This window comes from Acinetobacter sp. ANC_7513 (assembly GCF_056779915.1).
In genome coordinates, this window is the sequence record NZ_JBWYIW010000017.1 from 1 (window position 1) to 47011 (window position 47011).

44 protein-coding genes and 1 pseudogene are annotated in these 47011 nt (G+C 38.1%); 19 read left to right on the top strand and 26 right to left on the bottom strand.

Going from position 1 to position 47011, the window contains the following annotated elements; translation table 11 throughout:
* Positions 1–250: 250 nt before the first annotated feature.
* Positions 251–817 (bottom strand): peptidylprolyl isomerase, encoded by a 567-nt coding sequence (locus AC1M9B_RS13885; RefSeq protein WP_481589581.1) that lies wholly within the window; start codon positions 815–817, stop codon positions 251–253.
* 165 nt (positions 818–982) lie between these two features.
* The gene (locus tag AC1M9B_RS13890; RefSeq protein WP_481609323.1) at positions 983–2053 is read right to left on the bottom strand and encodes an alpha/beta hydrolase; all 1071 of its coding nucleotides are present in this window, start codon (positions 2051–2053) and stop codon (positions 983–985) included.
* Positions 2054–2252: 199 nt separating this feature from the next.
* On the opposite strand from AC1M9B_RS13890, the gene AC1M9B_RS13895 reads away from it, so the two are divergent.
* On the top strand, positions 2253–2705 hold the full coding sequence (locus AC1M9B_RS13895; RefSeq protein ID WP_092768671.1) for a cell envelope integrity TolA family protein: 453 nt from the start codon (positions 2253–2255) through the stop codon (positions 2703–2705).
* A 194-nt stretch (positions 2706–2899) separates the two neighbouring features.
* Here the strand turns inward: AC1M9B_RS13895 and AC1M9B_RS13900 are convergent, their stop codons facing one another.
* Positions 2900–3151, bottom strand: coding sequence for a hypothetical protein (locus AC1M9B_RS13900; RefSeq protein WP_035269475.1), 252 nt, complete (start codon positions 3149–3151; stop codon positions 2900–2902).
* 707 nt (positions 3152–3858) lie between these two features.
* Here AC1M9B_RS13900 and grpE point away from each other — a divergent pair.
* Both grpE and dnaK read left to right on the top strand, forming a co-directional pair.
* Positions 3859–4431, top strand: coding sequence for a nucleotide exchange factor GrpE (gene grpE, locus AC1M9B_RS13905; protein WP_257219952.1), 573 nt, complete (start codon positions 3859–3861; stop codon positions 4429–4431).
* 118 nt (positions 4432–4549) lie between these two features.
* A complete protein-coding gene (gene dnaK, locus AC1M9B_RS13910; RefSeq protein WP_481592405.1) occupies positions 4550–6496 on the top strand; it encodes a molecular chaperone DnaK in 1947 nt (648 codons plus the stop codon).
* A 42-nt stretch (positions 6497–6538) separates the two neighbouring features.
* On the opposite strand, the gene AC1M9B_RS13915 is transcribed toward dnaK, so the two are convergent.
* The 3 genes from AC1M9B_RS13915 to tyrS form a co-directional block, all read right to left on the bottom strand.
* Positions 6539–7423, bottom strand: a complete 885-nt coding sequence (locus AC1M9B_RS13915) for a hypothetical protein (RefSeq protein ID WP_481609314.1) — start codon at positions 7421–7423, stop codon at positions 6539–6541.
* An 89-nt stretch (positions 7424–7512) separates the two neighbouring features.
* On the bottom strand, positions 7513–9450 hold the full coding sequence (locus tag AC1M9B_RS13920) for an ATP-binding cassette domain-containing protein (protein ID WP_481609315.1): 1938 nt from the start codon (positions 9448–9450) through the stop codon (positions 7513–7515).
* Between the two features lie 151 nt (positions 9451–9601).
* A complete protein-coding gene (gene tyrS, locus AC1M9B_RS13925) occupies positions 9602–10834 on the bottom strand; it encodes a tyrosine--tRNA ligase (RefSeq protein ID WP_171076798.1) in 1233 nt (410 codons plus the stop codon).
* Between the two features lie 63 nt (positions 10835–10897).
* Here tyrS and AC1M9B_RS13930 point away from each other — a divergent pair, with 63 nt between their 5' ends.
* Positions 10898–12025, top strand: coding sequence for an anhydro-N-acetylmuramic acid kinase (locus AC1M9B_RS13930; protein WP_035269457.1), 1128 nt, complete (start codon positions 10898–10900; stop codon positions 12023–12025).
* 47 nt (positions 12026–12072) lie between these two features.
* Here the strand turns inward: AC1M9B_RS13930 and AC1M9B_RS13935 are convergent, their stop codons facing one another.
* Positions 12073–12375 carry a monooxygenase gene (locus tag AC1M9B_RS13935; RefSeq protein ID WP_481589586.1) on the bottom strand — a complete coding sequence of 101 codons (303 nt, stop codon included), beginning with the start codon at positions 12373–12375 and terminating at the stop codon, positions 12073–12075.
* 11 nt (positions 12376–12386) lie between these two features.
* The gene (locus AC1M9B_RS13940) at positions 12387–13121 is read right to left on the bottom strand and encodes a DsbA family protein (RefSeq protein WP_035269450.1); all 735 of its coding nucleotides are present in this window, start codon (positions 13119–13121) and stop codon (positions 12387–12389) included.
* Positions 13122–13238: 117 nt separating this feature from the next.
* On the opposite strand from AC1M9B_RS13940, the gene AC1M9B_RS13945 reads away from it, so the two are divergent.
* Positions 13239–14153 (top strand): LysR family transcriptional regulator, encoded by a 915-nt coding sequence (locus AC1M9B_RS13945; protein ID WP_481609316.1) that lies wholly within the window; start codon positions 13239–13241, stop codon positions 14151–14153.
* 107 nt (positions 14154–14260) lie between these two features.
* Positions 14261–15106, top strand: coding sequence for an alpha/beta fold hydrolase (locus AC1M9B_RS13950; RefSeq protein ID WP_481592400.1), 846 nt, complete (start codon positions 14261–14263; stop codon positions 15104–15106).
* A 35-nt stretch (positions 15107–15141) separates the two neighbouring features.
* On the opposite strand, the gene erpA is transcribed toward AC1M9B_RS13950, so the two are convergent.
* From erpA to dnaA, 7 genes are all read right to left on the bottom strand, one after another.
* Positions 15142–15477 carry an iron-sulfur cluster insertion protein ErpA gene (gene erpA, locus AC1M9B_RS13955; RefSeq protein ID WP_035268624.1) on the bottom strand — a complete coding sequence of 112 codons (336 nt, stop codon included), beginning with the start codon at positions 15475–15477 and terminating at the stop codon, positions 15142–15144.
* Positions 15478–15620: 143 nt separating this feature from the next.
* Complete coding sequence (locus AC1M9B_RS13960) at positions 15621–16625, bottom strand: putative solute-binding protein (RefSeq protein ID WP_035268621.1); 1005 nt, start codon at positions 16623–16625, stop codon at positions 15621–15623.
* 287 nt (positions 16626–16912) lie between these two features.
* Complete coding sequence (locus tag AC1M9B_RS13965) at positions 16913–17920, bottom strand: putative solute-binding protein (protein WP_481589590.1); 1008 nt, start codon at positions 17918–17920, stop codon at positions 16913–16915.
* 307 nt (positions 17921–18227) lie between these two features.
* Positions 18228–20696, bottom strand: a complete 2469-nt coding sequence (gyrB, locus tag AC1M9B_RS13970) for a DNA topoisomerase (ATP-hydrolyzing) subunit B (protein ID WP_035268615.1) — start codon at positions 20694–20696, stop codon at positions 18228–18230.
* Positions 20697–20751: 55 nt separating this feature from the next.
* Positions 20752–21834, bottom strand: coding sequence for a DNA replication/repair protein RecF (recF, locus tag AC1M9B_RS13975; protein WP_481609317.1), 1083 nt, complete (start codon positions 21832–21834; stop codon positions 20752–20754).
* Positions 21835–21863: 29 nt separating this feature from the next.
* Positions 21864–23012 carry a DNA polymerase III subunit beta gene (gene dnaN, locus AC1M9B_RS13980; protein WP_180028822.1) on the bottom strand — a complete coding sequence of 383 codons (1149 nt, stop codon included), beginning with the start codon at positions 23010–23012 and terminating at the stop codon, positions 21864–21866.
* Between the two features lie 106 nt (positions 23013–23118).
* The gene (gene dnaA, locus AC1M9B_RS13985) at positions 23119–24504 is read right to left on the bottom strand and encodes a chromosomal replication initiator protein DnaA (protein ID WP_035268607.1); all 1386 of its coding nucleotides are present in this window, start codon (positions 24502–24504) and stop codon (positions 23119–23121) included.
* 644 nt (positions 24505–25148) lie between these two features.
* Between dnaA and rpmH the strand changes: the two genes are divergently transcribed.
* The 5 genes and pseudogenes from rpmH to mnmE all read left to right on the top strand — a co-directional run bounded on the left by rpmH (position 25149) and on the right by mnmE (position 29244).
* The gene (rpmH, locus tag AC1M9B_RS13990) at positions 25149–25283 is read left to right on the top strand and encodes a 50S ribosomal protein L34 (protein ID WP_000831329.1); all 135 of its coding nucleotides are present in this window, start codon (positions 25149–25151) and stop codon (positions 25281–25283) included.
* Positions 25284–25315: 32 nt separating this feature from the next.
* Positions 25316–25708, top strand: a complete 393-nt coding sequence (gene rnpA / locus AC1M9B_RS13995) for a ribonuclease P protein component (RefSeq protein WP_035268604.1) — start codon at positions 25316–25318, stop codon at positions 25706–25708.
* Positions 25709–25717: 9 nt separating this feature from the next.
* Positions 25718–26039: pseudogene (gene yidD, locus AC1M9B_RS14000) on the top strand (membrane protein insertion efficiency factor YidD).
* 5 nt (positions 26040–26044) lie between these two features.
* Positions 26045–27799: a membrane protein insertase YidC gene (gene yidC, locus AC1M9B_RS14005; protein WP_035268599.1), complete on the top strand. Its 1755-nt coding sequence runs from the start codon at positions 26045–26047 to the stop codon at positions 27797–27799.
* An 80-nt stretch (positions 27800–27879) separates the two neighbouring features.
* The gene (gene mnmE, locus AC1M9B_RS14010; protein ID WP_092768715.1) at positions 27880–29244 is read left to right on the top strand and encodes a tRNA uridine-5-carboxymethylaminomethyl(34) synthesis GTPase MnmE; all 1365 of its coding nucleotides are present in this window, start codon (positions 27880–27882) and stop codon (positions 29242–29244) included.
* A 47-nt stretch (positions 29245–29291) separates the two neighbouring features.
* Here mnmE and AC1M9B_RS14015 read toward each other — a convergent pair whose 3' ends face one another.
* A complete protein-coding gene (locus tag AC1M9B_RS14015; RefSeq protein WP_092768718.1) occupies positions 29292–30485 on the bottom strand; it encodes an MFS transporter in 1194 nt (397 codons plus the stop codon).
* A 217-nt stretch (positions 30486–30702) separates the two neighbouring features.
* On the opposite strand from AC1M9B_RS14015, the gene AC1M9B_RS14020 reads away from it, so the two are divergent.
* The gene (locus AC1M9B_RS14020; RefSeq protein WP_481592399.1) at positions 30703–31404 is read left to right on the top strand and encodes a DsbC family protein; all 702 of its coding nucleotides are present in this window, start codon (positions 30703–30705) and stop codon (positions 31402–31404) included.
* Between the two features lie 52 nt (positions 31405–31456).
* On the opposite strand, the gene AC1M9B_RS14025 is transcribed toward AC1M9B_RS14020, so the two are convergent.
* The 5 genes from AC1M9B_RS14025 to AC1M9B_RS14045 all read right to left on the bottom strand — a co-directional run bounded on the left by AC1M9B_RS14025 (position 31457) and on the right by AC1M9B_RS14045 (position 35058).
* Positions 31457–31708, bottom strand: coding sequence for a GlsB/YeaQ/YmgE family stress response membrane protein (locus AC1M9B_RS14025; protein ID WP_035268591.1), 252 nt, complete (start codon positions 31706–31708; stop codon positions 31457–31459).
* A gap of 149 nt (positions 31709–31857) precedes the next feature.
* Positions 31858–32385, bottom strand: a complete 528-nt coding sequence (hpt, locus tag AC1M9B_RS14030) for a hypoxanthine phosphoribosyltransferase (protein WP_481609318.1) — start codon at positions 32383–32385, stop codon at positions 31858–31860.
* Positions 32386–32521: 136 nt separating this feature from the next.
* Entirely contained in the window at positions 32522–32653 is a 132-nt protein-coding gene (locus tag AC1M9B_RS14035) for a hypothetical protein (protein ID WP_257219949.1), read from the bottom strand.
* Positions 32619–33950 (bottom strand): guanine deaminase, encoded by a 1332-nt coding sequence (guaD, locus tag AC1M9B_RS14040; RefSeq protein ID WP_481609319.1) that lies wholly within the window; start codon positions 33948–33950, stop codon positions 32619–32621. Before guaD ends, AC1M9B_RS14035 begins: the two co-directional genes overlap by 35 nt.
* A 52-nt stretch (positions 33951–34002) precedes the next feature.
* Positions 34003–35058 carry a Rieske 2Fe-2S domain-containing protein gene (locus AC1M9B_RS14045; protein ID WP_481592396.1) on the bottom strand — a complete coding sequence of 352 codons (1056 nt, stop codon included), beginning with the start codon at positions 35056–35058 and terminating at the stop codon, positions 34003–34005.
* A gap of 164 nt (positions 35059–35222) precedes the next feature.
* On the opposite strand from AC1M9B_RS14045, the gene AC1M9B_RS14050 reads away from it, so the two are divergent.
* The gene (locus AC1M9B_RS14050) at positions 35223–35786 is read left to right on the top strand and encodes a nucleotidyltransferase family protein (RefSeq protein ID WP_180028803.1); all 564 of its coding nucleotides are present in this window, start codon (positions 35223–35225) and stop codon (positions 35784–35786) included.
* Between the two features lie 68 nt (positions 35787–35854).
* On the opposite strand, the gene AC1M9B_RS14055 is transcribed toward AC1M9B_RS14050, so the two are convergent.
* Entirely contained in the window at positions 35855–36817 is a 963-nt protein-coding gene (locus AC1M9B_RS14055; RefSeq protein WP_481588063.1) for a TerC family protein, read from the bottom strand.
* A 636-nt stretch (positions 36818–37453) separates the two neighbouring features.
* Here AC1M9B_RS14055 and AC1M9B_RS14060 point away from each other — a divergent pair.
* Both AC1M9B_RS14060 and AC1M9B_RS14065 read left to right on the top strand, forming a co-directional pair.
* Positions 37454–37741: a GNAT family N-acetyltransferase gene (locus AC1M9B_RS14060; protein WP_035268578.1), complete on the top strand. Its 288-nt coding sequence runs from the start codon at positions 37454–37456 to the stop codon at positions 37739–37741.
* Positions 37742–37762: 21 nt separating this feature from the next.
* A complete protein-coding gene (locus AC1M9B_RS14065; protein ID WP_481592395.1) occupies positions 37763–38056 on the top strand; it encodes a GNAT family N-acetyltransferase in 294 nt (97 codons plus the stop codon).
* 27 nt (positions 38057–38083) lie between these two features.
* Here the strand turns inward: AC1M9B_RS14065 and mpl are convergent, their stop codons facing one another.
* Positions 38084–39454: a UDP-N-acetylmuramate:L-alanyl-gamma-D-glutamyl-meso-diaminopimelate ligase gene (mpl, locus tag AC1M9B_RS14070; protein WP_481609320.1), complete on the bottom strand. Its 1371-nt coding sequence runs from the start codon at positions 39452–39454 to the stop codon at positions 38084–38086.
* A 252-nt stretch (positions 39455–39706) separates the two neighbouring features.
* Here mpl and AC1M9B_RS14075 point away from each other — a divergent pair, with 252 nt between their 5' ends.
* Positions 39707–40051: a DMT family protein gene (locus AC1M9B_RS14075; RefSeq protein ID WP_035270328.1), complete on the top strand. Its 345-nt coding sequence runs from the start codon at positions 39707–39709 to the stop codon at positions 40049–40051.
* Between the two features lie 16 nt (positions 40052–40067).
* Here the strand turns inward: AC1M9B_RS14075 and AC1M9B_RS14080 are convergent, their stop codons facing one another.
* On the bottom strand, positions 40068–41330 hold the full coding sequence (locus tag AC1M9B_RS14080; RefSeq protein ID WP_481609321.1) for a DUF2254 domain-containing protein: 1263 nt from the start codon (positions 41328–41330) through the stop codon (positions 40068–40070).
* Between the two features lie 286 nt (positions 41331–41616).
* On the opposite strand from AC1M9B_RS14080, the gene purE reads away from it, so the two are divergent.
* From purE to AC1M9B_RS14095, 3 genes are all read left to right on the top strand, one after another.
* Positions 41617–42129, top strand: a complete 513-nt coding sequence (gene purE / locus AC1M9B_RS14085) for a 5-(carboxyamino)imidazole ribonucleotide mutase (RefSeq protein ID WP_035270333.1) — start codon at positions 41617–41619, stop codon at positions 42127–42129.
* A 15-nt stretch (positions 42130–42144) separates the two neighbouring features.
* On the top strand, positions 42145–43266 hold the full coding sequence (locus AC1M9B_RS14090; protein WP_481588067.1) for a 5-(carboxyamino)imidazole ribonucleotide synthase: 1122 nt from the start codon (positions 42145–42147) through the stop codon (positions 43264–43266).
* Between the two features lie 631 nt (positions 43267–43897).
* Positions 43898–45178, top strand: a complete 1281-nt coding sequence (locus AC1M9B_RS14095; RefSeq protein WP_481609322.1) for a lytic murein transglycosylase — start codon at positions 43898–43900, stop codon at positions 45176–45178.
* Positions 45179–45236: 58 nt separating this feature from the next.
* Here AC1M9B_RS14095 and AC1M9B_RS14100 read toward each other — a convergent pair whose 3' ends face one another.
* Both AC1M9B_RS14100 and AC1M9B_RS14105 read right to left on the bottom strand, forming a co-directional pair.
* Positions 45237–45611, bottom strand: coding sequence for a hypothetical protein (locus AC1M9B_RS14100; protein WP_035270344.1), 375 nt, complete (start codon positions 45609–45611; stop codon positions 45237–45239).
* 100 nt (positions 45612–45711) lie between these two features.
* A complete protein-coding gene (locus tag AC1M9B_RS14105) occupies positions 45712–46629 on the bottom strand; it encodes a matrixin family metalloprotease (RefSeq protein WP_481596648.1) in 918 nt (305 codons plus the stop codon).
* Positions 46630–47011 lie beyond the last annotated feature (382 nt).

Below are 47011 nucleotides of genomic sequence, written 5' to 3' on the forward strand. Positions count from 1 at the left end.
TCAATGCTAGAAGCTGGACTCGAAACACTTAACAACTCAGCAACCTGCTTCGTTCGTTTCCGTGTATCTCGTCGGTATGGGGTGCATTCTAGAGCATTTCGAAATCATTGCAAGTGCTTTTAACCCCATGTTTTATTGAGTGTTCTATTTTTATGCACCATTATGATTCATTAATAATCACATTTACACTTAACCCTATAATATTGAAGCAAAAATATTAATTTAATATTTCTGCTTCTTTTTTTAATCACTATTTCGCTTTTGAAGGTTTTATATTCACACTTAAAATTTTAATAGGATTTTTTGGCACATCTTGATGCATACCAAATCTACCAGTAGGCACTTTTGCAATTTTATCGACAACATCCATGCCTTTAGTTACCTGACCAAACACAGCATAACCAGGATTCATTGGCGCTTTATTTAGAAAATCATTATCCGCAATATTGATAAAAAATTGGCTTGTTGCTGAATCAGGCTGGTTTGTACGTGCCATGGCTAAAGTGCCACGGTTATTCTTTAAGCCATTATAAGACTCGTTCTTGATTGGAGGTCGATTCGCTTTTTCTTTCATCGATACATCTAATCCTCCACCTTGGATCATGAACCCTGGAATAACCCGATGGAAGATTGTGCCGTTATAAAAATTAGCTTTCGCATAAGTTTCAAAGTTCTTTACTGAAATCGGAGCTTTATCATTAAACAACTCGATTTCGATATCTCCTGCTGATGTTTTGATTTGCATATGCGTATTTGCTGCCAAAGACAAAGTACTCATCGCCGCAACAGAAGCACCTAACATCATTTTTTTTAACATACGCTATCCTCTTATTGATGTTTTATCTTATCTATTATTCATGAATCAATCGCCAGAAAAGATTCAGTTTTTTGTTAAGCATCAAAGTATTTTTATTCGATTACTCTATATAAAGAAAAAATCCTGAGTTTCGTTTAAATCTCAGGATTTGAAAGTAAGGATCTATTAACTATTTTTATCCCAAAATCTTCTAAACTCTTTACTCATTTCAATCAACAATTTTTTAGAACGCCCTGAGATTAGCGTTAGATTAATAAATCCGTGTGTTTGATCTTCAAAATCTTGATACAACACTTTAGTGCCATTTTGACGTAATTTGTGGGCGTAAATTTTGCCTTCATCATGCAATACATCATGTCCCGCTGTAACAACATAAGCTGGTGCCAATTTTTTTAGATTGCCGTATGTTGGGGAGATTAGTGGATTATCCAAAGCAACTTTATGTCTTGTCGCGTAGTATTCTGTCACATAGTCAATATCGCTGTTGGTTAATACTAAACCATCTTTATACGCAAAGAATGATGGATGACGACTTTTGAAATCCACCGCAGGATATATTAAAAATTGAGCTTGAGGCGCATAACTGGCATTCAATGCACGTTGAGCAACGACAGCACTAATATTACCGCCAGCACTATCTCCTGCTACAGCAATACGATTTTTTAAGATTTTAAAGTGACGACGATTTTGATATACCCATGCCAATGCGTCTTCACATGATTGAATCAATGATTGTGGAGAAACTTCTGGTGCTAAAGGATAATCAATACTGATTACTTGTGCTTTTGCATAATTCGCAATGATTCGGCACGCTTCATCATGTGTATTCACACTTCCGACAACAAACCCACCACCATGATAAAATACAATCATTGGTAGTTTTTTATTCGGAGCAGGATGATAATGTCTGGCAAATACAGTACCACTTTGTAAAGGAAGACGAATATCTTCTACATATTGAACATGAGATGATTTATGTGTGATGGATTGGATTTGATTTTCAAATTCTTTTCTTGATTTATCAATATCAGCGCCAATAAAGCCTGATTTTCCTTGTTTCAACTGTGCAGCCATCAAGCATTTTGTAAAACTATCGAGTTGAGGATAGTCATAGGGATAGCCAAGTAACTTCACTAGAGACTCTTGAACGATCTTTGGGAGTCGATCTAATGCACGTCCTGCAGAACCCTGACCATTTTCAAGTAATTGTTGTATTTTTTGATTCACGATTCCGATCCTTTTAAAAATCCGTATTCTTCATAATTTCTACACGATCAGCCATTTCATGACTATTTTGTTAACTAAGTCTACTGATCAATATACAAACTTCAATTCCATTTACGCTAATCTGACTATAGCAGTCTTGTCATTGACTATTTAATCCAACATCAGGAATTTTTTGGTTGTCCTGATTCAACATATAAAGGTGAAAGCTATGGCAATAAAAGTAATGATAATGTCATTGGCCACAGCAGTTCTTGCAGTCGGTTGTGTGGCCTTCCCTGACGATGGCCCTTATTATAATGGTAATTATGACCATCGTTATGATCGTGATTATGATCGCAACTATGACCGTCAACGTTGGGAGAGAGAACGCGCACAACGTTTACATCAACAGCGCCTTGAACAAGAAAAGCGCAAACGTGAATATGAACGTCAACGCCAACAACGTGAATTAGCAGATCGACGTAATAAAGAACGTGCTGAGCATGATCGTCGTAAACAGATTGAACAACGTCAAAAGGAAATTCTAAAACAACGTCAAGCTGAACGTAATCGTTGGAATCAAGATAATCGTAAAAAAGCGATTGAAGAACAACGTAAGCGCTTAGAACAGGACCGCAAGAAGCGAGAACAGGAACGTCAACACGATCGCCGAGATCGTTAAGCTTTCTTGGACTCAAGACAATTGATTTAAAGTTACCTCACAAACCTAACATTCACATTTGAATGTTAGGTTTTTTTAAGTGCTGTGATTCTAAAAATAGACAGTAAAGGCATCCTATTTACTCTCTATTCTCTGCTTTTTCATAAAATTTAATCCATTATAAGCAGTTTAAATGAATTAAATTTCATTGCATTTTACTCAACAACTTGAGGGGCTTCTGCACCTTCAGCTGGGACAGCTTGAATCGGTTCAGCAGACTCTACACTTGGGTCAGCTTGTACAGCCACACCATTTTGGGTATCCATTTCAGTAGTTGCCGCTTGCGCTATTGAAGCATCTGTTTGTGTGGTCGCTTGAGCAGTTTCAGCAGATTGGTTTGAAGTACAACCTACAGTAGCAAAACCAATAGCTGCAAATGCCAGGGAAATGAGACCTAATTTTTTCATTGTTTAATTCCTTACTTGAAACATTCAAAGTCAGAGTTAACTTTGAAGGCTTATCATTCCTGACTTTTTTATTTCATGCGTCAGTTCTTGGTTCAAGTTTCGATGACTTCAGGTTGAACTTATGAAAAAAGTGTAAAGAAAATGCAATTCAACTTTTATAGTTGAATATATCTCCTAAGCCATTTATTTAATTTATTTTTTAGTGAATATGTGGTGCGATATAAACCCTTTTTGAAGGTGACTGAATCACAGTGTGGCTACACGGTATATCGGTTGCTTAACATTGTTACTCAGATCTCGACAAGCAAAAAAAAACTCATCCAAGGAGGTTGGATGAGCTATTAAAAAGCAAAAACAAAATAAATAGAAACTACAGCGTTAGTATCTGGTTAAAGATAATACAGATTTGATTCTTTAAAAGGAAAGACTTGTTTTATCTGAATCTATATTTTTTATATATAAAATATACACTAAATCATATTTTTATAATCTTTCTCCAGTTCATCTCCTCGTCTTATTCTAGACTTTAGATTTCTCTAAATGAATCGAAAAATTTTCATTCCTTGTTCTAAAGATGAATTTAGTAGAAATAAACATCGTTTAAGCTTGAATTATTTATAGTCGCCCACATTACCTTTGTATTGATGAATTACACACGCATGGCAGTTCAGATTAACGCAGTTAACACTGATGCCAAAGGACTGTACATGTTTAAAAACCCATTTAAGCGGAGATCTTCCATGGCAAATGAGCAAAACGAACAAACTCAGGACGTTCAAACGGAACAAACTGAACAGCAAGTTGAAAATCAACAAGCTGAAGTTGAAGTTTCTGTAGAAGACCTTCAAGCGCAAATCGCAACGCTGACTGAAAACTTAAAATATGAAAAAGCAGTTGCTGCAAATGCGAAGTATGAAGCAGAAAAAACCAAAGAACGTTTAGAGCGTGAAGCGGATACTGCGAAAAAATTTGCTTTAGAGAAATTTGCAAAAGAATTATTGGATTCAGTTGACAACCTTGAACGTGCAATTGCTGCTGCAGGTGATGAAAAAACTCCTTTATCAGAAGGTGTAGAACTCACACTGAAGTCATTATTAGCAACATTAGAAAAATTTGGTGTTGTGGCAGTTGACACTGAAAATGGTTTTAATGCTGATTTGCATCAAGCAGTAGGTATTGCTCCAGATGCAAAAGCGGGTGAGATTGGTACGGTACTTCAAAAAGGTTACACCCTTTCTGGCCGTTTACTTCGTCCTGCAATGGTCATGGTAGGCCAATAAGTCAAGAAATACGGGAGTTTGTAAAAATTTTTTAAGTTTTTAACTTGAAAAATAATGAATGGCTCTCATATCGGATAACAAGTGAAAGATCACAACAAAATTTTCGAGGAACACATCAATGGCTAAAATTATTGGTATTGACTTAGGTACTACAAACTCATGTGTTGCAGTACTTGAAGGCGATAAAGTTAAAGTAATCGACAACGCTGAAGGCGCTCGTACAACTCCGTCTATTATTGCGTATAAAGATGGCGAGATCCTTGTTGGTCAATCAGCTAAACGTCAAGCGGTAACAAACCCGAAAAATACATTATTTGCGATCAAACGTTTGATCGGTCGTCGTTACGAAGATCAAGCAGTTCAAAAAGATATTGGTCTTGTACCTTACAAAATCATCAAAGCTGACAATGGCGATGCTTGGGTTGATGTAAACGACAAGAAACTAGCACCACAACAAATCTCTGCAGAAGTTCTTAAGAAAATGAAGAAAACTGCGGAAGATTACTTAGGTGAAACAGTTACTGAAGCGGTAGTTACTGTTCCTGCATACTTCAACGATGCTCAACGTCAAGCAACGAAAGATGCTGGTAAAATTGCTGGTTTAGATGTTAAACGTATCATCAACGAACCAACAGCTGCAGCGCTTGCGTTCGGTATGGACAAGAAAGAAGGCGACCGTAAAATCGCGGTTTACGACTTAGGTGGTGGTACTTTCGACGTATCAATCATTGAAATCGCTGACCTTGATGGCGACCAACAAATCGAAGTGTTGTCTACCAACGGTGATACATTCTTAGGTGGTGAAGACTTTGATAACGCGTTAATCGATTACTTGGTTGAAGAGTTTAAGAAAGAACAAAATGTGAATCTGAAAAATGATCCACTTGCGTTACAACGTTTGAAAGAAGCTGCTGAGAAAGCGAAGATTGAATTGTCTTCTTCGAATGCAACTGAAATTAACCTTCCATATATCACTGCTGATGCGACTGGTCCTAAACACTTAGTGATCAACGTAACACGTGCGAAATTAGAAGGTCTTGTTGCTGACTTAGTTGCTCGTACAATCGAGCCATGTAAGATTGCACTTAAAGATGCTGGTTTATCAACTTCTGATATCTCTGACGTAATCTTGGTTGGTGGTCAGTCTCGTATGCCTCTTGTACAACAAAAAGTACAAGAGTTCTTCGGTAAAGAGCCACGTAAAGACGTGAACCCTGACGAAGCTGTAGCAATGGGTGCTGCGATCCAAGGTGCTGTACTTTCAGGTGATAAAAACGACGTTCTATTACTTGACGTTACACCATTGACACTTGGTATTGAAACAATGGGTGGTGTGTTAACTCCAATCATCGAGAAAAACACAACAATCCCTGCGAAAAAATCACAAGTGTTCTCTACAGCTGCTGATAACCAGCCTGCAGTAGACATTTCGGTTTACCAAGGTGAACGTAAAATGGCTCAACAAAACAAATTGTTGGGTAACTTCCAATTGGGCGATATCCCACCTGCTCCACGTGGCGTGCCGCAAATTGAAGTATCGTTCGACATCAACGCTGATGGTATCTTGAAAGTATCTGCTAAAGATAAGAGCACTGGTAAAGAGCAATCAATTCAAATTAAAGCAAACTCAGGTTTGAGCGATGCTGAAATTGAAGCGATGATCAAAGATGCTGAAGCGAATGCTGAAGAAGATCGTAAGTTTGAAGAACTTGCTAAAGCACGTAACGAAGCTGATGCATTAGTTTCTTCTGCTCAAAAAGCAGTAAAAGACCTTGGTGAACAAGTGACTGCTGATGAAAAAACTGCGGTTGAAACTGCTGTTTCAGAACTTGAAGCTGCAACAAAAGAAAATGATGTTGACGCGATCAAAGCGAAAACTGAAGCACTTCAAAACATCATCATGCCGATCACTCAACGTGCTTATGAAGCTGCGCAGGGTGCTCAAGGTGGTGCGCAAGGTTTTGATCCAAATGCATTCCAAGGTGATGCTGCTGGTCAACAACAAAAAGCGGACGACGGCGTTGTAGATGCTGAGTTCACTGAAGTGAAAGATGACAAAAAATAATTTGTCTCTTTAAATAAAAGACCGCGCGAAAGCGCGGTTTTTTTATTTAGTAGATAATGATTCTTGGATTTTCTGATCTGCTAGAAGGAAGTTAAAGATTGAAGTTAACCAAATGATTAGAATGAAACATCTTTCTTTGGTAAAGCGATCTAAAATATTTCCATGAAGTATTTCATTTCGATCATTATTAATTTTTAATTCACTATCTATCTTATAAGCATCTAATTCCTCGAAATATATATTTGTATTTTTAGCTATTATAATTTTATGATATATACCAGTGATAGATTTATTATTTTTTATTATTTCTTCTTCATTTCTTTGATTTGTATATCTAATTTCTTCTCCACAATATTTATAAGATGTACCATTCCTGAGAAGAACATTTTGATAAACTAAATAATCAGTCAATATCCCCTCAAGTTGTCCATACAAAAGAGCTAAGCAACCGGCATAAAAATCTAACTCATAAAGCTTAAATGCTTCTTGGATTATATTTTTTCTCAGTTTAAAATTTTCTCCTAAATTTATTTCATCAAATTTCGAGAAAAACATTTCATCAAAATAGTTAGTTTTTATGACATCAAACAGATGTAAATTATCAAGATTATCTTCATTTTCAAAAATTAATTGAATGAAACAAGCCAGAGAAAGTGTTTCATTTACATGTGATAAATTTGTATTGTCTTCAAGCGAACCTAATAAATTATCTAGATATGGCTCATATTGTTGGAATTTATAAATTCCCTCAATGAAGTTTTTTAATTTTTCTTGGTCAATGCTGTTTATTATATTTTGTAAAGCTTCAGCCATAGGAATTAAAGCTTTACCAATTTCATTTACTAATACATATGTTCCTTCGGCAAATTTTTGAAGCCCTTTATAGAATTCAGTATCTGTATTTAATTTTATTTTTTCTAGAGCCATTAATTCTTTTTCTTAACATAAACATAAGATTTCAATCATATACATTTAAATAAAAAAGCCCAATCTAAATTGGGCTTTTTTATCACTCATTATTCATCAAACGAACTTTCCAACTCTTCAAGTTCCATCATCAGTTCAAGCATTTTTTCTTCTGCTTGTGCTAATTTTCCTTTTAGTTCCGTTTGTTCATTCATCAATTTTAAAAGATCATCTTTCCGAGACGCATCATAAAGTGATGCATCCCCTAAAGCATCCTCAATTTGAACTAAACGTGGTTGAATCTTTGCAATCTCAGCTTCCAATTTTTCGATATTTTTACGAATTGGGCGGCTCATTTCACGGCGACGCGCAGCTTCTTTACGCTGTGCTTCTTTATCTACTTTAGAAACTACAGGCTTATCGATCACTTGAGATTTTACTGGCTCAGGTGCTTGCTGCCCTTGCTTCATCAACTCTGTACGTGCTTGACGTAACCAGTCTGCATAAGCGACCAGATCACCTTCAAACTCACGACATTTACCGTTATGCACTAGGAGTAATTCATCACAGACACTTGCAATTAATTGGCGTTCATGTGAAACCAACACCACTGCCCCTTCAAAGTCTTGTAGTGCCATAGTTAATGCATGACGCATATCCAAGTCTAAATGGTTGGTCGGTTCATCTAAAATTAAAACATTTGGACGCTGCCAGACAATCAAAGCCAATGCTAAACGTGCACGCTCACCCCCAGAGAAGCTTTCACACGGCGTATCCATACGCTCACCAGAGAAACCAAAACTCCCTAAGAAGGCGCGTAAAGTCGCTTCACTAATCTTTTTATCTGCAATACGAGATAACTGCAACATTGGACTCGCATTACCATCTAATGCATCCATTTGATGTTGGGCGAAATAACCAATATTGAGGAGTTCAGATGCTTTGCGTTGACCTTGAATTAAAGGTAAATCACCCACCAATGATTTAATTAATGTGGACTTACCTGCACCATTCATTCCCAGTAAACCGATACGGCTGGTTGGCGTGATTTGTAGTTTCACATTGGTCACAATCAGTTTGTCGCCATAACCAATATCAGCACTATCCAGTTGTAACAACGGAGAACTCATTTTGGTGGGTTCACGGAAGCTAAAGGTAAAAGGCGTATCGACATGCGCAGCAGAAAGCTCTTGCATTCGTTCGAGCTGTTTAATACGGCTTTGTGCCTGTTTTGCTTTGGTTGCCTTAGCTTTAAAACGATCAATATATTTTTGCAGATGTGCACGTAGCTCAAGCTGTTTCTCATAGGCTTGTTGTTGCTGAGCTAAACGTTCACTTCGGGTACGTTCAAAGGTTGAATAGTTGCCGGTATAAAGCGTTAGTTCTTGGTTTTCAATATGCAAAATATGGTCGGTAATGGCATCCAAGAAATCACGGTCATGCGAAATCAGTACCAATGTGCCTTCATATGCTTTTAACCAATCTTCTAACCATAAAATAGCGTCTAAATCTAAATGGTTCGTCGGTTCATCAAGTAAGAGTAAATCTGAACGACTCATCAAAGTACGTGCAAGATTTAAACGCATACGCCATCCACCAGAGAAACTTTTTACACTAAGTTCTGACTGATGTTCAAAGAAGCCTAGCCCAGCCATCAGTTGTGATGCTTTAGACGGCGCTGAGTAGCCACTAATTTCATCAAAACGACCATATAGATTTGCCAAATCTTGATCAGATAATCCCTCAGGATGCTCAAGTTTGTGTTGGATATCCCAATACTCTTCATCACCGGATAGAACGAAATCAATCGCTTTCATATCCAGCGCTTTAATCTCTTGCGCCATATGCGCCACTGTCCAAACCGATGGTCGTGTTAATGAGCCACCATCTGATTCCATGCCTCCAAGTAATGCTGAAAACAACGTCGATTTTCCTGCACCATTGACACCTGTTAAACCAATCTTCCAACCAGGGTGAAGTTGCATAGACGCTTTTTCAAATAAAATGCGACCGCCGCGGCGAATGGTAAGTTGGTCTAACTGAATCATAGATATTCAAACAAATAAGTATTGGATGGCGCATTTTAATGGATTTCAACCAGAACAACCAAAAATTAATCCATCTTTCATCTTCATTTCATTCTTGACATAAAAAAGCCATCACTTAGGATGGCTTTTGAATCATTCAAAACTTTATGATTTAGTCAGTAAAAGTTACTTTAGCAATGGCCTTTTTACCTGCTTGAACAATCACTGTTTTATTTTCGTTAATTGAGAATGATGCATCCACCACCTCCCAATCGACTTTAACGGCTCCACGTGAAACAGCATCTTTGGCTTGCGCTGCATTTTTGGTTAAGCCCGCTGCACGAACAATAGAAGCAATAAACATTTCACCACCGAATTCACCACGTGAAATCGTCACTTCTGGCGTTCCTTCAGGAAGCTCACCTTCTGTGATGATATTCCCTGCACCTTTGTGTGCATTCGCAGCAGCTTCGCTTCCATGGAAACGCTCCACTAACTCGAGCGCTAAGATACGTTTAATTTCTTGAGGGTTACGACCTTCAGCCATTTCTTTCAATAAGCCTTCGATCTCTTCCATTGACTTGAAGCTCAGCAGTTCGAAATATCGCTCAATTAAGCTGTCTGGCATTGAAAGTACTTTTTGGTACATCGCACCAGGTGCATCAAATACACCAATGTAGTTACCTAAAGATTTAGACATTTTGTTGACGCCATCTAAACCTTCAAGAATTGGTACAGTGATACACACTTGTGGCTCTTGATTATAACGACCTTGTAAAGTACGCCCCATCAACAAGTTAAAGGTCTGATCCGTACCACCTAACTCAACATCTGCCTCGAGCGCGATAGAGTCATAGCCTTGCACCAATGGATATAAAAACTCGTGAATCGCAATCGGCTGTTGGTTGTTATAGCGTTTAGTAAAGTCATCACGTTCAAGCATACGTGCAACTGTTTGCTGTGAAGCCAATTGAATCAGGTCAGCAGCAGTTTTTTGAGCAAACCATTCTGAGTTAAACACCACCTTAGTTTTATTTGGATCAAGAATTTTGAACACTTGTTCCTGATAGGTTTTCGCGTTTTCTAAGACTTGCTCACGTGACAATGGTGGACGAGTTGCACTTTTACCTGTTGGGTCACCAATCATCGCAGTGTAATCACCAATCAAGAAGAATACTTCATGACCTAAGTCTTGAAACACTTTAAGCTTGTTAATTAATACCGTATGACCTAAGTGTAAGTCTGGTGCTGTAGGATCAAAACCCGCCTTAATTTTCAAAGGACGATTCAATTTTAATTTCTTCAGAAGATCTTCTTCTGAAATAATTTCATGTGTGCCTCGTTGAATGAGGGCAAGTTGTTCTTCAGCAGGCAGGAAATTTGACATCACAAAACCCAAATACATCTGTTGTTCAATTTGTGCGATATACTAACACTTTTTCAGCACAATGCAGGCTTAAGAATAATCATGACCACAATCTACATTGGTGTAATGACTGGCACGAGTATGGACGGCGTCGATTTTGTAGCCGCTTCTTTTGATCCATTACAGATCCATGCAACGCTGACATTAGCCTTTGATCCAGATTTACGTGATGAACTGATGGCACTTACTTTGCCAGACGATAATGAAATTGACCGCATGGGTAAAGCTGATGTCGCTTTAGCACAGATGATCGGTCATGGAATCAATCAACTTATACAAGAAAATAATCTCGATAGAACTCAAATAAAAGCCATTGGATCTCATGGTCAAACGATTCGTCATCGTCCCGAACATGGATTTACCCTTCAAATTGGTGATCCCAACATTATTACTGAAATCACTCAAATTCCTGTGGTATCAGATTTTAGACGCCGTGATATGGCTGCTGGTGGTCAAGGTGCACCTCTAGTGCCAGCATTCCATCAAGCCTTATTTCAGCATCCGACGATACACCGTGTGATCTTAAATCTCGGTGGAATTGCCAATGTCAGTATGTTACCTGCGGGTGATCCTAAAGGCGTATATGGTTTTGATACTGGACCAGCCAATATTTTGATGGATGCTTGGTGTGAACGTTACACAGGGCAGCCTTATGATGAAAATGGCAATTGGGCTGCTTATGGTACGCCTATTCGTGCTTTGCTTGATCGTTTGCAATCACATGACTTTTTCTCGAAAGAGCCGCCAAAAAGTACTGGTCGCGAAGACTTTAATTTGGAATGGTTGGATGAACAAATTGCGGATTGGCGTAGCGATGTTGAATACGATGAACTTGAAGATACGCCTGAAAATGTTCAAGCAACGCTGATGAAACTTACGACACGTGCCATTAAAAAAGCCATTTATCGTTCCCCTATGGACACAGGTGAAGTTTATGTCTGTGGGGGGGGTGCATACAACTCACAATTATTAGAACAATTACGTTGGCGTTTACGTAAACATGAGTGGAGTGTTCAAACCACAGCAGATTTGGGATTAGCACCGACTTGGGTGGAGGCGACCGCTTTTGCGTGGTTGGCTATGCGATTTGTAAACCAACTTGCTGGTAATTTACCTGAAGTGACAGGAGCTCAAGGAGATCGAGTTTTAGGAACGATCACTGCGGTTTAAATGAAGAATCGATGTATCCACTATCCTGAGTTGATACATCGATTTACTTAAACAGGTGCAAAATTCAATTTTGAAAGTGGCGAGTTTACAGCAAAAATTCGATGTCTACATTCAGTAAAGCCATTTTCCCTTAAACGCTGAAGATGCATATTTAGATAATCCTCTGCATCTGCTTGGCTTTCAAATAAGTAAATTCCACCTGCTTCTTTGGACGCTTCATTTTCAGTCCAAATTTTCCAAATCAAGCCTTTCTCATTTGCTATTGAATCCGCGAGTGTTTTGAAACTTTCAAACATTTCATGCCCCCAAGGTCCATCATAGGGAAAATCAATTTGTAGAATAATTGCCATTCAACTTTTCCTTATATACGCGCATCTTTGATTAAGTCATCAATAGCTTGTGTTAATTTTTCCAATGCCACATAACCAGAGCCTATGATTTTGACATTGTCTCCATGACGTATCACAAAACTTGGGAACCCTTTTATGCCCCAACTTCGGTTAAGCTTGAACTCTTCATAGGTCGCTGTTTGGGTCTCAGGTAATTCAAACAACGTTGAGAATACGTCAAAATCTAGCTCAAATGTTTCACATATACTTCGATAATATTCAAGCTCGTTCGGATCTTCACCATCCACATAAAATTTATATTGGATTGCTGAAAAAAATGCCAAAAGTTTTTCATCATGATGATCATGGTCTTGCCAAAGTTGTCGAGCAACGTAAATAGCACGTGCTGAAGGCTCAGTATCATAATTAAAATGTGCTCTTTCTAACAATTTTTCAGTGAAAGGTTGTTGAGTCAGTCTCTGAATATTTTTCCATTCGGTGCGTAAAAAATTCTTGAAAGTATCAGTCCAAGCATCACCTCCACCAGGTCTTAAACCACCGCTAATCACTTGAAAGCCAACACCATGCTGAATTGCATATTCACGCGCTTGTTTAATGATATTTGAACTTCCCCAACACCATGAGCACATTGGGTCACCCACATAAATCAGGCTGAGGTCAGATGCTACATTGACCACTGCATTTTGGCCTTTTTCCAATTCGGCTACTGAACAAGTACCAGTTTCTAAATCACAATTCATTGTCATTGCTATGTCCTCAATTTGCTAAATCAGATCATTTGCTACATCTGATCAATTGACTTAACTTAGCGGTTCTATAATGATGTGAATAGACAATAAAAATGAAAGGTGGTGTTCGATTTTATGAACAGCTTACCCTACTCAATCGATGACCTATATTGGTTCGTACTGATTGCAGATGCTGGAAGTTTATCCGCGGCAGCAAGACGTTATGATATTGCTAAATCCACGTTATCTAATCGACTTTCAAGACTTGAAGAATCCTTAAATATTAGATTATTAAATCGAAATACCAATTCAAGCTCACTAACTGAAGCTGGTAAGATTTTCTTAAAAGAAATCTCCCCCCTATTTCATCAGATTGAATCGCTGACGAACGACCTCACACAATTAGAAATACAACCCAAAGGTCGAATTCGAATAGCTGCTTCGGGAACTTTTGGAAAATTGGTGGTATTGCCTTTAATCTCTCAATTTTTAATTGAATATCCACACATTGATATTGAAATTGATTTGAATGACACTAAAGTTGATTTGATTTCTGGAGGATATGACTTAGCCATCAGACTTGGTGATTTAGCAGACTCTACACTCCATGCTCAAAAGGTTGGACAAGTTCGAAGAATTTTATGCGCCAGTCCAACCTATCAAATGCGTTATGGCATTCCTGAACACCCAGAGCAACTGTGTGATCATCATTTTATCTCGCATAACCGCGAGCTGTCCAAAATCACACTTTTCAAAAACGGTACGATAAAAAAATTTAAAATTTATACCCATTTGATGGTGACACCATCCGAACATGCACTTGCTGCTGTAGAAGCACATTTAGGTATTGCCGCCGTTGCAGAAATCCAAGTGGCCCATCAATTAGTCAACTCAACGTTAATTCATATTTTACCTGAATGGTCTCTAATCCCTGAAGATGTCCACTTGGTTACTCCGAGCTTAAGCTATCGGACCTTAGCTTTGAGACTTTGCTTAACGTTCTTACAAAAACAAATCCCAATACAAATACACCGTTTAATCAACCCATAATATTGTCAGACAATGAACGACCTTCTTTCACCTAGAACTGACCCGTTCAGCCCTAGTTCTATCATCCAAATTTGATAAAGATATGTAAAGGAAAGAGGATATAGATCATGGAAAAACAACAACGAATCACTGAGTTTCAAAAAGGTAATCTTATTTTTGATGTAATAGACAGCGGTCCAATCGATGGCAGTCCAATTGTGCTATTACATGGTTTTCCTGAAACATCAAAAATTTGGCAGCATAGTGCCGAAATACTAAACCAACATGGTTTTCGCACCTACGCGTTAAACCAACGTGGATATAGCTTAAGGGCTCAACCGAAAAAACGCGCAGATTATGCCATTCAACATTTAGCAGATGATGTAAATGTTCTACTCGACTTAATTGGAGAGCCTTCATATATCGTAGGACACGACTGGGGCGCAGTCGTTGCTTGGGAAGTTGCTCTACGTTATCCTAATAAAATTAAACATTTGACCGCGATCTCCGTCCCTCACAAAGCAGCATTTATGCGGGCTTTTTACAGCAGTACACAACTTTTTAAATCCTATTATATGGGACTATTTCAGCTTCCATGGATACCTGAGTTGCTCTTTAATAAAACACCTCAAATTGGCGAGGCTTTATTAAAAAATTCTGGGATGACAGTTGAACAATTAAATAACTTTAAACAAGAAATGATCATAGAAAAACGGCTCAGCCCATCACTCAACTGGTATCGAGGTTTACCTTTTAGCTCTAATAAAACGCTATTCAATAAAGTCAAAGTTCCCACTTTATTTATTTGGGGCAAAGATGACGTTGCAATTGATGCTAAAGGTGTTCAGTTCAATCAAAATTATGTTGAAGGTCCATATACGGAAATTCATTTAGAGGCGAATCATTGGATTCCAGTTCAAAATTATCATGAGCTGACTGATTTAATTCTGAAAGAACAGCAAAAATTATCATAAAAAAAGCCCGCTTAGCGGGCTTTTTTTGCTGCATATTAAATTGAGAATGAAGATCCACAACCACATGTCGTTGTCGCATTAGGATTTTGCACGATAAAGCGTGATCCTTCCAAACCTTCAACATAATCCACAACTGAACCAACGAGATATTGATAACTCAGTGAGTCAACAAGCATCTTCACATCACCATTCACAAATTCAGCATCGTCTTCATTTTGAGATTCAGCAAAATTGAATCCGTAAGAAAAACCAGAGCAACCACCACCTGTCACATATACACGTAACATCAAATCTTGATTTCCTTCGCTCTCACGAAGTTGACGAACTTTATTCGCAGCATTGTCAGTCAGCTCAAGTGCTTGGGCAGTCATGATGGATTCCTCAAAAAATTAAATAGGCTTTGAAATTAAAAGACCATATATCAAGTATAACATACTCAATATATGGTCATAACTCGAACTTTAAAGTTTATTCAGAGTAAATTTATCGGATTTAAATGTAACGTCCTATGAACTTATTTGTAGTTCTCATCCTGCAAGCTACATTCGAAGTTTGTCGGTTCATTCTTACAACGGAACTGCCAAAGTAGTTTCATCATTTGTTTGTTGTAAACACCTTGTTTAGTAAGTGCAATACGAGATTCACGCATTAATTTTTGATAACCAGGTTTATCTCCAGCTGGAACATTCATCCAATATTTAGCCGGAATATCCGCTTTCATTTTGCCTAAAATTTGATTCGCACGTGGTAATTGTGTTTTCACCCAATCACGCGATTTCTGTCCGAAACCTTCAGGGAATTTATCATGACGAATGATGATATTACCGGTCACTTGAAGAATTGGATAATTCACAATTGCACCTTTCGTTCCTAGCCCTTTATGAAGTTCTAAAGGACGGAATACCGCTGCTGGTGCACCAATAATATCAACTTGGCCATTATTGAATTTACTCCCAAAATTAGTGACATCAGAACTCACTGCTTGCGCACCAATTTGCTGTACCATAATTTTTTGTGCCTGATCATAATCAAGTACGGCGATCTTTTTACCCGCAGCTTTAGCAACCGTATTAATACTACGATCACGCACCATTAAATAAGCATCGCCAACAGGAATCACTCCTGCAACTTCATAGTTGCCATTTTTCATATGCTTTGCAAAGGTTGGACTTGCTAAACCTTGCATAACTTTGACAGCTAAATTGAGATTAGTAATCGCACCAATGGCATCTAAAGAGCCAGTGAAATTATTAAACTGACGACCGCGCATCCCTGTGATACTGACACCGTCACATTTACCTGCTTTGAAATCTTCAGCAATTACGCCTTCATTTTGTCCGACTTTAAGCTCAATATCAGCTCCCCACTGCTTAGCAGCAAGTTGATAATCTTTCATTAACGCATAGACATCGCCGTTTTTCCCGACGAGATCAAACACGCAGACGACTTGCTTTGCTTGTGAAGCCGTTGCAGCAGTCATTAAACCTGCTGATAATAATAATGTTTTGGTTAAATTCATTTTATTGTTTCCTATTCCTTCTTTCTTATAGTCTCGAATATCCCATATCGAACACCTTAAACTTCAGTGTCAGTGTGTTGAACTAAAATGAGATTACACGATCCAATTGTGTAGATACTGATCCTGAGATGCTGTATGTATATGGTTTTTAGATACAGATCATTTAAATACTACTTATTGTGATTAAAGCATACTTTTTTCTTATAAATGTGCATTGGCGAAAATGACATAAAATGAATAAAAAAAATCCTAGACCAGGTCTAGGATTTTTTCTTTAGAAATCAGAATTATTCACCACCAAGTGAACATTCGAAGTTGGATTTATCGACAGAGCAACGTGCTTTCTTAAGAACAGACATCATCTCTTTGTCATAAATACCTTGTTTAGTGAGATCCATACGACCATCACGAAGTAGTTTTTGATATTTCAGCTTTTCTTCAGCTGAGAATTGCATTTTGTACTTAGCAGGAATTTCACCCTCTAAACGCTTGATCATTGCGTAGCTTTTCGGCAAGTTTTTAACAAACCAATCACGTGATTTTTGACCAAACCCTTCAGGGAATTTTTCAGGCTTCATCACAAAGTTTGCTGTAATGTGTACCACAGGGAAATCAAACATTGCCCCTGTACTACCTAAACCTTTATAAATTTCAAGAGGCTTATAGGCATATGCTGGTGCACCCACCATATCCACCTGACCATTATTGAACTTCGCAACAAAGTTTGAAACATCAGATCCGACTGCTTGAGCACCGACACGTTGCACCATAATTTTTTGTGCGGGATCATAGCTTAATACTGCGAATTTCTTACCTGCAGCTTTTTCGATTGAATCAATTTTTTTATCACGCACGAAAATATATGCTGCCCCTAGTGGTGCAATACCAGCCACTTCATATTTTTTCCCACCGAGATTTGTGACCATCTTTGCAGCATTACGTTTGTCTAAAGCAAAAGTAATCGCACGTTGTGCAATTGCATTTGATGGTGCGCCACCTAAAGAGTCAATCGAACCCACAAACTTGTTATATTGACGAGCACGCATCGCTGTTAAGAAAACAGCATCACACTTACCTGCTTTAAAATCATTATCGGCTACAGCCTCATCTTGACGTGGAATCAGATTGATATCTGCACCCCAGCCCTTTGCTGCCAATGCCCATTCTTGAGCCATTTGAAACGATTCACCAGACTTACCGAGTAAATCAAATACACACACATCAACCTTTGCTTGAGCAGTTGAAACCATACCCATGGTTGAAGCCGCCAATAAAGCCAGAGTTGTTTTTTTCATTCTTAGTTCCTTTTAAGCATTTAAATGGATTCTTTTCCATGACAAAAATTTTAATCACTCTCTATTTAAAAAAATAGAGCTATTGCTCTATTTTTTATTATCTAATTATAAGTTATTGAATTTTATATTTTTAATTATTTATTAATTTCGTAAATGCTTATTTAATTATCTTTATATTTCATATAATAAATAAAATATGTGACTTCAAGCACATCATTTTATTGAAATTAATTCCCAAAAAATGACTTAAGATTTTAGATTGATACAAAAAAAGCACTCCTAAGAGTGCTTTTTTTAACTTATAGCATTAAGCATCAATATCTGCATTCAATGCATTCTCTTCAATAAATGCACGACGTGGTTCAACATCATCACCCATGAGACAAGAGAACATGCGATCTGCTTCAATTGCATCATCAATCGTCACTTGAAGCATATTACGATTTTCAGGATCCATCGTGGTTTCCCAAAGCTGCTCTGCATTCATCTCGCCCAAGCCTTTATAGCGTTGGATCATCATGCCACGGCGTGAATCTGCCAATACTTGTTGCCATACTTGATGGAAGTTAGCAACATTGACTTTACGCTCACCTTTTTGCAAATAAGCCCCGTCTTCAAGTAACGTAAACCAACTCTTTGAGTTTTGAAGTAAACGTTTATATTCACCTGAACCCAACAAACCAGCATCTAATAAATAGTGATGAGGAAGGTTGTGTACATACACTGTTAAACGTGGCCAATAATGTGTTTCACGTGAACCATCTGCGAGTTCTTTTTCGAATGCTTCGAGCGTGAATTCAGGTCTTAAGCTTGGCTGTTGTGTTTCAATTGCTTGACGCAATTGCTCAGCCCAAGACGTCACATAAGCTTCATCTTGATTTTGATCTAATTTAAATGCATCTAAACCAAGTAAAGCATCTAACAAAGTTGCAGGATAACGAATCGTTAATCGCTGTAAGCTTTTTTGTGATGTCTGATAATCAGCAATGACTTTTGCAAGCGCTTCACCACGAATCGCAGGTGCGTCAGCACTGATATGTAATGCCAACTCATCAATTGCATTCGAAATTAAATATGTTTCAAGCGCATCATTATCTTTAATATACTGTTCTTGCTTACCTTTCTTTAATTTATAAAGTGGTGGCTGAGCAATATAAATATGACCACGTTCCACTAATTCCGGCATTTGACGGAAGAAGAACGTTAATAACAGCGTACGAATATGTGAACCATCCACGTCCGCATCGGTCATAATAATAATTTTGTGGTAACGTAATTTGTCTGGATTATATTCTTCACGACCGATACCACAACCTAATGCTGTAATCAGTGTTCCAACTTCAGCAGAAGAAATCATCTTGTCAAATCGAGCACGTTCCACATTTAGGATTTTACCTTTAAGTGGTAAAATCGCTTGCATTTTACGATTACGACCTTGTTTCGCTGAACCACCTGCTGAATCACCCTCGACAAGATATAGTTCAGATAAAGCTGGGTCTTTTTCTTGGCAATCCGCCAATTTACCAGGAAGACCTGCTATATCAAGCGCACTCTTACGGCGAGTCATTTCACGTGCTTTACGCGCTGCATCGCGTGCACGCGCTGCATCAATAATTTTACCCGCAATCGATTTAGCCGCAGCTGGATTTTCAAGAAGATATTCTGAAAAAGCTTTATTCATTGCTTGTTCAACAGCAGGTTTTACCTCGCTCGATACCAATTTTTCTTTGGTTTGAGAAGAGAATTTTGGATCAGGAACTTTCACTGAAACAATAGCTGTTAAACCTTCACGTGCATCATCACCAGAAACCGCAACCTTCTCTTTTTTGAGTAAGTTTTCGTTTTCCATGTAGTTATTTAGGCCACGAGTTAAAGCAGCTCGGAAACCAGCTAAGTGAGTACCACCATCTTTTTGAGGAATGTTATTGGTAAAGCAACGTACGTTTTCTTGGTACGTATCATTCCATTGCAATGCAACTTCAACACCAATGCCATTATCAGCTTGCGTGGTAAAGTGAAAAATATCGTTAAGATGCGTTTTTCCTTCGTTAATGTATTTAACGAATTCTGATAAACCACCCTCATAATCAAATACATGTTCTAAACCAACACGTTCGTCACGTAGAACAATTCGAACGCCCGCATTTAAAAATGACAGTTCACGTAAACGACGAGCTAAAATATCGACATTGAAAATGGTCTGACTGAATGTTTCAGCACTTGGATAAAAACGTACACGTGTACCCGAACGATCTGTATCGCCCACCACCTTTAAAGGGTATTGAGGGTCACCATGGCGGTATTCTTGTTCATGAATTTTACCAGCACGATGAATTGTGAGTTCCAGTTTACTAGACAAAGCGTTTACAACTGAAACACCTACACCGTGTAAGCCACCAGAAACCTTATAGCTGTTGTCATCAAACTTACCACCCGCATGAAGAATCGTTAAGATGACTTCAGCAGCAGATACACCTTCTTCAGGGTGAATATCTGTGGGAATACCACGACCGTTATCTGCGACAGAAACAGATTCGTCTTCGTGAATGGTAACCAGAATTTCATCACAGTGACCAGCAAGGGCTTCATCAATCGAGTTGTCCACCACTTCAAACACCATATGGTGTAAACCAGTACCATCATCCGTATCACCAATATACATGCCTGGACGCTTACGTACTGCGTCTAAACCACGTAATACCTTGATGCTAGAGGAATCATAAGCCTTTTCAATGGTTTGTTCTGTTTGAGAAGCAGCTTGATCTTCTGAACTCATGGTTACTCCCTAGTGAAAAAAAGGTCTATCCAAAGATGGAGAAAACTTCAAAAAATTATTGCACAACAACTTGAACAGAACCGTTTTCAACATTGAATAATTGATAGGAAATAGACAAATCATGTAAATGCTTTTGTACAGATTCATGGTCTAAAGTGGTAATGAAAACTTGACTACCAAGTTGGCTCAATCGCTCAATTAAACGTTGTTGTGCGGTTATATCTAATTCTGCTGTCACATCATCTAATAATACCACAGTTTCCTTATTAGACGCATGCAACATTGCGATCTGTGACAATTTTAAAGCCATGATTAATAATTTTTTTTGCCCCCGTGACAGTACGGCATCTGCATCTCCTGTTGGGGTTTTTAACTTTAAATCTGCACGGTGTGGACCATATTCTGTATAGCGTCTTTCGCAGTCTTTTTGATGATACAAAATCAAGTCTTCAGCCAAGCCATGTTCCACATGAAAGCCTGCTGCATACTCCATATGGATCTCGATATCTGGTAATAGTGTTTTAAGATCTTGCTGAAAAAATATCTGCCACTGTTCAACAATAGCCTGACGTTGTAAATGTAATATTTCACCGTACTCACTAAGCATTTTGTTCCATGCTTCTAAATCTTGCAGCGTCAGATTACGTTTTGATTTTAATAAGCTATTTCGTTGTTTTAATGCTCTAGAATAAAATTGCCATGCATAGTAAAAATCTGGTTCCACGTGAAACATTAACCAATCAAGCAATTGTCGTCTTGGTTTAGCTCCGTGATCAATAATATCTGTACTCAGAGGGTCAATAAGCTGTAATGGTAAAATTTTGGCTAGCTGTCCTTGAGTGGCAATACTATCCCCATTCACTTTAATATGTTGCTCACCTGTAATGAGCTTTTGCATACCAATCTTTTCAGTAGCAGACTGTGCAAATACAATCGCATCCTGCATTTGATTTTGAATGTAATGTTTAGGAATATGTGTACGAAAAGATCGACCAGTGGCCAATAAGTGAATTGCTTCTAATATAGACGTTTTTCCTGAACCATTTTGTCCATAAAAAACATTAAACGGTTGCAACTCTTGGAGTGCAACCGCTTTTAAATTTCTCACACGCTGGATATTTAAACGCGTAATGAACATGACCAGATTAAACTAAATCAAAAACAACATTAAACACGCATCGGCATGACGACATAGGTTTGATCTTGATGTGCTGGATCTTGAACCAATACAGATTGGTTTGCCTCAGTCATCGTCATTAATACATCATCACCATCCAGCACATTCAATACATCCAAAATGTATTGTGCGTTGAATGACATTTCCATAGGTGCATTATTGTATTGAATCGCAAGATCTTCAACTGCCTCATCTTGCTCTGGATTATTGGCACGAAGTTGCAGTGAATCTGGATTGAAGTTTAAAAATACTCCACGTAATTTTTCATTACTCAGGATAGCAACTCGCTGTAATGATTGTTTGAAAATATCATGTGCAATCGTAACTGTTTTATCACCGCCACGAGGAATAACACGTCGATAATCAGGGAATTTACCATCAATTAATTTTGTAGTAATACGAACAGTAATATCACCCTGCTCTTTATCACGGCTTGGAATTGTCAAAGTAACATTCAGGAGCTCACGACCAATTAACAGCGAGAGTTGATTATCTTCGATACTCAATAGACGCTGTAATTCACCGACCGCTTTACGAGGCACAATTGCTTGCACTAACTGCGAAGCATTTGAACTGGCCAATGTTTCACAAAGAGCAAGACGATGTCCATCTGTCGTCACTGCACGAAGCTGATTTTCATCAATTTCAAGTAAAGTACCTGTAAGATAAAAACGGACATCCTGAACAGCCATCGCAAAAGAGGTTTTTTCAAATAAACGTTTTAGTTCACGTTCAGTGACCTGAACTTGAGTCCCTTGACTATTTTCAGTCGTTAATAAAGGGTAATCCTCAGCAGATAATGTTCCTAATACAAAGCGGCTATTACCAGATTTCAAAATACAACGCTGGTCTTCTGTGATTTGTAAATCAATCAGTGCTGCTGTCGGTAAAGATTTACAGATATCCATCAATTTACGTGCGGGTACTGTGGTTTGACCTGCTTGTAAACATGCTCCCTCTAAAAGCGTTGTACTCGCAACAAGTTCAACTTCAAGATCGGAACCTGTAATCGTCAGTGCATCTTGAGTAACCTGAACTTTGACGTTTGAAAGAATATTTAACGTATGGCGACGTTCTACAGCACCTACAACATGAGACAAAACATTGAGTAAGCTTTCTTTCGCGATCTTCAAACGCACGATGGATTTCCTCTAAAAACAGTATATCGACGACAGACTAAAACACTTTTAATCATGTACTATGCGGCAGAATATGCCGCATTGCAAGAATAGAATTTAAACAGATTTAGCTTTGTAATAAGCGCATTAAATTTTTGTAATCTTCATTAAAGATGGGATCTTCAGCACACAAACTCTGCACTTTTTCACAGGCATGCATGACTGTACTGTGATCACGACCACCAAATGCCATGCCAATTTCAGGAAAACTGTCGCCCGTTAATTCTCTCGCAAGCCCCATTGCTAATTGACGTGGTCGAGCATATATACGAGTTCGTTTAGGTCCAACCAACTCTTTCAATGGGATACGAAAATATTCACTGACTACACGCTGAATATTTTCGGTGCTAATAGTACGAGCACGAATCGCAAGAACATCTTTCAGTGATTCTCGCACCACATCTAAGTCGATTGGTGTCCCTTTAAAACGAGAAATCGCGACGACTTTATTTAATGCACCCTCAAGTTCACGTACGTTTGCCACAACTTGCTGTGCAATAAAGAGCGCACAGTTACGAGGCAAATCGATACCATTACTTTCAGCTTTTTTAAGTAAAATCTCAATTCGAGTTTCAATATCAGGCGGTTCTACCCCTACCGATAATCCCCATGAAAAGCGAGATACCAAACGAGGATCTAACTCGGTCAACTCTTTAGGATAGCGATCTGAGGTCAAAATAATTTGTTTAGATTCATCTAATAAGGCATTAAACGTGTAAAAAAACTCAACTAAGCTGGCTTCTTTACCTGCAAGTAAATGGATATCATCCACTAAAAGTAAGTCCAGTGAACGGCAATTTTTTTTAAATTCTTCGACTTTACCTTGTTGAAGTGAACTCACAAAGTCCTGAACAAAACTTTCAGCAGTCATGTACATCACACGAGCATTTGGTTTAGCTTGTAATAAAGCATTACCCACTGCTTGCATCAAGTGGGTCTTACCTAAACCAGTCGGACCGTATAAAAATAACGGGTTATGTTGAGGTTCGCCTAACTGAGTTAACACTTTACGGCAGGTTTCTGCCGCCATCTGATTTGAACGCCCTTCGACGAACAATGCAAAATTAAACAGCGGATTTAATAATCGTTTTTTTGATGTTTTTGTATTTTGCTGCTCATTGCTTTCTTTTTTTGCTCTGACTACAGGTGCTGCTGCTGAAGACTCAAGCGCTGCAGTTGTTGTCGCAGGTTGCTCTGAAGCAGATAAAATCGCGCCTGGTCGTGAGTCGACTAAAATTTCAACTTTACAAACACGTCCTTCAGACATTTGTTCTGCAAGAATGCTAATTAATTCTAAATGATGTTCTTGAATATAGCGTGTCCAGTAAGGATTAGGTGCATAAAGCTTTAAAACACCATCTACCTCTTCGGCAACCAATGGACGTATCCACATTGCAAAGACATTATCTGAGAGCTCTTGTCGCAAGCGATTTAAGCAGTCTGTCCACAGCATGTGAAACCCCTCATTCCATTTAAATTTAAAAACAACCCCATGAGATTGGGGAGGCAATCATACCCAAGTTATCCACATATGTCATGAGTAATTTTGAACTTTAAACACAAATAATCAAATTTAAAAGTCTAAATTTAAATTTAAAATAGGGTGTGGATAAGGTTTTCCACAAACTGTGGATAAATAAAAGTAATAACTTATCCACAATCTATAAAAAATATGAAAACATAGTTATCAACAACCTAAGTATATATATTTAAAAAAAAATAATGCCTTATCCATAGAAAATTACAACCCTAATAGTAATAAATTTAAATTTATAAATTTGAATTTATTTAATAAGATTCGGTTTTCTGTGGATAATCATTCCTTGTGTTTAAATTTAAATTCAAATTTAAAAATCAGTCATAATTAAATTTCATCTTGTGTATAAGTTTATGGATATTTCTGTGGTTAACTTAAATACTATAATAAAAACATATATTTATTTTGTGTATAAATAGATTATTTAACAAATTTGTATCTTTCTCAGACTCAAGCAACTTTCATCAAAAGTGTTACACAATACTGTTTAATATTGACAGAACAAACAATGCACAATACAATCGCGAACCTTTATAGAACACCAACTTTGGAGTTTCGATATGAAACGTACTTTCCAACCATCTGAATTAAAGCGTAAACGCGTTCATGGTTTCCGTGCTCGTATGGCGACTAAAGCTGGCCGTCAAGTATTAGCTCGTCGTCGTGCAAAAGGTCGTCACAGCTTAACTGTTTAATACCAGTTTAGTTTATCGACGATTTGGGTGTTATGACACTTTATAGTTTCAGTCCAGAGGTGAGAATCCGCTGTGCTGCAGATTACAAAGGTGTATTTGATGGTGCGCTTTTTAAAGTGCATCAACCCCATTTCTTATTTTTAGCTACACCGACTAAACAGCCTAAAAGCCGTTTAGGTATTGTTGTTGCTAAAAAGAAAGTGCGCCGTGCACATGAAAGAAATCGAATAAAACGTATTGCTCGCGAAAGTTTTCGCTTAAATCAGCAAGATATAGATTTATTGGATATTGTGGTCATGCCTAAGGTAGGTATTGAGTCGATTCCGAATGCTGAATTGCATAAGCAATTACAATTTGCATGGCAGAAGCTACAGCGTCTTGTAAAAAAACATCATAAAATATCAGTTCCCTCTCCTCAAAGTTAGAGGTGGCCAATGGTCCGTATATTGCATTGGTTGATTCGTTTCTATCAAATTGCGATTAGTCCGCTCCTTGGACCTCGTTGCCGTTATTTCCCAACTTGTTCTCAATACTCGTTAGAAGCTATTCATATACATGGCCCGATTAAAGGTGTCTGGTATGCAACGCGACGGATTTGTCGTTGCCATCCGTGGGGTGGAAGTGGATATGATCCTGTTCCCAAAAAAGCAATTCGTTTTATTTCATTTCAGCAAATAGATTCTCAAATGACTCACGTTACTGTACCCTTGCGTGAGCGTTTATTGAACCAAAAATCACTCTAACCAATTGGGGTAATCGATATGCAACAATGGGCCAGGTTTGCAATTCTCGGGGCCATGTTTGTCACCGCATATTTGCTTATTCTTGCTTGGCAAAAAGACTATGGTCAAACTGAAACAACTGCTGCGACAGCACCTGCTGCCGTCGTTGCCCAAGATGTTTCTGCTGATCTGCCAACGAGCCAAACGACAGCGGGTTTAACTGATATACCGCAAGCAAATATTGCAGCTGAACAACAAGACACAACTACACCTGCAACAGCAAATCAACAATTAGTTGCTGTTCAAACTGATTTATATCATCTTTGGATTAACCCTAAAGGTGGTGACATTGTCCGTGTTGAACTACTCAATCATGATAAAAGTAAAAATAGTGAACAACCGTTCGTTATGCTTGAAAATGATGAGAAACGTACTTATGTCGCTCAATCAGGTTTAATTGGTTTAAATGGACCTGACAGTAGCCGTAGTGGACGTCCAACATTTGAGTTTGAAAAGTCGACTTATACTTTAGCTGATGCTCAAGCAACCACCAATAAAGATGGTGAAGCTGAGAAAGTGTTAAAAGTACCAATGGTATTAAAAACGGCTGATGGTGTTGAAATCATCAAAACGTTCACTTTCCAAGAAGGTGCATATCCAGTTAACGTAAGTTATCAAGTGATTAACCGTAGTCAGCAAAACTGGCAAGGTCAAATGTTTGGTCAGATCAAACGTGACAATTCTGAAGATCCAGGTAAAACTGATCAAGGAATCTTTACGCTGGGCACTTATTTAGGTGGTGCTTGGGGTACACCTGATGAGCACTATAACAAATTAAAATTTGATAATTTTAATGAAGAAAAGTTAAGTGTTGAGGCTCAAGGTGGTTGGGTTGCAATGGTTCAGCATTACTTTGTAAGTGCTTGGGTGCCTGGTAACTTCGGTAACCAGCCGTATTCTGCAAAAATGGAGTCACGTAAATCTGCTGATGGTATGAATATCATTGGCTTTACTTCGCCTACCATTAATGTACCAGCTGGCAAAACAATGACTGTTGATGCAACATTCTACTCAGGTCCAAAAATTCAATCTGAATTAAAAGACTTGGCAACTGGTTTAAATCAAACGGTTGATTATGGTTGGTTATGGCCAATTGCGAAATTGCTATTCTTAGGTTTGCAATTCTTCCACGGCATTGTTGGAAACTGGGGTTGGTCAATTATTCTGTTGACAATTCTTGTGAAACTTATTCTTTGGCCTCTTTCATCTAAGAGCTATCGCTCTATGGCGAAAATGCGTGTGATTGCACCAGAAATGCAACGCATGAAAGAAGAGTTTGGCGAAGACCGTATGCGTTTCTCACAAGAAATGATGGCACTTTATAAGCGTGAACAAGTCAATCCATTATCTGGCTGTTTACCTTTACTTCTTCAAATGCCAATTTTCTTGGCTTTGTATTGGGTGCTCATGGAGTCTGTTGAGTTACGCCACGCTCCTTGGTTAGGTTGGATTCAAGATTTATCTGCAATGGACCCATGGTTTATCCTACCATTGTTGATGGGGGTGACGATGTATGTTCAACAAATGTTGAACCCACAGCCGACAGATCCAATGCAAGCAAAAGTCTTTAAGTTTATGCCGATTATTTTCACGGTGTTCTTATTGTTCTTCCCTGCTGGTCTTGTGCTTTACTGGATTGTCAACAACTTGATCACGATTCTTCAGCAAGGTCTGATCAATAAGAGTGTTGAGAAAGCTCGCTTAGCAAAAGAAGATACAGCATCTACGAACTAAGTTTTGTTAGTAGCTGAATCGATCCGCTTAAGGTGATATCCTTAGGCGGATTTTTTTTGCCTAGCTTTGAGATCAATTCAATGACGAACCTACAACATCAAACCACTATTGCTGCGATTGCAACACCGCCAGGTCGTGGAGGTGTAGGTGTAATTCGACTGTCTGGTCCTAAGGCATATGCCATAGCAGAGGCTTTAACTGGTAAGGCACTCGGTCCTGCTCGTTATGCTGCATTTCGTCAATTTCTTGATGCGAATGGGCAAGTCATGGATGAGGGTTTGGTGATTTGTTTTCCAAATCCGAATTCTTTTACGGGTGAAGATGTAGTTGAGTTACAAGGTCATGGTGGACCGGTGATTCAAAACACATTATTGGGTCGACTGTTAGAGTTAGGCGCAATTGCAGCAAAAGCGGGTGAGTTTTCAATGCGCGCTTTTGAAAATGGAAAAATGGATTTAGTTCAAGCAGAAGCAATCGCTGATTTAATTGATGCTACTTCACAAGCAGCAGCTCGTTCTGCAGTACGTTCATTGCAAGGCGCATTTTCTTCTAAAGTAAATACAGTATTAGAAAAACTCATTCACTTACGATTACATGTTGAGGCGGCGATTGATTTTCCTGAAGAGGAAATTGATTTTCTTGCAGATGGAAAAATTTTAGCGTTATTGGAAGATGTGCAGGCATCAGTGGGTGCAGTACAACAATCAGCACGCCAAGGTCAACTTCTGCGTGAAGGTTTACAAGTGGTGATTGCAGGGAAACCCAATGCAGGTAAATCGAGTTTATTGAATGCATTGGCTGGTGTTGAGCGCGCGATTGTAACGGACATTGCAGGTACAACGCGTGATGTACTACATGAGAAAATAAGCCTAAATGGTTTGCCAATTACCCTGACGGATACAGCAGGTCTGCGTGAAACGGGAGATATTGTTGAGAAGGAAGGTATTCGTCGAGCGATTAAAGAAATAGAAAATGCTGATCTCCTACTCTTGGTTTACGATTTGAGTCAAGGTGAAGATCCGATGCATTTGGCAGATACTTACTTTGCTAATTATATCGATCCTAAACGCTTAATTTTAATCGCTAACAAATGTGATTTAGTAGATAGTGAAGCTAAAGTTGCTGATCTCCAAGGCTTTAGACACATTACGGTCTCAGCCAAGCAAGAAATGGGTGTTCAATCGCTTGTAGATGCGATTACAGCACATGCAGGCTTTCAGCCTGAAGAAGATACCTTTATTGCAAGAACACGCCACCTAGACGCAATGAAGCGCACTCAATCTTATCTTGCGGAAGCTCGTGAACAACTTGTTGTTTACCATGCAGGAGAGCTTGTCGCAGAATCGTTACGTCTCGCACAGAATGCATTAGGTGAAATTACTGGTGATTTTAGTGCGGATGATTTACTCGGAAAAATCTTTGGCTCTTTCTGTATTGGGAAGTAAACGAGTTTTTATCTGTGGTTTAAAAAGCCCAGTAAGGGGCTTTTTGGTTAATTGGCTAAAGGTAACTTGCTTGGCTTAACCATCATCTGCTTTATGAATAAAACAATCAGTAAGATTGAAATTGCAATACAGAACCAAATCACTGCATTTGTAAGCCCAAAATGGTCAGCTAAATATCCTACTGCTAGGATGGGTAGAATCGTTCCGAGATAGCCGATAAAGAGATAAGTAGACATGACGGCGGCTCGATTGTGAGGTGTGGTCATGTGATGAATAAGTCCGAAAGCCCCAAGTAAAGCTAAGCCATGTCCAATCCCAAACAGACCATCGCTTAGGAAAAATAACCAGCTAATTTTAAACTCCATACAGAGGAATAAAGCGATCACGCTCATGAAGCAAGTCATGATACCGAGTAATAGGCTGGATTGCGGTTTGATTGATCTTGAAAAAAATTGTGTCGCAGCTGAAATCAGTAAAATGACAGTAATGGCAGAACCACTAATCAGTGGACCGTGCCAAGGCAAAATGTCTTTAACAAATGAAGGAGATAGTGAGGCGTATAAACTAAATCCTGCAAAAACAGCAAATGCAGTCAAGCTCAGTATAAAAAATTGAGTGCGATCATGTGATTGTGGTGTTAATAATTTGGGAGCAAAATTAAATTTTTGCACATCAAAAGGTATAGGTTTGAGTGTAAATAGACTAAAGAAGCAAAATATTGAACCTATCACAATGGGTACATAAGGTATTACCAAAGGATATGCAAAGAATTCAGCAAAAAATCCCCCAAATAAAGGACCTAACCCAAATCCAACAGCAGTAATGATTGAGCTTAATTGTGGTGCAATTTGTTTATGGGAAGTTGGAACAGTTTGAATAAGCCCAATAAGAGCAGATGTTGTCATCAATCCAGATGCGATACCAATGATAAATCTTCCCCATGAGAGAGACATGACATCGCTCGCAAAGATAGACATTAACAAGCCAATGGTGATAAAAATGAGCCCAAGTTGCATAGTTTTTACATAACCAATGGTATTACTGGTTCTGCCCAAAAACAGTAAGGTGGTCAGGCACCCTAGCATGTAGGAAACGAAAATAAAGGTGATATCGCTCGGGTTTAACCCCCATAATTCTTGGTAAATTGGATAAAGTGGGCTAGCAAGCGCTGTTCCAATGGTGCCGATACAGAGTGCGATACTTACGAGAATAAAATCTCGCCACGATTGGTTTTCATTCATTATTTGTCTTATAGAACAGCAGTGCTGATACGAAGATTCATTAGTCTATGTCGACTGTTAAGCATGAGTCAATTATCTTCAATCAGTTAAAATTCAACTGTCATATTTGGTTTCACGTGAAACAATTTATGAGGTTTAAAATTACATAAAAACTGATCTTCGTAGAAAGTAGAAGATTAGAATAAGCAATAATATCCATCAAACATATGCTCAACTTATGTATAAAAAAATTTTAATCAGTGCTTTACTTGCACTGTCTACAAGTTCTAGTTTTGCGAATATTGAATTGCTTCAGCAAAAAATTAAAACGCAGCACCCAAAATTGAATATTCAAAATTTACAAAAAACTGAGATGAAAGGTCTCTATAGCGGATCTTTAGACAATCAGATTATTTATATTGATGAAGAAGCTAAGCATTTATTCTTTGGATCAATGATTCGTATCGAAGATCAAAAAAATCTAACACGTGATTTGGTGCTGAAACATAATTCAGTCGACTTTAAACAACTTCCACTTCAAGATGCCATTAAGACTGTAAGGGGGAATGGTAAGCGTCAGCTCGCGATCTTTTCTGACCCAAATTGTCCATATTGTAAGACGCTTGAAAATAATTTAAGCCAGTTAAAAGATGTGACAATTTATACGTTTATGTATCCAATTAAATCTCAATCGATCCAGCCCTCTAAACAAGTTTGGTGCTCCGCAAACCGTGAGTTTGCATGGAATGCCCTTTTACAAAAGAATCAACAACCAACAGCCCAAGCTGATTGTTCAAACCCTATTGAAAGAAATTTGGAACTTGGACGTCGTCTAGGTGTTCAAGGAACGCCAGCAATTATTTTTGAAAATGGATTTAAGGTAACAGGCGCTTATCCAGCTTCAGAAATTGAAAAAATTTGGAAAGAGCTGAACTTATAAAATCTAGTTCATAGAAATGAAAAAAAGCACCTTAACAAGGTGCTTTTTTTCGTTAAGATTTTTTGGTAACGAGGTTATAAATAAACAGAACGATAATTGCACCTATGACTGAAGCAATAAAACCTGCCGATGAACCTTCGGGATAAATATTAAGAAGGCGTCCACCATATGTAGCAAGTAATGAACCAGCAATACCTAATAACGTCGTGACGATGAAGCCTGCTTTATCGTCACCAGGATGAATTGCGCGAGCAATTAAACCTGCTATAAAACCGATAAGAATAGCTCCAATAAGTGAAAACATATTTGTTCTCCTTTTTATCATGAATTTTTATTGTGTCGCTCAAATATAGTTGATTATGTATCGATGTTTGAAAAGAAGAATCACGCTACATGTTGTTGTTATTTTGTTGTTTATAAAAAAAGTGGCATATGCCACTTTCTTAAAAAAAATTACAGACCGATTTCACCAATGAATGGAATGTGACGGTATTTTTGATCGTAATCTAGTCCATAACCTACGATAAATTTATCTTCAACTTCAAATCCTAGAAACTCTACTTCCAAGTCGATTTCTCTTCGAGAAGGCTTACTGATCAGCGTGCAAAGTTTGATAGAGTTTGGCTCACGAGTTTCAAGGATTTCTACCACTTTACTCAGCGTATTGCCTGAATCGATGATGTCCTCTACGACAAGAACATCTTTACCACGAATTTCACCATCAAGGTCTTTTAGAATTTTAACATCACGACTAGAAGTCGTTCCACTGCCGTAACTTGAAACTGTCATAAAGTCGAGTTCGTGTGGTTTTTCAATTGTGCGGCATAGGTCTGCCATGAAAATCACTGAACCGCGAAGTAAGCCTACAAGAACCAATTCTCGATCACTATTTGCATAGTGAGCATTAATTTGATTACCAAGTTCATTAACTTTCGCTTGAATTTTTTCAGCGGAAATCAACACTTTCATGTCAATGGTCATGGGTAGATACCTAAAACAACAATTCTAAAATTAAAAAAGGTGTTGACCTGCAACACCTGAAATATGCTTCGATTTTAAAACATATCCCAGAATGTTGCACCCTTTTTAAAAAAACGAAATGTAAACTAATGGTTTATTAATGCGCATCGCGTTTTAGTACGACAGCACAAACTAAGAATACAGCACCAATCAACACATATTTTTTAATTGGGTGTTGTGGTTGAGTCTGAGCATTAGGATGCTGATTGTTGATATGCTTTTTGTCCATAAATATAAGTCGCCTCAATATTTCGATCATCACCCATGGTAAACAATGCGAAAAGTGCATCTTCAATATTTTTAGCGCGTTGTTGTCTTAATGTTTGTAATGCAGTGGCATTCAAATTTAATACAACAAAATCCGCTTCTTTTCCAATATTAAAGTTACCAAGTTTACCCTCGAGCGCTAATGCTTTTGCTCCACCTAGGGTCGCATGATAAAGCGATTCAAATGCAGATAATTTGTCGCCTTGGAGTTGTTGAACTTTATAGGCTTCATTCAACGTTTGAAGCTGATTAAATGAAGTCCCCGCACCGATGTCTGTGCCAAGACCGACTTTGACTTGTTTATCCCAGGTTTTTTTCAATGGAAACAATCCACTTCCTAGAAAGAGGTTTGAAGTCGGGCAGAAGGCGATTGCAGAGTTTGTTTGATGCATACAATCCCATTCATGCTCTTCTAAATGAACGCAGTGAGCGAAAACAGATTTATTGCCTGTTAATCCATAGTGGTGATACACATCTAAATAGCCATTTTGCTCAGGAAAAAGCTCTTTCACCCAAGCGATTTCATTGGTGTTTTCACTCAAATGAGTATGAATATATACATCAGGATATTCAGTTTTTAACTGCCCTGCTCTTTTTAATTGTTCTGGTGTAGAGGTAGGCGCAAAGCGAGGCGTAATGGCATAAAGGTTTCGACCTTTACCATGCCATTTCTCAATCAATTCTTTGCTATCTGTATAAGCATTTTCAGCGGTGTCTATCAGTGTTTCAGGTGCATGACGATCCATCAATACTTTGCCTGCAATCAAACGCATCTGGTATTGTTCTGCCGCTTCAAATAGTGCATCAACAGATTCTTTATGAACTGTACAAAAAACCAATGCAGTCGTTGTGCCATTTTTCAGCAGCTCATTGACAAAAAAGTGTGCAATTTGGTCTGCATAAGCTTTGTCTTGAAATTGGATTTCTGTAGGAAAGGTATAAGTGTTCAGCCATTCGAGTAATTGTTCGCCATACGCACCTACCATTTCAGTTTGAGGAAAGTGAATATGCGTATCGATAAAACCAGGAACAATCAGTTGATCTGGGTAATGCTCAACTTGGATAGAGGATTCAAGCTGACGGAGCTGTTGTTGCCCATCTTCCCAACGACCAAACCATTGAATTTTACCCGCTTGAGTAATCAATAAACCATCTTCTACGTAACGCACTTGGTCGTGAATTTCACGCGCTTGGGCAACCGTATTCTGAATATCTAGGAAGCGACCGCGAATCGCCGTCGATGCAACTACAGAAGACATTTAAAACCTACACTTTTAATTTTTTCGATTGATTGTAACTGATCTATCTTAATTAAACTGTATATCGTTTGCTGAGCCCCCACTCTGCGAGAATACGACGATAAGTAGTCGAAGATCGATCAGCCTCAAAATGCGCTTCCATCATTAAATCAAGTGGTAATTCTTCAGGTTTTTGCGATTCTACGATATCTTGGTCTTCGGCAAAAATTTGGGCATTAAAATCATAGACTGCTTGTAAATCTCCAGTCTGATCAAAATTACGCGTCAAAGGAACAAATAATCTGGTTTGATTGACCGATACAGGACAACACGCATTCAAGATTTTTAAAATCCCATTGTCTGGAAAATCTACAGTTAATATCGCTGAAAATGGTGGGTAAATATCAAAAGTTCTTTTCCACTCAAAACCTTCTGGCTCTAGGTGTTTCAAAGCATGCGGGTAATTACTGACACCACTAATATAAATTGTTTTTAAACCATAGTCTGTTCTCTCAGTATGGTATTTCGGTACAACTGGGTTGTTTCGATCTGCAAAAGCTTCGTGATGCACCCATGCAAAGTGAGCTACATCAATGAATCCTTCGAGTTGACGACCTGCTGAGCCTGCAATATCAACATATGGAGGTAAAATAGACTGATGATCAGGATGATCCCAAGTGTCAAGTTGGGGAATATTATTGTGTTGAAAATCACGTCCATGCAAGCTAGTCCAGACCAGTCCATATCTCAAAATTACTGGAAATTGAGTTAAACTAAAACGGTCAGATATCTTAGTTAAATCAGGTTGAGCAGGAATTTTTGTACACTTCCCTGCAAGGTCGAATCTTAGACCGTGATATCGGCAAATAATTTCTTCACCCTCTACCCATCCTTTACTTAGAGGTACACCACGATGAGGGCAGATATCACGCACTAATCGAATTTCCCCATTGTCAGTTTGGTAAATCGCCATTTTTACATCAAGTAAAGTGACCTGATGTGGTGTGGTTGAAACATCTTGAATACGAGCCACTGGATACCAATATTGCGCGAGAATTTCCCAATCTTGTAAGTCGAAACTACATTGGCAAGGTGCACTGAGTGGATTTAATGCGGGAATCATATTCATCGTCATTTCCTAAAAAAAGAGCTCCGAAGAGCTGCGCTAAATTTACTGAGCTTTTTTCTTTGGAGATGATGCAAGATCTTTGCCAACCGTCTCTTAACATTTAAAATTGGAGAGCTGAGTGGAAATATTAAATTCTAATCAAAATATATAAAGTGAATTCACCCATGGACTTATATGAGAAGTTAAGCCATTTAATACGATCTAATGCAGATATCTATGAACTTTTACAGTGTTTACGGCAGATTGATAGTGCGGCCTATTTTAGTGCGGGCTTGATTCGAAATTGGATCTGGTCTTATTTACATAATCAAAATTATTCCATTTTTGAAACTGAAATTGATGTCATTTATTTTGATCCTTCAGAAAAAATGGATGAGAGACGAAATTATTTAAAGGGTGCACTTCAACATAGATATCCTAATATTCATTGGGACATTACAAATCAAGCTCTGGTACATCATTGGTACAGAACTGATGAAGGTGCTCAAATTGATCCATATACTTCAGTACATCATGCTATGAGTTTTTGGCCAGAAACGGCAACCGCAATCGCTATCAAATTAATGGAGAATAATCATATTGAAATCCTCGCCCCTTTGGGGCTTGAAGATTTATTTACTTTAAAATTAAGGTGGAATAATCGTTTGGTTTCACGTGGAGTCTTTGAACATAGGGTTAAGTCAAAATGTTTTTTGGAACGATGGCCTAAGTTAAGCATTGTGAATTAGATGGCTCATCTAATGATATAAATAAAGCCTTCAGATGAAGGCTTTATTGAATCCAACAAAGTTTGACCTTATAAGGTCGTTTGATGATGTTTTTTACTATAACGAATTGAAAGCCATGCTGTAATTGAAAGGGCAATCACGATAAAACTTAATGAGATCCAAATTGGCATATGGAATACGTCAAGCATAAGCATTTTGAAACCGATAAAAATTAAAATAGCCCCAAGTCCATAAGGCAAATAATGCATTTTTGAAGCGGCTCCAGACAGTAAGAAAAACATAGCCCGTAGACCGAGGATAGCCATCAAGTTAGCTGTAAGGACGATAAAAGGATCAGTGGTGACCGCAAAAATCGCTGGAATAGAATCGACTGCAAAAATAACATCAGATGCCTCGACTAAAATTAGCACTAAAAATAATGGGGTTGCCCATAGAACGCCATTTTGCCTTACGAAAAACTTATTTCCTTCCAACTGTGGAGTAATTCGCATGTGTTTACGTAGCCATTTCAGAATGGCCATATCTTCAATATTTGGATCATCCTCTTGTCCTTTAAGGAATTTAAATCCAGTGTATACAAGGAAAGCACCGAAGATATAGAGGATCCACGAAAATTCCTGAACGAACCACGCACCGATAAAAATAAAAATTGTTCTGAGAATAATAGCGCCCAATACACCATAAAGGAGTAATTGACGTTGAAGTGCAGGAGGTATAGCGAATGCAGCAAAAATCATTAGCCACACAAAGACGTTATCAATTGCGAGTGACTTTTCCAGTAAATAGCCGGCAAAATATTCCATAACTTTCGTATTGGCTACGTTTATACCAGCGGTATTTTCTAGATATAGCCATAGTCCACCACCAAAAAGTGTTGCGACAGTGACCCATGCAATACTCCAATAAGCAGCAGTTTTAACTTTAACTTCTTGACCTTCTTTTTGTTTAAAACCTAGAAAGTCAATTAAGAGCATAATCGTGACGATGCCAAAAAAAATGACATAAAGCCAAATATTGCCTATGGTTTCCATAGTGATCTCCAATACTGGCAATTGATTTTGGCATAAAAAAACCTCGACCAGTTGCCAGATAATAATTCTGAAACAACATGATCAAGGTCTTGCCTACACCATTTTGATTATGCATTTTAGATAATCGAAATGATGCTCAGATACCGACTTCTTTCAAAGTGTAATGACGATATTCTGACACAGTATTTAAGTACTGTTGGAGGAGGCTACTCCCCTTGTTCAAATTTGATAATAAATTACGTTGAAATCGTTTCATTTGATTTCGAGTGCACAAAGGATGACACACTTATAAGTTGTGTGCAAATTATTTAAATGGGTTATTAAATTTGTCTTTAAAAATTGAAATTAATAAGATTATTGCAATGATGATCAATACTACAATTGATATTAAATAGATATCCATTTCACTTACTCATTAATTTTTTAACAATAATAATACATTTATATGTTAAAAAAATAACATTTAATGATTATGACTGACAATATATATTTTTGTTTTTTATAATATTTCTTTTTTTAAAATAAATTAAAGTTTTGAATTTGTAATTGATAGACAAGTTTGTCCCATTTTTTCATAGTGTTATGTAAATATGTCGTTCTAATCTATATTTAATAACGAATGATAGGATAATGATAATGTTAGAAATTAAACATCAAGAAAATGGATCAAAAGGTGAGTTTTTTATTGGTGAAGATGGCCATCATTTAGCTGAAATGACTTATTCATGGGCAGGTGAAGATAAATTTATTATTGATCATACTTGGGTTGATGATTCATTAAGAGGGCAAAACGTGGGACGTCAACTTGTTGACCGTGCGGTGGAATTAGCACGTCAAAAGAATGTTAAAATCTTACCGCTTTGTCCATTTGCTAAATCTGTTTTCAACAAAGATGAAGCAATCCACGATGTTCTGTTTAAATAAAATCATACAGTGAGCAGTCATATGCAGTTTGAACATATCGATAGTGTGAAAGGCGGTGAGTTTTATCTCACGGACGCAGATCAATCAAGAATTGCAGAAATCAGCTATCGTTACCAAACTCCACAGATCATTATAGCGGATCATACTTGGGTCGATGATCGTTTACGTGGACAAGGAACTGCAAAGTTATTGTTAGATCGACTTGTAGAATTTGCTCGTACAGAAAAATTAAAAATTGTTCCAACTTGCTCTTATGTGGTTGTCATGTTTAAGCGTTTTCATAATGAATATCATGACGTTATCGCTTATAAATAAAAAAGCCCGCAGAGCGGGCTTTTTTATTTATTCTTTTGCTTTGAGTGCTTGAATGAGTTTTTGATGCAAACCACCAAAACCACCATTTGACATGATCACAACGGCATCCCCCTCGCCTGCATCATTCACGACAGTTTGAATGATCTCTTCTAAAGTACGCGCTACCACAGCTTTATTCGGAGCAGCTTCAACAACAGGTTGTAAATCCCAATCTAAACCCTCAGGTTGATACCAAATCACCTCATCTGCCAATCGAGCAGAATATGCTAAACCATCTTTGTGGCTTCCCATTCGCATCGTATTTGAGCGAGGCTCAATAATCGCCCATAGTTTACGTTCGCCTAATCGTTTACGAGCACCATCCAGTGTTGTGTCAATTGCTGTTGGGTGATGAGCAAAATCATCGAAAACTTCAATACCTCGAATGGTATCGAGGAGCTCCATACGGCGTTTTACACCACCAAAATTCGATAATGCTTCGCATGCAGTTTCAATGGAAACACCTACATGCTCTGCAGCTGCAATGGTTGCTAAAGCATTTGCAACGGAGTGTTGACCTGTCATCGACCATTGGACTGTACCTTTTACTTCGCCGTCTTTTAAGACTTGGAAATGAGTACCATCTGCAGAAAGTTGGTTTGCAGAGATAGTTGCTTGATCATGAGATTCGAGGGATGTGCGGACGATCGGTGTCCAACAGCCTTGTGCCAAAACTTCATCAATATTCGTTTCAGTGATTGGTGCGATGATACGGCCTTCACTTGGAATAGTACGAACCAAATGATGAAATTGTTTTTGAATGGCAGCGAGATCATCAAAGATATCTGCATGATCAAATTCAAGATTATTAAGAATAGCTGTCTTTGGATGGTAATGAACAAATTTAGATCGTTTATCAAAGAAGGCAGAGTCGTATTCATCTGCTTCTACACAGAAATATTGACCTCCGCCTAGACGAGCACTTTCTTTAAATCCAAGTGGTACACCACCAATTAAAAAACCCGGTTCCAAGCCCGCTTGATCTAATACCCAAGCTAACATCGTGGTAGTAGTTGTTTTTCCGTGTGTACCAGCAACCCCTAATACATGTTTACCTTGTAGCACATGGTCGGCAAGGAACTGTGGTCCAGAGATATAGGGTAAACCCTGATTTAGCATGTATTCAACGGCGTCAATTCCACGTTTCATGGCATTACCAACGATCACTAAATCTGGGTGTGGTTGCAAATGACTACGGTCATAACCTTGCATTAAGGTAATACCCGCATTTTCAAGTTGTGTCGACATAGGTGGATACACATTTTGGTCCGAGCCTGTCACTGTGTGCCCTAGGTCTCGAGCTAACAGTGCTAACGATCCCATAAAGGTGCCACAGATTCCCAAAATATGCAGATGCATGATGATTTACTCCACTACTCTTTTCGACACAAACATCTTTTTGGTGCTGTTGTCATGTGTTATTTGATTTGATGTCAACGATAACAAGGGTCTTGGTGAAAAGATAGTGATTATTAGAAGGCATTCCGTAAAATTTTGCAGAAATAAATTTTTAAACTTATGAGCTAAAATATATGAATATTTTTAATCTAGTATGATGAAACGAAATGATTTAATCGTAGAATAACGCGGACGATTTAACTTGAGATTTAAATGATTTATTTACCTTTATTGCTTCTGATTTTAGCAAATTGCTTTATGACTTTGGCGTGGTATGGTCATTTAAAATTTTTGCCGCATGATGCCCCTTTATGGCAAGCCATTCTATTTAGTTGGATCATTGCATTATTCGAATACAGCTTAATGATTCCTGCAACCAAGATGCTGGCTCAAAATGGCTGGGCTGTGGGACAAATGAAAATCACTCAGGAAGTCGTTACGCTATTGGTATTTGTTCCTTTCATGATTTTCATGTTTAAACAGCCTTTCAAATTAGATTATGTATGGGCTGCACTTTGCTTATGTGGTTGTGTCTATTTTGTATTTAGAACACCATGATTCAAAAGGATGAAGATTAACTAAAGTTATTTTCATATTCCCGAACTAATCTTTGACGATCAGGTTCAAAATCAAAATGTTTTAAGCAGCGTGCCAAGATTTCATGTGCCATTTCATGAGCAGCTTCCCGTAGTTCCGGTTCAGATACATTTTTTTCAATCATGGATAAGCATTTAATTATTCTTTGATTTAATTCGATATTACTTATACAGTCCCGTGCCATCGGTGCAAAGCTACTGCTAATAAACTCACGAATATCAAACATATCGACACTGATATTCGAGAAATTAAAAGTTTTCTGTTCTGGATCTGGCTGACTATCAATAATAATCCGCGTTAAGGCATTGATCGCACTAATTGCTGAACCCACATCATTAATTGCAGCTGACATCGCTTTTTGTCCAACCTCGCTCATGACCAATAAACCAAATCTTGGGTCTTGTAAAAAGCTACGGTTCGTTTCGATAATTACGTATTCATGAATTTGTTGTTCTAAATTTTTTAATTCTTCATCATCTATTAGATTTTCTGCAAAGACTTCAATCAGAACCAGTGATGGGTCTACAAATTTCCCAGGAAGAAAAGCAAGATGAATATGTGCATTGTGAGTTTGAGCAAGAAGATTTAAGGACTCAATATCAAAATGAGTAAAATAACCTGTCTGTTTTGGGTGTATTTTGAGTTGGCTGTCGCTCAATGGTTTTTGTCCAGAAGCGCCAAAGTTGGGATGTGTACGAAATGTACTTAAAGCTTGAGATGCTGCTGTTTCAATTTTAGAAATAGCATTGGTTAGTGTGCCAAGCTGAGACAATGTTTGTACCCAGCGAATTAATGTCACAATCAAATAAATAAGAACCAAAATGGTACTTACGAATAAGACAAATCGACCCGAAACTCCATAATATTGTAAACCTAAAGCGATTTTTGCGATGACGGCATAGATAAATGCGGAAATAAAACTGGTAATTGCGAGACGAGTATTATCATCATTCATCATCAGCTTATAAGCACGTGGCGTACCACTCGATGAAGCTGAAGCAAATGCGGCGACCATAATCGAAAGTGAAAATGTAGTGACCGCCAGCATACTCGAAGCAATGATATCCAGTAGGCTACTTAGTGTTTCAATACTGATATTTGGAACCGCGTGTGATGGAATAAAATAACGACTTGCAGTTGCAAATAAAGAGAAAAAAATCGCTAATAAAGCTCCAAGTGCTGGTGTAAACCATAAATTTTCTGCAGGGTTATTCCACCATAATTTCAGTTTAAACCACATTCTATATTCTCCTTTTTATTTTTTAATTTGAATGGCTTAGTTCAGTTTAATCCAAATTCAATTTCAATTTATCTTGAATGAGCCAGATGTTTAAGGTGGATGAGGCAGAACAATGACCAATCATAAAATTCATTTTTATGTCTATTAACAAGTATATATTTTTAATCCTTATTTTATCAGCTTAACTTTAGACCTATTCATTTTCAGTCTATAATAGTGAGTTCTTATTAAAGCTTGGCTCTCGTCGAGATTTATCTCTCTTACTTTAATCTCTGGAAACATTGCAATGAATGCGGCCGCTTCACAAGACACTCCTCTCGTTGGAATTATCATGGGCTCTCAGTCAGACTGGGCGACACTCGAACACACTGCCAATATGTTGAATCAGCTTGGTGTACCCTTTGAAGCGGAAGTTGTTTCAGCACACCGTACGCCAGATCGTTTGTTTGAATATGCTGAGCAAGCTCGTGATCGTGGTATCCAAGTGATTATTGCGGGTGCTGGTGGTGCAGCGCATTTACCGGGTATGTGCGCAGCGAAGACTGATCTTCCTGTTCTAGGTGTGCCGGTTAAATCTTCGATCTTGAATGGTGTTGATTCATTGCTTTCCATTGTACAAATGCCAGCAGGTATTGCTGTCGGTACATTGGCAATTGGTCCTGCAGGTGCGACCAATGCTGCGATTATGGCGGCACAAATTTTAGGTTTAACTCGCCCTGATATTGCAAAGAATGTAGCCGATTTTCGTTTAGCGCAAACTGAGAAAGTTGCGAGTAAAAATATTCCTGGTCAAGCTTAATTCGAGAGAAATCTTATGGATAAAACCATCGGTATTTTTGGTGGCGGTCAATTGGGTCGAATGATGGCGCAGGCGGCACTTCCATTAAATATTCAATGTACTTTTTTTGAAGCAAGTACAGACTGCCCTTCTGCTGCTTTGGGTCCAGTGATCTCAACTCAAGCTAAAAATGGCTTACAGGATTTCATTAATAGTGCAGAAGTCTTTTCTTTAGAATTTGAAAATACGCCATTGTCAGATGTAGATGTATTAACTGAAACCAAGCAACTGCATCCCCCGCGTCAGGCTTTAGCGATTGCTCAGCATCGCTTGTCTGAAAAAGCGTTATTTGATGAGTTAGATATTCCAGTAGCACCTTACAAAGCGGTGACATCACTAGAAAGTTTACAAAACGCGGTCGCTGAACTTGGTCTTCCAATCGTACTAAAAACTTCACGTGGTGGTTATGATGGTAAAGGTCAGTTTGTCTTACGCACTGCGGATCAAATTGATCAAGCATGGGCGGAACTTGGTCCTGCGGGTGAATTGATTGCTGAAAGTTTTGTGACTTTCTCGCGTGAAGTGTCAATCATTGCAGTACGTGGTCAGAATGGTGATGTGAAAACATGGCCATTGGCTGAGAACCACCATCATAATGGTATCTTATCGCACTCGATTGTCCCTGCACCGAACAGTGTAGATCTACAACCTGTAGCACAAGATTACATCACTCGCTTGCTTAACCATTTGAACTATGTCGGTGTGCTGACGCTTGAGCTATTTGTGACGGACAAAGGCTTGTATGCCAATGAGATGGCGCCACGTGTACATAACTCAGGTCATTGGTCGATTGAAGGTGCTGTGTGCTCTCAGTTTGAAAACCATATCCGTGCTGTTGCAGGCTTACCTTTGGGTTCAACTGAGATGATTCGTCCAACGGTATTGGTGAACATTATTGGTCAGCATCCAAAGACTGAAGATGTGTTGGCTTTAGAGGGTGCACATTTGCACCTTTATAACAAGTCAGAACGTGAAGGTCGTAAAATTGGTCATATTACCTTAATGCCAATCGATAGCTCAGAATTGACTACACTCTGTCGCCAATTGTCGAAAATTTTACCAAACCCATTAGCATTAAGTGAAGATATGACCATCTAGACTTTAAGTTGCTGATAAAAAAAGCGATCACACGAGTGGTCGCTTTTTTATTTATCTTGTTTAAGGCATGATTGCGCCTCTTTAAAAATCACTTGCCATTGGTCGGATGAAATTTTAAAAAAATTGCATAATAATTATACTATTAGTTCTGATTAGAATACATATTTTGAACTGTGTATAAGTTTGATTATGGCTTATGTGAGCCATCTTAACTTTGAATTCAAAGTGGGTTTAAATTCAAAATAATAGGCTTGCAGGATATTTTGAATTCAAAGTTACTATTGAGGTTTGAATTCAAAAATGTATTTAAAGATTTATATCTAAATTCTTATCTATTGAGTAAATTAAATTATTTTAATATTTATAATTTTCAATGATTTAGGTTGATTTGCAGTATTGGATGACTGTGGATAAGTTTTTTGAATTTAAATGTTGTGTGGCGGTTTAACTTTAAATTCAATAACAAATGAATTTAAAACTAGGTTGTGGATAAGTTATTAAATTTAAATTTTCAAAATAAATTTAAAAAAGTAGAAAGTATGAATTTAAATTTACGATTCGATGCTTTAATTTTTAGAGTGAGCTGTTAAGGTAAAGACATAATTCCAACATTTTAGAATTACAGGGTCTTATGCAACGGCTTGCACTCACGATAGGTTCATTTTTTTTAGCGATATCTCAAACTCATGCTGAGTTGATTATTAATGGTCAGTCTGTGACAGCCTCGCCATCCATGACGCCAACTGTGTCATCCGCTCCTAATTTTCAGCAATGCATCTCGAATTTAAAATCACAAGCGATCACTAGAGGGGTTAGTTCGGCGACGTATGATCGTTACACGCAGAATTTAACTCCTGACTATTCTGTGATTGAACGTTTAAATTATCAGCCTGAATTTTCGACGCCAATTTGGGATTATTTGTCAGGTTTAGTTGATGATGAACGTGTTCAATTGGGGCAACAGAAACTTCGACAGCATCGAGAAACACTTGACCGTGTAAGTGTGGCTTATGGCATTCCAGCTGAAATGGTGGTTGCAGTTTGGGGAGTTGAGAGTAACTATGGTGATATTTCTGGACGCTATCCATTACTTCAAGCTTTGGGAACTTTAAGCTGTGAGGGGCGCCGTCAATCGTATTTTAGAGGTGAATTTTTTACCACCATGAAACTTTTACAGCGTGGTGATGTTCGGGAAGAACAATTGAGAGGATCGTGGGCAGGGGCTTTTGGTCATACTCAGTTTATGCCTTCAACCTATGATGAGCTTGCTGTAGATTTTGATGGTGATGGACGACGTGATCTAGTCTCGAGTATTCCAGATGCTTTGGCTTCAACAGCAAATTTTTTGAAGAAAAGAGGATGGCAAACTGGTCAACCTTGGGGATTTGAAGTGCAGATTCCTGCAGGAATGTCAGTTGTAGGTGAGGGGCGACGTAATAAGAAAGCATTGTCTTATTGGGTCAATCAAGGATTGAATAGAGTGGATGGCTCCCCTTTAATTCAGGGTAATCTTTCTGCATCTTCTCAAGCTGGGTTGCTTGCGCCTGCTGGCAGTGCTGGGCCGGTCTTTCTAGTATTTAAAAATTTTGATGCTATATATAGTTATAACGCAGCAGAAAGTTATGCGTTGGCAATCGCACATTTATCAGATCGATTGCAAGGAAAAGCTAAAATTGCAAAAGCTTGGCCGACTGATGATCCTGGTACATCAAGAGCAGAACGCCGAGAAATTCAACGCTATTTAATCCGGCGCGGTTACGATATTGGTGCGATTGATGGTTTAATTGGGGATAAAACTCGACAGGCAATTCGTCAAGAGCAAACCCGATTGGGCTTAAATCCTACAGGTCGAGCGGGACAGCAGATATTGAGTGCATTTAGAAATGAGCAGGCTCAGCTGATGATGCAATAAATAGGTTCTCGGATTAAAAAAGGTCAACATAGGTTGACCTTTTTTTGTGATGATGTTTCTAAATAATAGAGCGATCGATTTTAACAGCATCGAGTAAGTCAAAAATGACTAAGGTTACATCTTGACTTAATTCTCGATCGTTAAAAATTTCATAAGCTGTAATGGTGACATCTGTATCGCTTGGAAGCTGGCGTTGTTCCTCTTCAATTAAATCTTGAATAGGTAATAATGTTTGCTTAATTTGAATATGTAAGACGTCTTCGAATTTAATGTTCTCATCATCGAGTTCGATGAGTTGTTTATTGAAATATGGCAGTAAAATTGAGTAGAGATAAGGTTGAAGCTCGACAATATCAAATATTTCAATATCACGAGTTTCCTCGATCGTGCTGATATGATCATTTACCTCAAGAATAATATGATAATAACTCACGTCTCTCTCCTCTGATTAATTTTAAAATACCTTAACACGAATTCAAAACTATTCAATTAAATCCGTAATTTAATTATGGGATTGAGCTGTGGCGCTGATTTTATCGACTTTTTAGCAGTTCGAGGTCGGCAGTAGTCAATTTAAAATTGGAGAAATTCTGCTTTTCTAGAATTGGATACATTAAGGCATTGGGGTCATTAGTATGCTGAAGACCTAATGCATGGCCAAATTCGTGAGCTAATGTGATTCGAAGCTCATCTATAGATTGAAATTCATAAATATTGATTTCACGACCATTAAACTCGCCTTTGTGGAACATTTTGGCTTGAAAAACTTGGTTAAACTCATTAATAGCTTTACGTTGTTGGTGTTGGGATTGGTTGAATTTTTCAACTTTATCGTTGAGTTCTGTTCGTAAGATGTTAAATCGTTCAATATTGCTTTCAATCCCAAGCTTCTGCTGTGTGAGCCGTGTCTTAGAGTTATTGATCTGCTGAAGTTGTGAATCTGTAATAGATGTGTTTAAGCCATTAATGTGGTGGACGAAATTATTATGTTGATCTAGATCATTACTATAGTTGTGTTGCTGCTGTTCAATTTGCTGTTTTAAAAATTCAAGTTGTTGTGATTCTTGCTCTAGCTGTAATCTCATTTGGTCGGCTAATGATTTGCTATTTTCAAATTGCTTTAGCGTATGCTTTCTATAATTGGATTCATTTTGACGTTCATCAAAAATGAGATTAATTGTAAGACGAGCATTGGGGTCGTAAACGAAATACTTTTGTTGAGTTTGATTTTCCCAGATATTCGCTGCCTCTTGAGTTATTTGGCGTAATGCCTCTGTATCAAGTTGAAATCTTGGGTCAATAAACCCAATACGATATCTTAGGCGTTGATCAATGGGGTGTTGAAGCCGATCTAAAGTTGAATTGTGATTTAATTGAGGATGAATAAAACGTTGTACAGCAAAATATGCAACGCATAAAAAGGAAAAGATCAGAATAATGGAGCGCATCATGCGAGCAATTCAACTTAATTTTTATTCAATGTAGCCTAAAAAAACATTTTGGAAAATAAAACATCAAAATATATGAGCTCCAGTGTGTATAAAAATGAAAATTATTCGTAAAACTTAAATGAATGATGAAAATAAATATGAATAATGATTAAAAAACGAGTGAAAATTCATGTTTTTCATCTTTTTAGTCGAAAAAAGCAACACCCGTTGAAAATAAGTGAAATAAGGGGTTGCAAGGGAGGAAAAAATCTATAGAATGCACCCCATACCGACGAGATACACGGAAACGAGCGAAGCAGGTTGCTGAGTTGTTAAGTGTTTCGAGTCCAGCTTCTAGCATTGACGAGATGTTAGAAAGATCATTAAGAGATTATGAAGAACA

Coding starts and splice junctions, on each gene's coding strand:
- AC1M9B_RS13885 (WP_481589581.1), bottom strand. CDS start 817: ATGTTAAAAAAAATGATGTTAGGTGCTTCTGTTGCGGCGATGAGTACT.
- AC1M9B_RS13895 (WP_092768671.1), top strand. CDS start 2,253: ATGGCAATAAAAGTAATGATAATGTCATTGGCCACAGCAGTTCTTGCA.
- AC1M9B_RS13900 (WP_035269475.1), bottom strand. CDS start 3,151: ATGAAAAAATTAGGTCTCATTTCCCTGGCATTTGCAGCTATTGGTTTT.
- grpE (WP_257219952.1), top strand. CDS start 3,859: ATGTTTAAAAACCCATTTAAGCGGAGATCTTCCATGGCAAATGAGCAA.
- dnaK (WP_481592405.1), top strand. CDS start 4,550: ATGGCTAAAATTATTGGTATTGACTTAGGTACTACAAACTCATGTGTT.
- AC1M9B_RS13915 (WP_481609314.1), bottom strand. CDS start 7,423: ATGGCTCTAGAAAAAATAAAATTAAATACAGATACTGAATTCTATAAA.
- AC1M9B_RS13920 (WP_481609315.1), bottom strand. CDS start 9,450: ATGATTCAGTTAGACCAACTTACCATTCGCCGCGGCGGTCGCATTTTA.
- tyrS (WP_171076798.1), bottom strand. CDS start 10,834: ATGTATTTGGGTTTTGTGATGTCAAATTTCCTGCCTGCTGAAGAACAA.
- AC1M9B_RS13930 (WP_035269457.1), top strand. CDS start 10,898: ATGACCACAATCTACATTGGTGTAATGACTGGCACGAGTATGGACGGC.
- AC1M9B_RS13935 (WP_481589586.1), bottom strand. CDS start 12,375: ATGGCAATTATTCTACAAATTGATTTTCCCTATGATGGACCTTGGGGG.
- AC1M9B_RS13940 (WP_035269450.1), bottom strand. CDS start 13,121: ATGACAATGAATTGTGATTTAGAAACTGGTACTTGTTCAGTAGCCGAA.
- AC1M9B_RS13945 (WP_481609316.1), top strand. CDS start 13,239: ATGAACAGCTTACCCTACTCAATCGATGACCTATATTGGTTCGTACTG.
- AC1M9B_RS13950 (WP_481592400.1), top strand. CDS start 14,261: ATGGAAAAACAACAACGAATCACTGAGTTTCAAAAAGGTAATCTTATT.
- erpA (WP_035268624.1), bottom strand. CDS start 15,477: ATGACTGCCCAAGCACTTGAGCTGACTGACAATGCTGCGAATAAAGTT.
- AC1M9B_RS13960 (WP_035268621.1), bottom strand. CDS start 16,625: ATGAATTTAACCAAAACATTATTATTATCAGCAGGTTTAATGACTGCT.
- AC1M9B_RS13965 (WP_481589590.1), bottom strand. CDS start 17,920: ATGAAAAAAACAACTCTGGCTTTATTGGCGGCTTCAACCATGGGTATG.
- gyrB (WP_035268615.1), bottom strand. CDS start 20,696: ATGAGTTCAGAAGATCAAGCTGCTTCTCAAACAGAACAAACCATTGAA.
- recF (WP_481609317.1), bottom strand. CDS start 21,834: ATGTTCATTACGCGTTTAAATATCCAGCGTGTGAGAAATTTAAAAGCG.
- dnaA (WP_035268607.1), bottom strand. CDS start 24,504: ATGCTGTGGACAGACTGCTTAAATCGCTTGCGACAAGAGCTCTCAGAT.
- rpmH (WP_000831329.1), top strand. CDS start 25,149: ATGAAACGTACTTTCCAACCATCTGAATTAAAGCGTAAACGCGTTCAT.
- rnpA (WP_035268604.1), top strand. CDS start 25,316: ATGACACTTTATAGTTTCAGTCCAGAGGTGAGAATCCGCTGTGCTGCA.
- yidC (WP_035268599.1), top strand. CDS start 26,045: ATGCAACAATGGGCCAGGTTTGCAATTCTCGGGGCCATGTTTGTCACC.
- mnmE (WP_092768715.1), top strand. CDS start 27,880: ATGACGAACCTACAACATCAAACCACTATTGCTGCGATTGCAACACCG.
- AC1M9B_RS14015 (WP_092768718.1), bottom strand. CDS start 30,485: ATGAATGAAAACCAATCGTGGCGAGATTTTATTCTCGTAAGTATCGCA.
- AC1M9B_RS14020 (WP_481592399.1), top strand. CDS start 30,703: ATGTATAAAAAAATTTTAATCAGTGCTTTACTTGCACTGTCTACAAGT.
- AC1M9B_RS14025 (WP_035268591.1), bottom strand. CDS start 31,708: ATGTTTTCACTTATTGGAGCTATTCTTATCGGTTTTATAGCAGGTTTA.
- hpt (WP_481609318.1), bottom strand. CDS start 32,385: ATGACCATTGACATGAAAGTGTTGATTTCCGCTGAAAAAATTCAAGCG.
- AC1M9B_RS14035 (WP_257219949.1), bottom strand. CDS start 32,653: ATGGACAAAAAGCATATCAACAATCAGCATCCTAATGCTCAGACTCAA.
- guaD (WP_481609319.1), bottom strand. CDS start 33,950: ATGTCTTCTGTAGTTGCATCGACGGCGATTCGCGGTCGCTTCCTAGAT.
- AC1M9B_RS14045 (WP_481592396.1), bottom strand. CDS start 35,058: ATGAATATGATTCCCGCATTAAATCCACTCAGTGCACCTTGCCAATGT.
- AC1M9B_RS14050 (WP_180028803.1), top strand. CDS start 35,223: ATGGACTTATATGAGAAGTTAAGCCATTTAATACGATCTAATGCAGAT.
- AC1M9B_RS14055 (WP_481588063.1), bottom strand. CDS start 36,817: ATGGAAACCATAGGCAATATTTGGCTTTATGTCATTTTTTTTGGCATC.
- AC1M9B_RS14060 (WP_035268578.1), top strand. CDS start 37,454: ATGTTAGAAATTAAACATCAAGAAAATGGATCAAAAGGTGAGTTTTTT.
- AC1M9B_RS14065 (WP_481592395.1), top strand. CDS start 37,763: ATGCAGTTTGAACATATCGATAGTGTGAAAGGCGGTGAGTTTTATCTC.
- mpl (WP_481609320.1), bottom strand. CDS start 39,454: ATGCATCTGCATATTTTGGGAATCTGTGGCACCTTTATGGGATCGTTA.
- AC1M9B_RS14075 (WP_035270328.1), top strand. CDS start 39,707: ATGATTTATTTACCTTTATTGCTTCTGATTTTAGCAAATTGCTTTATG.
- AC1M9B_RS14080 (WP_481609321.1), bottom strand. CDS start 41,330: ATGTGGTTTAAACTGAAATTATGGTGGAATAACCCTGCAGAAAATTTA.
- purE (WP_035270333.1), top strand. CDS start 41,617: ATGAATGCGGCCGCTTCACAAGACACTCCTCTCGTTGGAATTATCATG.
- AC1M9B_RS14090 (WP_481588067.1), top strand. CDS start 42,145: ATGGATAAAACCATCGGTATTTTTGGTGGCGGTCAATTGGGTCGAATG.
- AC1M9B_RS14095 (WP_481609322.1), top strand. CDS start 43,898: ATGCAACGGCTTGCACTCACGATAGGTTCATTTTTTTTAGCGATATCT.
- AC1M9B_RS14105 (WP_481596648.1), bottom strand. CDS start 46,629: ATGATGCGCTCCATTATTCTGATCTTTTCCTTTTTATGCGTTGCATAT.